This window comes from Streptomyces sp. NPDC111520, assembly GCF_055635295.1.
In genome coordinates this window covers 57,672-115,342 of record NZ_JBVKBW010000020.1, presented here as the reverse complement: position 1 = coordinate 115,342, position 57,671 = coordinate 57,672, and the positions used below count along the sequence as shown (strand labels likewise).

General features: G+C 68.9%; 42 protein-coding genes and 4 pseudogenes (2 of these 46 cut by a window edge). 26 read left to right on the top strand and 20 right to left on the bottom strand.

The annotated features are described in order from the left end of the window. Both ACZ7MY_RS35085 and ACZ7MY_RS35080 read left to right on the top strand, forming a co-directional pair. A pseudogene (locus ACZ7MY_RS35085) lies at positions 1-118 on the top strand (hypothetical protein); its annotated part reaches 59 nt to the left of the window's first position; the annotation flags it as partial. Positions 119-194: 76 nt separating this feature from the next. Next, positions 195-458, top strand: coding sequence for a SpoIIE family protein phosphatase (locus ACZ7MY_RS35080; RefSeq protein WP_499608210.1), 264 nt, complete (start codon positions 195-197; stop codon positions 456-458). Between the two features lie 32 nt (positions 459-490). Here ACZ7MY_RS35080 and ACZ7MY_RS35075 read toward each other — a convergent pair whose 3' ends face one another. Continuing rightward, entirely contained in the window at positions 491-1,705 is a 1,215-nt protein-coding gene (locus tag ACZ7MY_RS35075; protein ID WP_499608207.1) for an RNA-guided endonuclease InsQ/TnpB family protein, read from the bottom strand. A 48-nt stretch (positions 1,706-1,753) separates the two neighbouring features. Between ACZ7MY_RS35075 and tnpA the strand changes: the two genes are divergently transcribed. From tnpA to ACZ7MY_RS35060, 3 genes are all read left to right on the top strand, one after another. Next, positions 1,754-2,182, top strand: coding sequence for an IS200/IS605 family transposase (tnpA, locus tag ACZ7MY_RS35070; protein ID WP_499608204.1), 429 nt, complete (start codon positions 1,754-1,756; stop codon positions 2,180-2,182). 113 nt (positions 2,183-2,295) lie between these two features. After that, on the top strand, positions 2,296-3,159 hold the full coding sequence (locus ACZ7MY_RS35065) for a SpoIIE family protein phosphatase (protein ID WP_499608201.1): 864 nt from the start codon (positions 2,296-2,298) through the stop codon (positions 3,157-3,159). Between the two features lie 453 nt (positions 3,160-3,612). After that, entirely contained in the window at positions 3,613-4,644 is a 1,032-nt protein-coding gene (locus ACZ7MY_RS35060) for a magnesium and cobalt transport protein CorA (RefSeq protein ID WP_499608198.1), read from the top strand. A gap of 26 nt (positions 4,645-4,670) precedes the next feature. On the opposite strand, the pseudogene ACZ7MY_RS35055 reads toward ACZ7MY_RS35060, so the two are convergent. Next, a pseudogene (locus tag ACZ7MY_RS35055) lies at positions 4,671-5,109 on the bottom strand (thioredoxin domain-containing protein). Positions 5,110-6,003: 894 nt separating this feature from the next. Then, positions 6,004-6,435: an STAS domain-containing protein gene (locus ACZ7MY_RS35050; RefSeq protein ID WP_499608195.1), complete on the bottom strand. Its 432-nt coding sequence runs from the start codon at positions 6,433-6,435 to the stop codon at positions 6,004-6,006. Positions 6,436-6,549: 114 nt separating this feature from the next. Between ACZ7MY_RS35050 and ACZ7MY_RS35045 the strand changes: the two genes are divergently transcribed. Together ACZ7MY_RS35045 and ACZ7MY_RS35040 are read left to right on the top strand one after the other, a co-directional pair. After that, positions 6,550-6,861, top strand: coding sequence for a helix-turn-helix transcriptional regulator (locus tag ACZ7MY_RS35045; RefSeq protein ID WP_499608193.1), 312 nt, complete (start codon positions 6,550-6,552; stop codon positions 6,859-6,861). A 341-nt stretch (positions 6,862-7,202) separates the two neighbouring features. Next, on the top strand, positions 7,203-8,045 hold the full coding sequence (locus ACZ7MY_RS35040) for an alpha/beta fold hydrolase (protein WP_499608190.1): 843 nt from the start codon (positions 7,203-7,205) through the stop codon (positions 8,043-8,045). Between the two features lie 236 nt (positions 8,046-8,281). Here ACZ7MY_RS35040 and ACZ7MY_RS35035 read toward each other — a convergent pair whose 3' ends face one another. Continuing rightward, positions 8,282-8,653 carry a toxin Doc gene (locus ACZ7MY_RS35035; protein ID WP_089227234.1) on the bottom strand — a complete coding sequence of 124 codons (372 nt, stop codon included), beginning with the start codon at positions 8,651-8,653 and terminating at the stop codon, positions 8,282-8,284. A 1-nt stretch (position 8,654) separates the two neighbouring features. Beyond that, positions 8,655-8,888 (bottom strand): type II toxin-antitoxin system HicB family antitoxin, encoded by a 234-nt coding sequence (locus ACZ7MY_RS35030; protein WP_499608187.1) that lies wholly within the window; start codon positions 8,886-8,888, stop codon positions 8,655-8,657. A gap of 1,222 nt (positions 8,889-10,110) precedes the next feature. On the opposite strand from ACZ7MY_RS35030, the gene uppS reads away from it, so the two are divergent. The 4 genes from uppS to ACZ7MY_RS35010 all read left to right on the top strand — a co-directional run bounded on the left by uppS (position 10,111) and on the right by ACZ7MY_RS35010 (position 17,869). Then, positions 10,111-10,830, top strand: coding sequence for a polyprenyl diphosphate synthase (gene uppS / locus ACZ7MY_RS35025; protein ID WP_499608268.1), 720 nt, complete (start codon positions 10,111-10,113; stop codon positions 10,828-10,830). Continuing rightward, positions 10,827-12,290: an oxygenase MpaB family protein gene (locus tag ACZ7MY_RS35020; protein ID WP_499608186.1), complete on the top strand. Its 1,464-nt coding sequence runs from the start codon at positions 10,827-10,829 to the stop codon at positions 12,288-12,290. Before uppS ends, ACZ7MY_RS35020 begins: the two co-directional genes overlap by 4 nt. Further along, the gene (locus ACZ7MY_RS35015; RefSeq protein WP_499608183.1) at positions 12,265-12,516 is read left to right on the top strand and encodes a hypothetical protein; all 252 of its coding nucleotides are present in this window, start codon (positions 12,265-12,267) and stop codon (positions 12,514-12,516) included. Before ACZ7MY_RS35020 ends, ACZ7MY_RS35015 begins: the two co-directional genes overlap by 26 nt. 727 nt (positions 12,517-13,243) lie before the next feature. Then, complete coding sequence (locus ACZ7MY_RS35010) at positions 13,244-17,869, top strand: NPP1 family protein (RefSeq protein WP_499608180.1); 4,626 nt, start codon at positions 13,244-13,246, stop codon at positions 17,867-17,869. Positions 17,870-18,373: 504 nt separating this feature from the next. Here the strand turns inward: ACZ7MY_RS35010 and ACZ7MY_RS35005 are convergent. Then, positions 18,374-19,291: a helix-turn-helix transcriptional regulator gene (locus tag ACZ7MY_RS35005; protein ID WP_499608178.1), complete on the bottom strand. Its 918-nt coding sequence runs from the start codon at positions 19,289-19,291 to the stop codon at positions 18,374-18,376. A gap of 206 nt (positions 19,292-19,497) precedes the next feature. Between ACZ7MY_RS35005 and ACZ7MY_RS35000 the strand changes: the two genes are divergently transcribed. From ACZ7MY_RS35000 to ACZ7MY_RS34985, 4 genes are all read left to right on the top strand, one after another. Continuing rightward, complete coding sequence (locus ACZ7MY_RS35000; RefSeq protein WP_499608176.1) at positions 19,498-20,475, top strand: aldo/keto reductase; 978 nt, start codon at positions 19,498-19,500, stop codon at positions 20,473-20,475. Between the two features lie 82 nt (positions 20,476-20,557). Next, positions 20,558-21,592: a zinc-binding dehydrogenase gene (locus ACZ7MY_RS34995; protein ID WP_499608174.1), complete on the top strand. Its 1,035-nt coding sequence runs from the start codon at positions 20,558-20,560 to the stop codon at positions 21,590-21,592. A 49-nt stretch (positions 21,593-21,641) separates the two neighbouring features. Then, complete coding sequence (locus tag ACZ7MY_RS34990; RefSeq protein ID WP_499608171.1) at positions 21,642-22,493, top strand: aldo/keto reductase; 852 nt, start codon at positions 21,642-21,644, stop codon at positions 22,491-22,493. 282 nt (positions 22,494-22,775) lie between these two features. Next, positions 22,776-23,318, top strand: a complete 543-nt coding sequence (locus ACZ7MY_RS34985; RefSeq protein WP_499608168.1) for a flavodoxin — start codon at positions 22,776-22,778, stop codon at positions 23,316-23,318. A gap of 94 nt (positions 23,319-23,412) precedes the next feature. On the opposite strand, the gene ACZ7MY_RS34980 is transcribed toward ACZ7MY_RS34985, so the two are convergent. The 8 genes from ACZ7MY_RS34980 to ACZ7MY_RS34945 form a co-directional block, all read right to left on the bottom strand. Then, positions 23,413-24,414 carry a LacI family DNA-binding transcriptional regulator gene (locus ACZ7MY_RS34980; RefSeq protein ID WP_499608165.1) on the bottom strand — a complete coding sequence of 334 codons (1,002 nt, stop codon included), beginning with the start codon at positions 24,412-24,414 and terminating at the stop codon, positions 23,413-23,415. Positions 24,415-24,628: 214 nt separating this feature from the next. Then, the gene (locus tag ACZ7MY_RS34975) at positions 24,629-27,835 is read right to left on the bottom strand and encodes a family 78 glycoside hydrolase catalytic domain (protein ID WP_499608162.1); all 3,207 of its coding nucleotides are present in this window, start codon (positions 27,833-27,835) and stop codon (positions 24,629-24,631) included. A 282-nt stretch (positions 27,836-28,117) separates the two neighbouring features. Next, a complete protein-coding gene (locus ACZ7MY_RS34970; protein ID WP_499608159.1) occupies positions 28,118-30,307 on the bottom strand; it encodes an alpha-L-rhamnosidase-related protein in 2,190 nt (729 codons plus the stop codon). Positions 30,308-30,536: 229 nt separating this feature from the next. Beyond that, positions 30,537-32,816 carry an alpha-L-rhamnosidase C-terminal domain-containing protein gene (locus tag ACZ7MY_RS34965; RefSeq protein WP_499608156.1) on the bottom strand — a complete coding sequence of 760 codons (2,280 nt, stop codon included), beginning with the start codon at positions 32,814-32,816 and terminating at the stop codon, positions 30,537-30,539. An 88-nt stretch (positions 32,817-32,904) separates the two neighbouring features. Next, positions 32,905-34,167 (bottom strand): ABC transporter substrate-binding protein, encoded by a 1,263-nt coding sequence (locus ACZ7MY_RS34960; RefSeq protein WP_499608154.1) that lies wholly within the window; start codon positions 34,165-34,167, stop codon positions 32,905-32,907. Between the two features lie 28 nt (positions 34,168-34,195). Further along, positions 34,196-36,934, bottom strand: coding sequence for an alpha-L-rhamnosidase (locus ACZ7MY_RS34955; protein WP_499608151.1), 2,739 nt, complete (start codon positions 36,932-36,934; stop codon positions 34,196-34,198). Then, positions 36,931-37,752: a carbohydrate ABC transporter permease gene (locus ACZ7MY_RS34950; RefSeq protein ID WP_499608149.1), complete on the bottom strand. Its 822-nt coding sequence runs from the start codon at positions 37,750-37,752 to the stop codon at positions 36,931-36,933. The genes ACZ7MY_RS34955 and ACZ7MY_RS34950 overlap by 4 nt, the downstream gene beginning before the upstream one ends. Continuing rightward, entirely contained in the window at positions 37,749-38,696 is a 948-nt protein-coding gene (locus tag ACZ7MY_RS34945) for a carbohydrate ABC transporter permease (protein ID WP_499608146.1), read from the bottom strand. The genes ACZ7MY_RS34950 and ACZ7MY_RS34945 overlap by 4 nt, the downstream gene beginning before the upstream one ends. Before the next feature lie 261 nt (positions 38,697-38,957). On the opposite strand from ACZ7MY_RS34945, the gene ACZ7MY_RS34940 reads away from it, so the two are divergent. Continuing rightward, positions 38,958-39,995, top strand: coding sequence for a LacI family DNA-binding transcriptional regulator (locus tag ACZ7MY_RS34940; RefSeq protein WP_499608143.1), 1,038 nt, complete (start codon positions 38,958-38,960; stop codon positions 39,993-39,995). Between the two features lie 389 nt (positions 39,996-40,384). Continuing rightward, complete coding sequence (locus ACZ7MY_RS34935; protein ID WP_499608140.1) at positions 40,385-41,215, top strand: SCO4651 family lipoprotein; 831 nt, start codon at positions 40,385-40,387, stop codon at positions 41,213-41,215. A gap of 414 nt (positions 41,216-41,629) precedes the next feature. Here the strand turns inward: ACZ7MY_RS34935 and ACZ7MY_RS34930 are convergent. Further along, positions 41,630-41,809 (bottom strand): annotated as a pseudogene (locus tag ACZ7MY_RS34930) (winged helix-turn-helix transcriptional regulator); the annotation flags it as partial. 550 nt (positions 41,810-42,359) lie between these two features. On the opposite strand from ACZ7MY_RS34930, the gene ACZ7MY_RS34925 reads away from it, so the two are divergent. Further along, positions 42,360-43,109 carry an SDR family oxidoreductase gene (locus ACZ7MY_RS34925; protein ID WP_499608138.1) on the top strand — a complete coding sequence of 250 codons (750 nt, stop codon included), beginning with the start codon at positions 42,360-42,362 and terminating at the stop codon, positions 43,107-43,109. A 41-nt stretch (positions 43,110-43,150) separates the two neighbouring features. Then, positions 43,151-43,279, top strand: a pseudogene (locus ACZ7MY_RS34920) (IS5/IS1182 family transposase); the annotation flags it as partial. Positions 43,280-43,975: 696 nt separating this feature from the next. Here the strand turns inward: ACZ7MY_RS34920 and ACZ7MY_RS34915 are convergent. Next, a complete protein-coding gene (locus ACZ7MY_RS34915; protein WP_499608135.1) occupies positions 43,976-44,572 on the bottom strand; it encodes a TetR/AcrR family transcriptional regulator in 597 nt (198 codons plus the stop codon). A gap of 89 nt (positions 44,573-44,661) precedes the next feature. Here ACZ7MY_RS34915 and ACZ7MY_RS34910 point away from each other — a divergent pair, with 89 nt between their 5' ends. Both ACZ7MY_RS34910 and ACZ7MY_RS34905 read left to right on the top strand, forming a co-directional pair. Then, positions 44,662-45,414, top strand: coding sequence for an SDR family oxidoreductase (locus tag ACZ7MY_RS34910; protein WP_499608132.1), 753 nt, complete (start codon positions 44,662-44,664; stop codon positions 45,412-45,414). Between the two features lie 297 nt (positions 45,415-45,711). Next, positions 45,712-46,935: an MFS transporter gene (locus tag ACZ7MY_RS34905; protein ID WP_499608129.1), complete on the top strand. Its 1,224-nt coding sequence runs from the start codon at positions 45,712-45,714 to the stop codon at positions 46,933-46,935. Positions 46,936-47,058: 123 nt separating this feature from the next. On the opposite strand, the gene ACZ7MY_RS34900 is transcribed toward ACZ7MY_RS34905, so the two are convergent. Together ACZ7MY_RS34900 and ACZ7MY_RS34895 are read right to left on the bottom strand one after the other, a co-directional pair. After that, positions 47,059-48,510 carry an FAD-dependent monooxygenase gene (locus ACZ7MY_RS34900; protein WP_499608127.1) on the bottom strand — a complete coding sequence of 484 codons (1,452 nt, stop codon included), beginning with the start codon at positions 48,508-48,510 and terminating at the stop codon, positions 47,059-47,061. A 294-nt stretch (positions 48,511-48,804) separates the two neighbouring features. After that, positions 48,805-49,557 (bottom strand): ZIP family metal transporter, encoded by a 753-nt coding sequence (locus ACZ7MY_RS34895; protein WP_499608125.1) that lies wholly within the window; start codon positions 49,555-49,557, stop codon positions 48,805-48,807. Positions 49,558-49,914: 357 nt separating this feature from the next. Here ACZ7MY_RS34895 and ACZ7MY_RS34890 point away from each other — a divergent pair, with 357 nt between their 5' ends. The 5 genes from ACZ7MY_RS34890 (at position 49,915) to ACZ7MY_RS34870 (ending at position 54,708) form a co-directional block, all read left to right on the top strand. Continuing rightward, complete coding sequence (locus ACZ7MY_RS34890; protein ID WP_499608122.1) at positions 49,915-50,238, top strand: type II toxin -antitoxin system TacA 1-like antitoxin; 324 nt, start codon at positions 49,915-49,917, stop codon at positions 50,236-50,238. Then, positions 50,235-50,606: a fic family toxin-antitoxin system, toxin component gene (locus tag ACZ7MY_RS34885; RefSeq protein WP_499608120.1), complete on the top strand. Its 372-nt coding sequence runs from the start codon at positions 50,235-50,237 to the stop codon at positions 50,604-50,606. The genes ACZ7MY_RS34890 and ACZ7MY_RS34885 overlap by 4 nt, the downstream gene beginning before the upstream one ends. 598 nt (positions 50,607-51,204) lie before the next feature. Further along, positions 51,205-52,068 carry a hypothetical protein gene (locus tag ACZ7MY_RS34880; protein WP_499608118.1) on the top strand — a complete coding sequence of 288 codons (864 nt, stop codon included), beginning with the start codon at positions 51,205-51,207 and terminating at the stop codon, positions 52,066-52,068. A gap of 86 nt (positions 52,069-52,154) precedes the next feature. After that, positions 52,155-52,691, top strand: a complete 537-nt coding sequence (locus ACZ7MY_RS34875; protein WP_499608116.1) for a DUF3761 domain-containing protein — start codon at positions 52,155-52,157, stop codon at positions 52,689-52,691. A 445-nt stretch (positions 52,692-53,136) separates the two neighbouring features. Beyond that, positions 53,137-54,708, top strand: coding sequence for a TerD family protein (locus ACZ7MY_RS34870; protein WP_499608114.1), 1,572 nt, complete (start codon positions 53,137-53,139; stop codon positions 54,706-54,708). Between the two features lie 152 nt (positions 54,709-54,860). Here ACZ7MY_RS34870 and ACZ7MY_RS34865 read toward each other — a convergent pair whose 3' ends face one another. Next, on the bottom strand, positions 54,861-57,230 hold the full coding sequence (locus tag ACZ7MY_RS34865; protein ID WP_499608111.1) for a discoidin domain-containing protein: 2,370 nt from the start codon (positions 57,228-57,230) through the stop codon (positions 54,861-54,863). Next, positions 57,227-57,671, bottom strand: the 3' portion of a protein-coding gene (locus ACZ7MY_RS34860; RefSeq protein ID WP_499608108.1) for a peptidyl-prolyl cis-trans isomerase. 716 nt of this gene lie beyond the right edge of the window; the window shows 445 of its 1,161 coding nt (coding positions 717-1,161); its start codon lies off the right edge, out of view — the gene reads right to left on this strand; the stop codon is at positions 57,227-57,229. The genes ACZ7MY_RS34865 and ACZ7MY_RS34860 overlap by 4 nt, the downstream gene beginning before the upstream one ends.

Sequence of the window (57,671 nt, the reverse complement as noted above, 5' to 3'; positions counted from 1 at the left end):
GGCTCGGGCGCAGAAGGTCCATGAGAACGGCATGCACTCGCTGCTGGTCGTTCCCATCCGGGCACGACACGTCCTGATGGGCTTGGCGCTGTTCGTCCGCACGAAGAACCCGGTGCCGTTCCAGGAGAGCGATCTGCTCCTGGCCGAAGAACTCATCAGCCGTGCCGCACTGTCGCTGGACAACGCGCGCCAGTATGCCCGCCGGCACACCGCGGCCCTCGCACTGCAGCGCGATCTGCTCCCCCGGGGTTCGCGGGACAGCGCGGCGGTCGAGACCGCCTCACGCTACCTGCCCGCCGACTTGGAGCACGGAGTCGGGGGCGACTGGTTTCGATGTCATTCCGCTGTCCGGTGCCCGCGTCGCCCTCGTCGTCGGCGATGTGGTCGGACATGGCATCAACGCCGCGGCGGGTATGGGCCGGCTGCGCACCGCCGTGTACGCACTCTCGCGGATGTGACTCCTCCACCCCGTAAACGGGGTGGCTTCTCGCTATGCCGGTTGGGCTTCGCGACGGACCAGCCCGGCCCGTAGTACGTTGAGGGCGCCCACCGTGTCAGCGTGCGCGGTGTGGCCGCACGAGACGCAGTGGAACTTCTCCTGTATGGGCCGGTTCTCCGCACTGGTGTGGCCGCATTGCGGGCAGGTGCGGGAGGTGTTGCGGGGGTCCACGGCGATCACTTCCCGTCCGGCGCTTTCAGCCTTGGCGTGCAGAATCGTCAGGAACACCCCCCAGCCGGCATCCGAGATCGAGCGGTTGAGTGCGGTCTTCGCCGCCGCGCCGCCTGGCAGGAACGCGCCCGGCTTGTCTGGGTCGGGCTTGGGCCTGGCGGTGCGGACCATGTTGCGGATCTTGAGATCTTCGTGCGCGATGACGTCGTGCTCACGCACCAGCGTGAGGGCGGTCTTGTGTGCGTGGTCCAGCCGCTGGCGGCGCACCCTGCCATGCAGCTTGGCGACCTTCTCCACCGCGCGGCGGTGATTGGCCGTGCGCTTGTCCCGGCGTACCCGCGGGAACTTCGACAGGGCCTGCTGCGCGGCTTCGAGCTTCGCCGCGTTGGTGCGGCCGTGGCGCGGGTTGGGCACGAATCCGCCGGCGGAGTCGGCGAGGAAGTTGGCTATGCCCAGGTCGATGCCGACCACACGGCCCGTCGCGGGCAGCGGCTCGGGCTGGTCCTGCTCGGCGGTCAGCACGACGAACCACTGACGGCCCTCGCGTTTGACGCTGACCGTCTTGACCTTGCCGACCACCGGCCGGTGCTGATGCACCTTGACGTGCCCGACACCTTGGAAGCGGACGCGGGTGACCGGGTCGTGCGGCGTACTGTCCCAGCGGCAGCCGTCCCCGTCCTTGGGGAAGTCGACCGTATCGAACCAGTTCACCCCTCGAAAGCGGGGGTATCCGGGGGCCTGACCAGCCTTGATGCGGCGGAAGAACGCGGCGAACGCTTTGTCCAGCCGGCGCAGGGTGGCCTGCTGCGAGGAGAACGACCAGCGGCCCTGACATTCCGAGTCGAACGCCCGGATGTCCTTGAGCTGCGCGGACTGCATTCCGTAGGTGACGCTCGTCTTCGACACATGCCGGTAGGCGTCACGGCGCTCCTGTAACGCGCCGTTGTAGAGCGAGCAGTGATCCCGCAACATCTCGGACAGGACCTGGTCCTGACCGGCGGTGGGCCGCATGAGGAACTTGTACGCACGGATCATCAGCCCACCCCCTTCGGTGCGAGTCGATCTCGACTCTAACATTGGTTCATGTCACCACGCTGGAATCCAAACCCTGATGTCCGAAGGGGTCGTCACGTCGTCCATCACCTGCATGCACACTTGGTGTTTGTCACCAGATACCGGCGGACCGTCTTCAACGACGCCATGCTGACGCGCTGCGAAGACATCATGCGGAAGGTGTGCGAGGACTTCGAGGCCGACCTGATCGAGTTCAACGGCGAAGAGGATCACGTACACCTGTTGGTGCACTACCCGCCGAAGGTCGCACTTTCCCACCTGGTCAACTCCCTCAAAGGCGTCTCCTCGCGCCGCCTACGGCAGGAATACACCGGCCAGCTCAACCAGGCGATCATGCATGGCCGCTTCTGGTCCGGCTCCTACTTCGCCGGCTCATGCGGTGGAGCGCCCCTCCAGGTGGTCAAGGACTACATCGAGAACCAGAAGCGGCCCGACTGAGCGCGGGCCACTGGCCGAGCGTTCCGAAGCGATGCTGCGGCGCTCCGCGCCGCAGGGCTCAGGATCGGATTCCCTACCCGCCTGAAGGCGGGGATTCCCTCCGAAGAAGAGGGTTGGAACTGCCCCCCGACGAATTGCTGACCCGCCTCGACGACACGGTCCAGCGACTGGCCGCAGAGGATTGCGAAGCGGACCAGGCACCGGTGATCGGGGGCGCCACCTGCCTGTACGCCGTCTACGACCCCGTCACCCGCCGGTGCACCATGGCACGTGCCGGGCATCCCCCACCTGCCATCGTCGACCCGCGGGGCCATGTCACCTTCCCCGAACTGCCCTCCGGAGCCCCGCTGGGCGTCGGGCTGGGAGACCCCTTCGAGTCCATCGAGATGGAACTGCCCGAGGGAAGCCTCCTCGCCCTGTACACCGACGGTCTGATCGAGACCCGAGAGCACGACATCGAAGAGGGCATGCGCCGCCTGGGCACCGCCCTGACACAACCGGGAAACTCCCTGGAAGACCTCTGCCACCTGGCGACCGACTCCTGTCCGGAACAGGTACCGAACGACGACGTCACACTGCTCCTCGTCCGCACCCGTTCTCTCGAGCCCGCCCGGGTCGCCACCTGGACGCTCCCCGCCGATCCCACCGCCGCCCGCAGTGCCCGGAACCTGGCGACCCGCCGGCTGACCGAATGGGGACTGGAAGGTCTTCAGGGGGACACGGAACTGATCGTCAGCGAATTGGTCTCCAACGCCGTCCGCCACAGCACCGGTCCCATCGAGGTGCGCCTGATCCACCACCAATCGCTGACCTGCGAAGTGTCCGACAATGACGCCTTCCCCCCGCGGCTGCGCCGCGCACGCACCGCCGAAGAGAACGGCCGCGGCCTCTTCCTGGTCTCTCAACTGTCCAGCCGATGGGGGTACCGCTTGACACCGGAGGGAAAAACCGTCTGGGCCGAGCAGAAGCTGCCCTGAGGACCTTCACACGCCTTCGACGGATCGGCTGTGGCCTGGACGGCTCACGGTCCGTGTCACAGAACGACGCGCTACCTGGTCTCCATGTGTGCAGGCCGGCCCGGGGGCAGTAAGTCCGTGGGGCCTTCAGGCCGGCCTGCACCTGGCGTCCACGTGTGCCCGCTCGATGCGCTTCATCAGGTCTGGCCGTGCCGCGGCGCCTGGGCGGGTCCCCTTCCCGAAATAGCCGTCCACGAACTGGCCGGCCCATCGGACGAACCGCGCGACGGCCGCGCCGGCCCCGCCGCCCCCCGGTGCCGATGGTGCCGAGCGCGACGAGAACACCACCACCTCACACGAGGGCTGGTCCTGCCGGCGAGGGGTGGCATCACGGCCCGGCCGGCTGCGGTGGGCGCGGATCACTGCCGCGGAAACGCCGCGTCAGAACGTCGGACAAGGAGTCGGGGACAGCAGATGGCGCAACAGAACAGGGACGTAACCCGGCTGCCGTCCGCGGTCGAGTACTGCGCCCTGTACGAGGACGGCCGTCGAATGCCCGGCCGGTTGGATCTGGACGCGCTTGGGGAGCGACGGGACGGACAAGCCGGGCGGTTCGCATGGATCGGTCTGTACGAGCCGACCGCCGACCAGATCCAGCAGGTCGCCGACGTCTTCGACCTGCACCCCCTGGCCGTGGAGGATGCCGTCCACGCCCACCAGCGGCCCAAGCTGGAACGCTACGGCGACACACTGTTCCTGGTCTTGAAGACCATCGTCTACGTCGACCACGACAAGGTCACCGCGACCAGCAAGATCGTCGACATCGGCGAGATCATGGTCTTCGTCGGCCCCGGTTTCGCCATCACCGTCCGCCACGGCAGCGCCCCGCCCCTCGACCACGTACGCCGCCAACTCCAGGCCGACCCGCAGCAGCTCGGCTACGGACCGGCTGCCGTCATGCACGCGGTCGCCGACCTGGTCGTCGACCGCTATCTGGAGGTCGCCGACGCCTTCGACGGCGACATCGACACCCTGGAGAGCGAGGTCTTCTCCCCCGGCCGCCCCGTCGACCCCGCACGCATCTACCAGCTCAACCGGGAACTTCTGGCGTTCAGGCGCGCCGTGACGCCGCTTGCCCCTGCCCTGCACCACCTCAGCGAGCAATCGATCCCGCACCTACCGGGCCAGGTGCCCGCCTACTTCCGTGACGTTGCCGACCACCACCAACGGGTCGCCGAGCAAATCATCACCTTCGAGGAACTCGTCAGCGGCCTAATCGGCGCCAGCATCGCCCAGATCAACGTCCAGCAGAACGCCGACATGCGCCGCATCAGCGCCTGGGCGGCCCTCGTCGCCTTCCCCACCTTGATCGTCGGCATCTACGGCATGAACTTCGACCACATGCCCGAGCTGAGAGCCACCTACGGCTATCCGGCAGTTCTTGCTGTCATCGCCCTCATCTGCACCGTCATCTACCGCGCCCTGCGCCGCAACAGATGGCTCTGACCACGCCGCGCAGCCGTCGCTACTGATCAGGTCCCCGGGCAGAGCTGTTCGCGCACCCGATCCGGGTCAGGGTTGGTATGCGGCCGGCCGGCCACGACGACGGTCGAGACGGTCTCGTTGCCGTCGTTGGCCGCCCTGACCGCCGCGGCACCGGCCGGGTCACGCCAGATGTCGACCCAGTGCAACTGGTGGGCTCTCCGCCCCAGGCGGACGCGCAGGCGCAGGCAGTACTTGCACCCGGGCCGCCAGAAGACGACCGGGCGGCCGTCGGCCGCACTCCGGCGTTGCGCCTCCGACGCACTGATCCCCTTGGGGAAGATCAGCGGCGAGTTCACGCCCGCGAACAGCGCGAACCCCGCGAAGAATGCTCCGGCCTCACCGGGGCTCCCCCCCGAGAAGCAGCCCAGTCGCGACAACTGAGCCGCAGACCAGGAGCAGCGAGGGCAAGATCCACGCACGCGTCATGTTGACGGAGCCTATCCGTGAACCGAAGGCCCGCTGGACGGGGCCGCCGCGTTTGGGGCTGTCCTTCCCGCGCGAGCGGGGGTGGTGCGCCGCCTCTAAGGCCGCGGCCGGACGGGGCGGTGTCCTTCCTGGCCATCAACGAGAGCGACGCCGACCACGACGTCGTGCACTGGATGACCCCGGTCACCGCTCAGGAATACGCCGCCGCGCCCACCACCGACTGACGCGCCGGTCCTGAACCGACCTCCGCATTCGCGGTCGGGACGGGACGTCACCTCCTGCATGGTCGGCCTTTGACCATCCGCCAGGGCGAATCCCCCGCACGGGCGGGAGCCTCCTCTCCGTCACCGCGGCATGCCCCGCCGACTCCGGTCATCGGCCGGTCAGCGCCGTCGCTGCCTGGCCTTGCTGGTGGCAGGCATCCCAACGGCGCCTGAAGTCCCGTGCCAAGCGTCGGCCGGATCCCTGTCGGCCCGATGGCTGCAGCTACGCCGAGCCCTCCCTTCGGCTCGCCCGCCTCATGAGTAGATCCGCAGCGAACGAGACCGTCAGCAAGACAGCCGCTGCGTATCCGTACCCTGCCGAGGCGTAGCCCCGGTTACCGTCAGCGATGCACGCGAAGCCGAATGCGGCGAAGGCGTCGCGAGCCGAAGGGGTCCAACAGCGGTGGCGGGAGTGACGAACGGCGGAGGCCAGGGCGCCGACAGTAAGGAGGGCGAAGAGGACCGAACCAGTCCAGTGACCAGGCACCGGCGAATGACCGCAGATCCTGTCGGCCGTGGGCGACGGCGGATGCCGCGCCAGCCAGCAACGCGGTAGCGGGAGTTGGCAGCGATGTTCCCAGGCGCCCGCTCGCCGCACACCGGAGGTCGTTGCCGCGCCCCTCTGCCGGTGTCAGCAGCCGCGGGTGAGCAGTGCCCGCGTCTCGGTCAGGTCAAGGACGCGAGCGACGCGCGGGCTCATGACCTTGATCGTCAGGTTGCCACCGCGGCTCTGGAAGGTCCTGGCCTCCAGCAGCGCGTTGAGACCCGCGCAGTCGAAGAAGGTGACCCCGGACAGGTCCAGCTCGAGGCCCTCAGGATGGGCCCGCATGGCCGCGATGAGGCAGCGTTCCAAGTCCGCGGCACAGCCGACGTCCACTTCTCCGGTGATCACCGCCACCGCTCCGTCCGTTCCGCGCGCGGCGAGACTCATCGCGGCTCGATCGGAGAAACTCCGCGTGCCTCCGGGCGGCAGGTAGGAGGGCAGCGCCCAGAGGTCCGGGGCGGTGCCGTCGTCTTCGTGGATGTGGTCCGGCCGCGACATCGTGGGCTCCCGCTGCTCCATCAGGGGATTGCTGCCAACTGTGATGATGCTCAGACCGGCGACATACGTCAAATGAATCACGAAATATTTTTCGTGGGTTGATAATCCGGAAACAAGGAGCGCATGATGGGGTACATGGACGGAGGCACGCAGGACCAGGACCAGCCGAAATGGACTTTCCTCACCAGTCACGCGCGAGTCCTGATCATGATCGCCCGCGACCCCGGCATCAGGGTCCGTGACGTGGCCTCCGCCTGCGGCCTCACGGAGCGCACGGTCCAGGGGATCGTCTCCGACCTCGAGGAGGGCGGATACCTGGTCCGGTCCCGCGAGGGCCGGCGCAACCGGTACGAGATCGTCCCGGGCGCCATGTTCCGTCATCCGGCCGAGTCCGATCACGAGATCGCCGGTCTCCTGGCTCTGATCACCGAGCCGCCGACGCCGTGACGGCCGGCCGTACTGTGGGCCGGGGGCGGCACCGTCGTACAGACCGGCATCGCCGGCTGCGAAACAACAGGTCAGCCCGGCCGGGGCCGACGAAGACCGTCCAAGCCGTCCTTCATCCGACAACGCCGACACTCCCGCGGCTGCGATTGGTAGCAGCGGTAGCGAGACCCCAAGGTCGTAGCGGCAGCATCGCGGTGGCGCACTTTCGAACTCCGCCGGTCCCAGGCTGGCATCCCGGCCGCTGCGGCAGTAGCCGATCGCCCCCTCTGCCGGGAACACCATCATTTGGCACAAGGTTATGAAAGTCAGAACAAGGGGCCCCATCTGCTGAGGCGATGCTCATGCCGGCGGAAAACCACCTTCTGACATCGAACGCGGACATCGCATTCTGGGACGAGGGGGACGGCGAAGCCGTGCTGCTGGTCCACGCCTCCTTCGGCGCCGACTGGTTCGCTCCGCTCGCCGGGCTCCTGCCCGGCTTCCGGGTCGTCCGCATACACCGGGCCGGCTACGGCCGCAGCCGGGACCTCAGCGGTCGGCTGAGCGTCGCCGATCACGCACTGCATCTCGCGGAAGTGCTCCAGGCCCAGGGAATCGAACAGGCCCACGTCGTCGGTCACTCCAGCGGTGCGGTCCTCGCCCTGCAGCTGGCCGCCACCCGTCCCCGGCTCGTACGGTCGATGGTGCTGCTGGAATCCGCGAGGCCGTACGCTCCCGGCGAGCCGAAGAGCGACGCCGAGCGCCAGGCGGTGGCCGCCGCAGAGGCCGGAGACCTTGAACAGGCTTTCGACTTCTTCCTGGGGAGTGTCTGCGCACCGGGCTACCAGGACGCCATGACCCGCGCTCTCGGCACGGAAAGCTTCAAAGCGTCGGTGCTCAGCGGCCGGTCCTTCTTCGAGTACGAGAGAGCCGCGTTCGCCGCATGGGACGCCGACGCCGCCGGGCTCGAGGCGCTGCGACAGCCGACGCTGCTGGTGGCGGGCGCCGAAGGGAGGCGCCTCAACAACCCCTTCCCGGCGCGGAACCGCGCACTGGCCGGACGGCTCGCCCGCGCCGAGCGCGTGACTGTGCCGGGTGTCAGCCACGCGATGCCGCTGGAGAACCCCGCACTCGTCGCCCGGACCGTCCTCGAGTTCGTCCGACGCCATCCCATCGACTCCGCGCACGCGTGTGACGCGACGTGACCACCGATTCCGCGACGGCAGAGCTGCGGGGCATCAGCCGCGGCAGCCCCCGCGACCGGGCTGCCGCGGCTGACGCCTCGCAAGAACGGATGCCGTCGCCCCTCCGGCCGAAGGCGGCAACGACACCGGAGTCACAGCGGCAGAAGGCACACGGCCCGGCGCCGGGGAAGCGGACCGCGGGAGTGGTCAGCACCCCGTCCTCGCTCCCGCGCGTTCCGCGTACCGCCGCCGGCGGTTCACAGCCGCCAGCGGCGGATCTGGTCCGCACACGCGTAGACGTCCGCGTGCCCGGTACGGACCTGTTGCGCAAGGTCGCTGAGGGCCCCGTAGGGAGCATCGACGGCTTCGCCGGACGCCGCCATGTAAGCCACCGCGATCAGCGCCCCGTACATCGCGTTGCGAGCCGGCAGCGGACGCACCGAGACGATCTCGTGGAAGAGTGCTGCCGCACGCCAGGCTGCGTCCACGGTGTAGTCCAGTCTCGGAGCGTTGACCCGGTGCCGGGCGACCGCCGCTACCAGGCCGGAGAAGTCATGGACCGACGGCTCCTTCGGCAGGACCTCGGCCTGGCGTTCCAGCAGCCAGCGGATGTCGACCTGCAACTCCACCTCAGGCGGCCCGTCCGTTGGCGCTGTCCGGTTCCTCTTCCGGGAACGCCTCGGCGAACTCCGCGGCGTGCTTGACCAGGAACGCAGCGGCCGTGGCGGCCCCGTCGTCGAGGCGGGGGTCGCGCTCGGCGGCCTGTGTGATCAAAGCCGTCACCGTCGTGCCCTCGGCCTCGGCGCGCGCGACCAGACGGGCATGAACGGCGTCGTCGAGCCGGATATTGATCTGCTTCGTCATACCCTCATTGTATAGCACGCCGCTATACAAGGGTAGGGTGATCGCGGCAGAAAGGCGGCCACAAGCCCTTCCGGGGCCACCTGCTCTCACACCCAGTCCGCCGGGCAAGCCCCACGCTCCGGCGCACGCCGCGCTGAAGTGTTCCTCGCGCCGGCACCCTGATGCACCCCCGCTGATCAGATGGTGTCCATTCCGTGCAGCCTCCGAAGGGCTGCACTCGCCCTTCCGCGCACATCCGCGTCCGGGTCCTCACCGAGCCGCTCGAGGACCGTCCCCGTCCCGCCATCGGGACCCGCCTCCGTCCGCAGGAGGCGGGTCGAAGCGAGGGAACCCAGGCTCGCGCATCCGCGCCTCACCGACGTCGACGGCAGCACGGATCGCCGGCCGGGTCCGCGGACCCAGCCGAGGCTGTCCAGCACGCAGACGGCCGGCACCCCCGAGCGGGTCGGTCGGTGAGTGACCGCTGAGCGTGCCCGCGGCCGCGGCGCGGGCCTTCCCGTCCGCATCCGTCGCGGCGCGGGCCAGCCGCGACGTCAGCGAGGTCGGGGCCGAGCAGCCAGACGGCCGTGCGGCGGGGCCCGACTCCCGGTCGCCGGTCCACGGCAGCAGCAACGCGCCTGGCCGGGTGGGCCCCTCCCGTACGAAGAACGGTCAGGTCCATGGCGGACAAGTCCTGGTCGTCACCACATCGCGGGCGTAGGCGCGTACCAGCGCCGGCAGGGCAAGTGCGGCCCACCGTGTGCACCAGGAGCCGGCAAGCACGACGCCTGCGTACCAGTTCCCCGCATCCCCCGCCGAGACCGGATGCGCCTGCAACGCAGCAACAGCGGCCAAGTCACGGCAGCCGGAGCGCGGGTTCGGCTCATGTTCAGTCCCTGAGGCGAGGGGCGGTGCATGCGGATGAGGGTGTCGATCGTGGTCACCGGAGAAAACCACCAATGCCGAAAGAAATCGTGCATTTGAGCCAAGGGTGACGGCCGCCCGTTTGGCTGATCGGGACCCTTCCGTGCCGTCAGACTTCTGGGGAGGGACGCTCCGGTGGGGCGTACGTCTGAGCGATACGGGGTGGCTGCGACCGAGCACGGTCGGGCCGGCCGTGCCGCTCCGGGCGAAATGGGGGCTGAGTGTGACGGATCACGGGCTCGAAGGCGCATGCGCAGCGACGGGGAACCCACTGGGTCGGCGACAGTACATCGACGACCAGCAACGGGACAACGGGCCGGTGCGTACGGTGCCGCGGCACGTAGCCTGCGTGATGGACGGCAACGGACGCTGGGCGCAGCGGCGTGCGCTTCCCCGAACCGCCGGCCATCAGGCTGCGGAGACCACCGTCATCGACATCATCGAGGCGGCCCGGGCAGCCGGCGTCGAGTGGCTGAGTCTGTACGCCTTCTCCACCGAGAATTGGGACCGCCCAGGCACCGAGGTAACCTACTTGATGCGCCTGGTCCGCCGGGTTGTGCGCAAACATGCGCCGTTGCTGCTCGCCCGCGGCATCCGCTGCCGCATCCTCGGGGCTGCGGACCCGCGCATCCCGCGTGAATTGGCCCAGGACTTCGACGATCTGTCGACGCTGACCGCCGACAACCGGGGGATGACGCTGACCATCGCCTTCGACCACGGCGGGCGCCGGGACATCGTCGAGGCCGCAAGGTCGCTGATCCGCAGCGGAACGCTCGCCGACGAGGTGACCGAGCGGCGCTTCGCTGACCACCTGCCGTTCCCCGACACCCCCGACGTGGACCTGGTCATCCGCACCTCGGGCGAGCAGCGCATCTCCAACTTCATGCTCTGGCAGGTCGCCTATGCCGAGTGGGTCTTCCCCGAGGTGCTCTGGCCGGACTTCCGGGCCCCCGACTTCCTCACCTGTCTCCACGCCTACCGCCGCCGGGACCGCCGCTACGGCGGCGTGCCGCCCCAGACGAACGGAGATACGTCATGACGATGGGAGCCACGAGAAGGGCCGACGAGACACCCCCGTTCGGCCCGGAATCGCAGTTCCGCGCCTTCTTCGACGACCCGCGCTGGGCGCTGGCCATGATCCGCGCCACCGTGCTGGAGGCCGCCCACCCGCAGATCGGCGCCGCCCTCGCCGACAACTCCACCTTCGTCGCCCACCCCTGGCGCCGGCTGCGCAACACCTTCCTCAGCATGCGCCGCATGTTCGACTCCGACCCGGCGGTGCGCGAACGGGAAGCCGCCCGGCTCAACAGGCTGCACGCCCGCATGAGCGGCTCCGACCCCCGCGGCCGCGCCTATGACGCCATGGACCGCGCGACCCGCGCCTGGGTGGTCGCCAGCCTTTTCGAGAGCGCCGTCACCATGTGCCGACTGAGCGGTCAGCCGCTCAACCAGGACGCCATGGAGAGCATGTACGCCGAGTACCGCGCGTTCCTCGCCGCGCTCGACGGCGACGCCGGGGAACTCCCGATGGACCTCAACGACTTCTGGCGGTACTTCGACGGGGTCGTCGAAACCGAGCTGGAGAACACCGAGGCAGCCCGGATCGTCCTCTACCGGCTCTTCGACCACCTGCCCGCCCCGGCGCTGCTCGACGGCGCGCCAACACTGTGGGCTGCCGGCCGGGCCGTCGTCGGTCCGCTCCTCGGCGCGATCACCGTCGCCTCGCTCCCCGAGCCCTACCGGCGCAAGGCCGGGCTGCCCGAGATGCCCGGCGCCCCGACCCTCATGCAGGGTGCCTACCTCACCGCCGGGCTCGCCCGTTTCCTGCCCGATGGCTGGGTCAATGCGGAAAGCATCATCGAGGCTCTCTCCCTCTCGCCCGACAGCAAGGACCCCCGCGCCCGTACCGTGACCGCGCTGCGCGCCCGCCTGAAGCGAGCATCGGCCATGCTCCGCCTGCTCACACCACTGAGCGGGGGCACCGGCCCCGACCCCGTCCCCCCGGCCGCCTCGGGAAACGACCGGCGCTCCGCGGAAGAGTTCTTCCGACAAGTGCTTGACCAGACGGGCGACGGACACCTCGACTGGCCTGACCTCGCCGCCATGGCGCGTGAACTGGCCACCCGCCTTGACCTGGACGAACCCGAGGAGACCCGCCTCTACGACGCCTTCGCTGCCTGGTGGCGCGAACTCCAAGCCAGCCTCGACACGGACGGTGACGGCCGTGTCAGCGCCGACGAGTACGCCGTCGCCGTACCCTCTCTCGCCAGTCCCGCGCTCATCCGAGTGGCCGAGGTACTCTTCCACGTCACGGACAAGGACGGCAGCGGGACCATCGACGGGGATGAGCACCAATCGCTCTTCCGCACCGCCTTCCACCGGGACCTCACCACCATCGAGTGCACCTACAGCCGCAGCGCCTTCGTGGGCGACTTCCTTTCGTTCATGGCAGGCCGCCGCACGAATACCCCGTATGACCCCGTCATCGCCGACGCCTGAGGAACTCGTAAGCCGCCAGACCCTCATCCACGCCGAGGCCCTGCAGTCACTCACTGCTGACTCCTACGCCGACTTCCTCCGCCGCTCCCAGGAGGAGCAGCGCATGGCCGGCGCCTTCTACCGGGCCGTACGGGAGGCGGCACTGCACAAGGTGCCGCTGCCGGCTGCAGGACACACCACGACCATGCAGGCTACGAAGTCCTCCGCGGACCGCCTGACCGCCTGACCGCCGAGCACCAGATGGCCCACGTGGTCTACGCAACGGCGCCCGCTACCCGGTGCAGGCGCGGGCGGAGGCGGCGACGCCCGCCAAGAGCGCCGTGGCCTACAACGCGGGAACCCTGAACCGGACGCGGGAGGCCGGCGTGCGGTGGATGCAAGTCTTCGACGGCGCTGGTTGCGGCTGGGCCAGACACCACGACCCCGACACGGCCACTGGCACTCTCCGCACGATCGAGGACGCTGCAGCGTCACCCATTTCCCACCCGCGATACGCCAGGACGTTCGGGCCGCGGATCCACATCACCGTTGAGGCGTGAGCGTTGGACCTGCGGTCGCCAGGGACGACTCCTCGCCGGCGGTGACGGTAGTGCAGCCGTGCAGAACCCAGTTCTCCAGCCGCTTCTCAGAGCCCGCGATCGAAGGCTCTGGCGACGCGACGTGAATGCGGTTGAGGGTGCCGCTGGAGGAGAACTGCCGCGGGAGCGGGCCCACTTGGCAGCTCTGTGATCGACGATACACCCGATGTTTACTTGCACGGACAAGCACATGAGTACGATTCCGACTGTCTTACATGATCCACCCTCAGACACCTCTGCTGACCGGGGCGCTGCCGATGATTGGCGGCGCCCACCTGTATTGCAGGTCAAACAGCAGAGGCCTGGGTGCACGTAAAGAACCGTGCCCTACTCCGCACGCTCCGAGCTGCTCGGAGCCATCGTCAAGGAAGACAGTTGCGACAAGAGTTCCTCCGAAGAGGCTGGCACACAGCCGGTGCCGCGCTCGTCGCCGGCACAGTGGGCCTGGTCTCGGCGCTGGTCGCCGTGCAGATCGCCCTGCGCGTCGTGATCGCCCACAGCAGTGCATATTTTGACGTTCTCGTAGCGAAGCACCTCGCCCCGGACCTCTCGGGCACCGTGGCCGGCCTCGTCGCCGGCTCCGGGGTTCCCGTTGACTGGCACCTGGCGCTGTTCTCCGGCCACATCTCAGCCCCCTGGGTATGGGAGCACCGCTCCGAGTTGCTCCTCATAGGACTCGGCCCGGTGCTTGGTACCGCCGTGCTCGGGTGGTTCGTCGCCGTCACGGCGCGCGTTCTTGCGCTCCCGAAGTGGCCGTTGCTGGCCGCTTCGGCGGGTTCCTACGCCGCCCTCGTGGGTGTGGCCCAGGTGGTGACCCGTGACCCTGGCGCGACCTCGGTGATGGAGCTGTCGATGTCGACCGTCTGGGCGGTCGTCGCGGCGGCCGGCTGGGCCCTGGCCGTCGGTGGCGCTGTCGTGCGCCTCTACCCCGCGGCGAGGCGGCGTCCGGCTCGGGACGTGCAGGTCGCGCGACAGCGGGCCGTGCGGGGGGCGGCGGTCGCGGCCGCGGTGGCGGTGGTCGCCTCGGTGCTCTCCGCGAGTACCGCCGCGGCGGCGCCCGCACAGACGCAACCGCTGCCGAAATGGCGGGCTTCAGGCGTCAGTGACGCCCTGAAGAAGCTGCAGCGCGAGACCGGCCACAAGCTTGACGTGGCCAACAACCCCCAGACGGGTACTCCATCGACGCTGGGTGGACTGCGCAGCCGCGTGGCCGGCCATGACGTTCCGGCGTGGCTCCACACACATGCGAACCTGTTCGGTGTCGCGGACACCGACGGCATGCTGTCGAAGGTCACCGGCCGCGTCCAACTCGCTGACCCGACCGGCGGGCACCACGTCTGGTACGACCAGTCAATCCACGGCGTGCCCGTGTACAACGCCCGGCTGGGAGTGCACCTGGACCGCGGCAACTCGATGGTGACCGCCGTCACCAACGGGCTGCGCCCTGACTTGATCCCCCCGGCCTCGACGGTTCCGACGGTGCGTCAGAAGGACGCTGTCGCCGTCGCCGGCAAGACGATGCGGCATGCCAAGACAACTGCGTCTCCCTCGCTGGTGGTCTACCCGGGCTCTCCGAAGCAGGGATTCAAGAGTCCCTCGGCTCTGGCCTGGCAGATCGATGTGATGGACAAGGGCGGGTTCAGCGAGCGGATCTTCGTCGACGCCCTGCACAAGGGAGTCATCGTCGGTGTCCAGCCCCTCACCGAGACGGCCGCGGCCGCGGTTCCCGACCCGCCGAGGGCGCTGCCGCAGAACGCCACCGACAATGACCTCAAGTGGGCGCCGGGCGTCGACTACGACACCAACAGCTGCTACAACGTTCCGGCGATCGGTCCGGACGGCACCATTTCCCAGGGTCTCGACCACCACAACACGACTTCCTCGGCCGACTGCCGGGACCAGTCCGACCTGGACAACACCAACGCGTACTCCCGGCAACGGTGCAACCTCGGATGGTGTGTCTACCTCTACGACTACTACTTCGAGAAGGACGTCGCGGTCGAGAACGTCGCCGACGCCGGCGGGCACGTTCACGACTGGGAGCACATCGCGGTCTGGGTGAAGGACGACAAGGCCGAGTACGTGGCCACATCCGCGCACGGCGGGTACCACGTCCACCCGGCCAGTGAGGTCCGTTGGGACGGCACCCACCCCAAGGTCGTCTATCACAAGGACGGCGGCTCGACCCACGCGTTCCGCCTCGCAACCGCGGGCGACGAGCCGCCGGAGAACCACTATCACAACTGGCGGCGTCCGGCGCTCGTCTCCTACAACGGCTTCCCCAATGGATTGCGGGACAAGCTCTTCGCCAATGACTTCGGCGACGCGACGATGGGCATCAAGGACTCGAAGTTTCCGGGCAACATCGACGGAGCCATTCCCACACACCAGGAATGCACAGATCTGCCCCATGACGGAGGCCAGCTCTGTAAGGATGTCCCGGATTTCCCGTTCCTCTCCATAGCCGACCAAGGCTCCCCGGGCACCCCGTCGGGCCCTGGCTCCACGCCCAAGGTCCTCTACCGAGCGATCTATGACATGAAGCACCAGACGAACTCCTCCACAGCCGTACCGGTGAGACAGGAGGGTGGCCCGGCCACCAACGACGCCGACGCGAACGACGCATACGACCAGAGCGGCGTGGTCTACAACTTCTACAAGGACAAGTTCGGGCGCAACAGCATAGATGGCGACGGCATGTCGCTGAAGTCGTACGTGCACTACGACTCAAACTACAAAAACGCGTACTGGAACGGGTCGTACATGACGTACGGCGACGGCATGCTGTCGCAGGACGTCTCCGGCCACGAGATGACGCACGGCGTCACCCAGTACACCGCAGGCCTCCAGTACGCATTCCAGTCCGGGGCGCTGAACGAGAGCATCTCCGACTTCTTCGGTGAAATGACCGAGCGGGCGGCGAAGGGAAAGAACGACTGGCTGGTAGGTTCCGACATGGCCGCCATGGAGCCCATCCGGTCCATGGCAGACCCCACCGTCCACAATCAACCGCGCCACATGAGCGCGTACTCCGAGACCTGTTTCGACAATGGCGGTGTCCACACCAACAGCGGAATTCCGAACTACGCGTTCTACCGCATGTCCGTTCTCATGGACCCCGATACCACCACGAACATCCTGTGGCGGGCGATGACGCAGTACCTCTCCCCGACGTCGACGTTCGCCGACGCGGAGACGGCCATGGTGACCGCTGCCTCCGACCTCTACGGCCCGACGTCCCGTCAGGCTTCCGTGACCAACACGGTCTGGGAGAACGAAGCCGGTATCACGCCGACCACCCCGGACCCGAGGCCTGCAGGCTGCAGCACTGGCGGTGGCATCGTCGTCCACTGCTCGACCATGGAGCAGCTCTACGACAACTCCGGGGCGCTGACGGCCGACGGTGCCTCGCTCGAAGACGTGGCCGGCTCGCTGGTTCACATGTATGAGCTCGGCACAGTCTCCGGGTCCCCTGCCATCACGTACTACGAGAAGGTCTTCCTCGAGAACCGGGACGATTTCAACAACACGGTGGAGCTCAAGGGCCCGCTCCTGGATCAGATGGTGAAGATGGTCCAGGCGTTGTCGCCCGTGTTCCAGGCGGTAGGCACGGACGAGGCGGACGCGGTCATCATGACCCAGGAGCAGATCGACGCGGCCACCGCTTTCAAGGACGCGCTGGTCACCGCCGCCAATGAGCAAGGCAAGACGCATCTGGCCCAGGTGATCCCCCAGGAGTGGGGCAGATTCGACGCCCAGCACCTGGTGGGCCTCAGCGTCAACGGAGGCCTTCACTACCTCGACTCCATCGCCGAGCAGCTGCCCACTCCCACCCCGGGACAGGCTGCACCGTCGCTGGCCTCCACCTTCGACAACGTGTCGGTCACGCAGGACACCGCTACGAACGCCGGTGACTTCGACGGTGGCGGGGCCAGCTTCTCCGCTCAGGCACTCGCCAAAGCGGGTGTCACTCCGGGGTCGACTGTGTCTCATGGCGGTGTGGCCCTGAGCTGGCCCTCCACCGCCGGCAGCGGCAAGGTTGACAACGCCGTCGCCAACGGTCAGACCATCGCGCTCAGTGGCACCGGCAACAGCCTCGGGTTCCTGGTCTCGGCGAGCTACGGACCCGCGGGCGGAAACGGAACCGTCTTCTACTCCGACGGAACCAGCCAGCAGTTCGGCCTGAACAGCCCCGACTGGTTCGGCGGCGACGGTGACGTGGCCATCAGCACCGCCTACCAGAACCGCCAGGGCAACCAGACGTACCAGGGACCCGCGTACGTCCACTACGTCGGAGTGCCGCTGCAGTCCGGCAAGACACCGGTCAGCGTCCAGCTGCCCAAGGTCAGCACCGCAGCCGGGGAGAACACACCCGCGCTGCACGTGTACGCCATGGGCCTCGGCAAGGCCGCAGTCGGCCTGGCGTCGGCATTCAACAACATCGCTGTCACCCAGGACACCGCCACGGATCTGGGCGACCTCGACGGCGGTGGGGCCAGCTTCTCCGCTCAGGCACTCGCCGCGGCGGGCGCAACACCGGGTTCCACCGTCACCCACGCGGGTCTGGGCTTCACCTGGCCCTCCACCGCCGGTGCGCTAGCGACAAGCGGAACCGGTACCTTCGGTGTGCCCGACAATGCCGTCGCCTCTGGTCAGACCATCGCCGTCAATGGCACTCGAGGCAACACCCTCGGGTTCCTGGTCTCGGCGAGCTACGGTCCCACGGGCGGAAACGGAACCGTCTTCTACTCCGACGGAACCAGCCAGCAGTTCAGCCTGAACAGCCCCGACTGGTTCGGCGGCGACGGGGAAGCGGCCATCAGCACCGCCTACCAGAACCGCCAGGGCAACCAGACGTACCAGGGACCCGCGTACGTCCACTACGTCGGAGTGCCGCTGCAGTCCGGCAAGACACCGGTCAGCGTCCAGCTGCCCAACGTCAGCACCGCAGCCGCTCCCCACACGCCCACGCTCCACGTCTTCGCGATGACGCGCGGCTGACGACAAGCCAGGGAGGCAGTTCCCCGCGTCGGGCCGGCCGAGGTGTGACCTTCGGCCGGCCCGACACCTTCGGGTGCCGACAATCACTCGTACACCCCTCGTCGTCGGCTGCCGCGAGACGCTAAGGGCCGAAAAGAGCTGGCCCACCGCGCGCGAAGCCCGCCTTGATGCGTTCCGCCGGCTTCACCGCTACAACACCCGACGCCGTCATTCCCGGCCTCGGACACCGCAGCCCGATCGCCCACGAGGCAGCGTCCCGAACTACGTCAACTACGCTCACACCAGCTGCATAGCCCGTGTCCAGGATTCGGGGTCAAGGCCCACGTTCCGACACCCCGTCCACGCGGCGAACCCTCGACGGCCCCGATCATCCGCGGCAAAGCAGTTCAGCCGGGCCCCTGTCAGGAATCACCGCTTGGCACGTGGGCGCCCTGGACGCGACGCGGGAACGGCGGTCCTCGCGGCTGAGGGCACAGGGACGGAGGGATGGAAGCGTCCGCCCGTTCAGGGCTGCTGACGGTGCCGTTCCGCGTCCGTCTTCGCGGGACGTCGCGCCGACCGGGGTGCGGTCATGTCGAGCAGGAGCAGGGCGTCATGGTCGGGGGTGCCGGGTTCGGCGGTGTAGACGCCGATGCGCTGGCCGGGGGTGCCCTCCAGTTGCATGGACTGGGAGGTGAGGGTGACGGTGCCGACGCTGGGGTGGTGGAAGGTCTTCTGTGCGGGCTTGCGGCCGGTGACCTCGTAGCGTTCCCAGAGCCGGGCGAAGTCGGGGCTTTTGAGGAGGAGCTCGCCGACCAGGTTGGTCAGGTCGGGGGCGTCGGGGGCAGTGCCCGCGACGGCGCGCAGCCGGGCGACGCAGGCGGTGATCTGGCGGTCCCAGTCGGGGAACAGGTCGCGGGCGACCGGATGGAGGAAAAGGTAGCGGGCAAGGTTGCGGTGCTTGGCCGGCCAGTCCTCCAAGCCTGCGTACAGTGCGAGTCCGCCGGGGTTCCACGCCAGCAGGTCCATGCTGCGGCTGATGACGTAGGCGGGGTTCGGCCGTAGCGATTCCAGCAGGAGCTTCAGGTGGGGGCGCACCGTGCGGCTCGGTGCGGGCGGCGTCTCAGGCGCGTAGCGAGCGGCCCGCGCGGCCAGATCCCGCAGGTGCTGGTGCTCCTGGTCGTCCAGGCGCAGGGCGCGGGCGAGCGCGTCGAGCACGGAAGGGCTGGGGCGGGTCTCCTTGCCGCGCTCCAGGCGCACGTAGTAGTCGATGCTGATCCCGGCGAGGGTGGCCAGCTCTTCGCGGCGCAGCCCCGGTGTGCGGCGCAGCCCCGGGCCGACGGTGAGACCGGCGTGCTGCGGGCTGGTCTGGGTGCGGCGGGCGCGCAGGAAGCGCCCCAGCTCCGCGCCTTCGCTACTGCCAGTGGGGTGCTCGGATGCCATGAGACCAGTGTCACCCCTGGTGACGGCGGAGTGAGGGGCCCTGTCATTACCCCCGAACGGCTCGGCCTGCCTGCGGGCGCGGAGAAGCACGAGGGTGAAAACACGACGAGCTGCGGCCACGACCCTCACGACGGTGGGTTGAGCGATCACGGGATGGTCGCCATGCGAGAGGGACACAGCGCGTAAGACGACGGAGCGGAGAGCGGATGCGGTACATCAACCTGCGTGACCTGGAGGTTTCCCGGATCGGACTGGGTGCGATGGGCATGTCGCACGGCTACACCGGTTCCGGTACCGATGAGGCGGAGTCCGTGCGGACCCTGCACCGGGCGCTGGAGCTGGGCGTGACACTGATCGACACCGCAGAGATCTACGGCCCCTACAGCAACGAGGATCTCCTCGGGCGGGCGCTGAAGGGGCGCCGTGAGCAGGTGGTACTGGCGACCAAGTTCGGCCTCGTGTCGCACGCGGGCGAGGGGGCGTGGAATCCGGACAGCAGCCCGGCCAACGTCCGCGCCGCCGTCGAAGGCTCACTGAAGCGGCTGGGCACCGACCACATCGACCTGTGCTACCAGCACCGGGTCGACCCGAACGTCCCGATCGAGGAGACGGCCGGCGCGGTCGGCGAGCTGGTCGCGGAGGGCAAGGTCCGCTTCTTCGGTCTGTCCGAGGCCGGCCCGGACACCATCCGCCGTGCCCATGGCGTCCATCCCGTCACCGCGGTGCAGTCGGAATACTCGCTGTGGACGCGGGGCGTGGAGGAGCGGGTGCTGCCGGTGCTGCGCGAGCTGAACATCGGCCTGGTGCCGTTCTCACCGCTCGGGCGCGGCTTCCTCACCGGCACGATCCGCTCCACCCACCAGTTCGACCAAGACGACTTCCGGCGCGGCAACCCGCGCTTCACCGGCGAGAACTTCCAGCGCAATCTGGCGATCGCCGACGAGGTCCAAGCCGTCGCCGCCGAGGTCGGCGCCACACCTGCCCAGGTCGCGCTGGCCTGGTTGCTCGCGCAGGGCGACGACATCGCGCCCATCCCCGGCACCAAGCGCGTGGCCCGTGTCGAGGAGAACACCGCGGCCGACGGCGTCACCCTCACCGCCGGGCAGATCGACAAGCTCGGCAGTCTGCCGGTCGCCGCCGGCGAGACCCACACCGAGGCCCAGGCGCAGTTGCTCGAACGCTGAGGCGGCGAGCACCGCCCCCGGCCGGGAGCGCCCGGCAGGGATCTCCCACAGCAGGACACATTTCCAGGCAGGAGCAGTTTTCATGCGTGCAGCAGTGATGTACGGAGCCGGCGACGTCCGGATCGAGGACCGTCCCGACCCGAAGGTCCAGCAGCCCACCGACGCCGTCGTCCGCGTCGTGTTGTCCTGCGTGTGCGGCAGCGACCTGTGGCCCTACGCGTCGATGCCTGCCGCCGGGACCGGCCGGCCGATGGGGCACGAGTTCCTCGGCGTCGTCGAGGAGACCGGGGCCGACGTGTCGGGGCTCGGGGCGGGCGACCTGGTCGTGGCACCGTTCACGTACTGCGACAACAGTTGTGACTACTGCGCCAGGGGCCTGCACATGTCGTGCCGCAACGGCGGCCGGTACGGCTTCGACGGCGTGGACGGTGGCCAGGGCGAGGCGGTGCGCGTCCCGCAGGCCGCCGGAACCCTGGTCAAACTGCCCGTCGGCGCCGACTCCGCTCTGCTGCCCTCGCTGCTGACGCTTTCCGACGTGATGGGCACCGGTCACCACGGCGCCGTCACCGCCGGTGTGCGCCACGGCGACTCGGTGCTGGTCATCGGCGACGGCGCGGTCGGGCTCTGCGCGGTCATCGCCGCCAAGCGCCTCGGGGCCGAGCAGATCATCCTCATGGGCCGGCACACCGCCCGCACCGACCTCGGGCGGGAGTTCGGGGCCACCGACGTCATCGCCGAACGCGGCGAGGAAGGCGCCTCCCGGGTCCGGGAGCTGACCGGCGGCGACGGAGTCCGCAAGGTCATCGAAGCGGTCGGCACCCGCCAGACCCTGGAGACCGCTTTGGCTGTGGTCGACGACGGCGGCACCATCAGCCGCCTGGGCGTCCCGCAGTACGAGGACGGCCCGGTCGGCCCGTCGATGATCATGCGGAACATCACCCTCACCGGCGGCGCCAGCCATGCCCGCGCCTACATCGAGCAGCTCCTGCCCGACGTCCTGGACGGCACCATCACCCCCGGCCGCCTCTTCGACCAGGGCTTCTCCCTGGACCAGGTCCCGCAGGCCTACCAGGCGATGGCCGACCGCCGCGTCCTGAAGGCCCTCATCACCCTCTGACCGGCCATCCGTCCGCCCACTGTGGCATCCGAGCGACAAGGAAGATCCCGTGCAGTCCGTCACCCTCAACAACGGCGTACAGATGCCGATCCTCGGCTTCGGCGTCTACCAGATCCCGCCGGAGCAGACCGAGCAGGCCGTCTCCGACGCCCTCGCCGCGGGCTACCGGCTGCTCGACACAGCGGCGGCCTACGGCAACGAGGAGGCCGTCGGCCGCGCCATCAAGGCCAGCGGCATCCCACGCGAGGAGCTGTTCGTCACCACCAAGCTGTGGGTGCAGGACGCCCCCGCCCACGACAACACCCGGCGCGCCATCGAAACCTCCCTGCAGAAGCTGGGCCTGGACCACCTCGACCTGTACCTGATGCACCAGCCCTACGGCGACGTCTACGGCCAGTGGCGTGCGATGGAGGCCGCCAACCGGGAAGGCCTGGCCAGGGCGATCGGCGTGGCCAACTTCCATCCCGACCGGCTCCTGGACCTCATCTTCAACAACGAGATTCCTCCCGCGGTCAACCAGATCGAGACGCACCCGTTCTTCCAGCGCACCACCGACCACGACCTCATGCGCGAGCACCGCGTCCAGCACCAGTCCTGGGGCGGATTCGCCGAGGGCAGGAACAACCTGTTCACCCACCGGCTCCTCAGCGAGATCGGCACGGCGCACGGCAGATCCGTCGCGCAGGTCGTACTGCGCTGGCTGATCCAGCGCGGCATCGTCACCATCCCGAAGTCGGTGAACCCCGACCGGATGGCACAGAACATCGATGTCTTCGGCTTCGGGCTCACCGACGACCAGATGGCCGCCATCGCCGCGCTCGACACCGGCACGACGCTGTTCTTCGACCATCACGACCCCGAGATGGTCGCCTGGCTCAGCAAGCGCCGCTTGGACAGCTGACCCGCAGGGCTCGCCGCAGCGGCCCCATGCCGAACCTCAGCTGCTGCCAGTCGCCGGCCCGGGGCGTGCTCGGGGCGTTCCCGGGCACCGCCCTGCCCATCAGTTCACTCGGAGGCGTATTTCGTGATCACGCGACAGCACAGCACCGTACTGCCCAGTCGGCGCACCATCTTGCGCCGGGCAATGCTGACAGGAGCCGCCGCTCTGGCAGGAAGCCATCTGACGGGGTGCTCGCCGTCCTCGCCCCCACCGGAAACCAGCACGCCCTCCCAGTCGGCTCCTGTGACCGCAAACAGCGGAAGGCGAGTCCTGCTGGCCTATTTCTCCCGGCCGGGCGAGAACTACCATTACGGCCGCCGCATTGACCTGAAGGTGGGCAACACCGAGGTCCTGGCGCGGAAGATCAGCAGCCGCATCACCTGCGACACCTACCGCATCCAGGCCGCCGATCCCTACCCGCACGACTACGACGCGACCGTCCGGCGCAACGTCCACGAGCAGGACACCGACGCCCGGCCGGGCATCACCGGCCGCCTGCCTGCTCTCGACGACTACGCCACGATCCTGCTGGGCAGTCCCATCTGGAACGTCAGGGCGCCAATGATCATGGCGACGTTCACCGAAGCCCTCGATTTCCGCGGCAAGACCGTCCACCCGGTCACCACCTACGCCGTGAGCGGCCTGGGAACGATTGAACGCGACTACGCCGCCGCCTGCCCCGGTGCCACCATTGCAGAAGGTCTCGCCGTCCGCGGCGAACACGTCGAACGCGCCGATTCCGACATCGAAGCATGGTTGCAACGCGTCGGGATCCCCCGCGTATGACCGCGCCCTCGCAGCGCGAGGGCTGCGCCGGGTCTCCTTGGACGCCATCCTCAGAGGTACGGTGACGCCGGCAAGCCCCGCGGGCGCGGTAGGGCTACGCAGTGGATGCCAGCGACACGATCTCCGGGTTGAGTTGTATGTGAGGGTGGGTAAGAGCGCCTGACGCGCTTGCCTCCTGGTGGGTCTGCGAGATCTGGTCGAAGAGCAGGTCCACTGCCGCTGCGCCCATCTCCCGGTGAGGAACCCGGACGGCCGTGACAGGTGTCGCAGCCAGGGGCGCCAATGCGGTCGCGTCGTAGCCGACGATGGCCACATCCATGGGCTCTCGCCTGCTGTACCCGGCAGCAAAGGCCTGGCTCGCGCCGATCGCCAGGATGCCGTTGGTGCAGAAGAGGGCATCCGGCCGTTCCTCCTGTGCCCGTTGTGCAATGGTCTCGGCGCAGGCGGCTCCCGCGTTCAGGGATCCGTTGGCTGTGCGAAAGACCTCCAGGGCGACGCCGGGTGCGGAGCTGAGAGCCGCTACGGCACCACGGAGTTGGTCTCGAACCTGCCAGTCGTCGAGATCATCCGAGAGGAAGCCAAGTCGTCTTCGGCCCTGGCCGATGAGGTGCTGGACACCAATGCGGCCTCCAAGGGCATGATCCGTCGAGACGGACGCCTGGGAGGTCGATGTCGAGTGTCGTGTGATGACCACACTGGGAATGCCGTGGCTGCGGATCCTGGCGAGTTCGGATTCGACGTCTCCGATGGGCGCAATGATGATGCCGGCCACTCGTTGCTGTTCGAACAGACGGAGATAGGACCGTTCGCGCTCCTCGGAGCTCACGTTGGCCATGAGGACGTGCATGTTCTCATTCGCGATCCGCTGCTCAATGGCGTGGGCAGCCTCGGATGCCGCCGCGCTGACGGGTACGGCCGCGATGTATCCGATCACGGGGTTCGTGCCCGTGCGAAGCTTGCGGGCTGCGTCGTTGGGGACAAAGCCGAGGGCTTCCACCGCCTGCCGAACGCGCTCTTGGGTGGCGCCGGTGAGCTTGTGGGGGTAGTGGAAGTAGTTCGAGACCGTGGAGGCGGACACGCCGGCTGCAGCGGCCACATCACGGATGGTCGTCTGGTTCAGCCGATTCTCCTGGGACTCGAGGCGGCGCCCTGCCGCGTGGGGTGTGAGGCGCACGGGTCCGTGGCGACCGGGCGGGTGCGCATCCGTTCTTGTGCAAGCGTGCGTGGGATTGCGTGAGGCTCGCCGCCCGGTGACGGGCGGCGAGCCTTGTGCGATTGCGTTGGCCGGGCTTCGTCGGGGTGCTGGGGAGCTACTGTCCTGCGTGTACGTCCCGTGTGACGAAGACGTACGTTCCCGAGGGCACGTGGTAGATCGCCCGGTCGCCCTCGATGCGCCGGAAGGTCGCCCCCTTCGGGATGTCGTGCGGGGTGCGGCCGCCCTTGGGGACCCGGACTTCGGCGGTGGTGTTAGGGGGCACGTCGACCTTCAGCCGGAACGTTCCCTTCTTCAGGGTCCATTCGGAGGCGACCTGGCCTTGGGGGGTTTGGTAGCTGCCTGAGACGTGGGTGAGGTCTCCGACGATGCGCGGGTCGATCACCAGGTAGCGGTAGCCGGCGGTGCCGCGGGCCTGGCGGATGCCGGCCAGGCCGCTGTGGAACCACTCCTCGATCTGCAGGAGGATCATGTGGTTCTTGGAGTTGCCCATGTCCCACTGCTCGGGGTGGGTGGTGAGCCCCTGCGGGTTCGCGGTGGTCGGTGCCATGAAGTACCCGTAGCTCGGTCGGGTGTCTTCCTGCAGCGCGTCCCACAGGACGTCGTCCCGGCCCCCGTCCGTCAGGGCCCGGACGATCGGGGCGAGGCCGATGGTGCCGCCGCTGAAGTGCGGGCCGCCGCCGAACGGCTGGAAGGCGTGGACGAGTTCGACCAGCGCGTCCAGCACCCTCTGGCGTTCGCCCTCGGGAACCAGGCCTTCGTCGAGGGCGAGGGCCTGCGCGGCCTGGGTGGCACCGGTGGTGCCCGCGTTGCCCTGGGCGGTGTAGCGGCCGAGGGCCGTGTTGTAGAAGGCGTCGTTGAACGCGGTCTTGATGTTGGCGGCGAGGCTCCGGTACTCGGCGGCGTCGGCGTGGCGGCCGAGGAGGTCGGCCATCTTGGCCATGCGGTCGGCGATCTGGTGGTAGCCCCACGTTCCGGTGATGCGGCCAGAGGTGTTCTCGGCGGCGATCCAGTCGGCAAGGGCGGCGTCGACGATGTAAGCGTCGGCGCCCGTGCCCGCCTTCTGCGTCCTGATGTAGGTCATGAACGCCTGCATCTGCGGGTAGTACCGCGCCATGGTCTGGGTGTCGCCGTAGACCTCGTGGAGGAACCACGGCACGAGGATGATCCCGTTGCCCCAGTTGATCTCGTCGCCGAACCGGCCGGTGTAGCCCCAGTCGTACACGGGTGCCTTGAGGGCGACGTTGCCGATGTTGTCGCCTGCCTTGGACTGGCCCTCGGCCAGGTGGCGCTCCATGGTGCGCAGGTACGCGTTGTAGCCGAAGTTGCGGTGCAGGGACCCGAAGGGCTGGAGGTAGTCCGCGGGGTAGGCCAGCTTCTCCCGTCCGGGGCAGTCGGTGAAGGTGGACATCATGTTGCTCATGATCGAGTACCGCGACATGCGGTGGATCCGGTTGATGCGGTCGTTGGAGGTCGTGACGGTGCCGGCGGTGGGGGTGGCCGCGTGGAGCTGCAGGCCGGTGATCGTCTCGGCGGTCGGGGTGTAACCCTCGGGCAGGCCGGTGACCTGGATCCACTGCATGCCGAAGTAGTTGAAGCGGGGGTGCCACGCCTCGCCCTGGCGGCTGCCGCGGGTGGTGTAGGTGGCGAACACGTTGGTGCCGCGGCTGCTTCCGCCGCCCATGATGGAGGCCTGGTTGACGGTGCCGTCCGCGGCCAGTGATTCGGCCGGCTTCATGGTGATGATGGTGCCGGCCGGGACTGTCCCGTCCACGGTGAGCTCCGGCCAGCCGGCGATGTTCTGCCCGAGGTCGAACACCCACACGCCGGGGGCCGGCTGGGTGATGCTGACGGGGTGGATCCGATCGGTGACCTTCACCGGCTCGCCGACGCGCCACACGAGTTCGGTGGTCAGGTTCGGGGGCGGTGCGATGCCGGCGCGTGCCCATCCGGCTGCGCTGCCGTCGCGGCGCGTGGCCGTGGGAGACAGGTCGGCGCCGGGGGCGTTCCATCCGGGCTGTTCGCGGCGGGCGTCGTAGTCGGACCCGGAGTACCAGTTGTCGGTGGTCGTCGGGCCGAGTGAGGTCATCCAGGAGTGGTCGGTGACGATCGTCCGGACCGAGCCGTTGGCAGTGGTCAGCTCCAGACGGGCGATCAGCCGGGGGGAGACGGCGGCCCCGGCGCTGGGGTCGGTGCCGGCCAGGGAGTTCCCCGAACCGGTGACGGTTGCGGCGGCCGGGTGCTGCTGGGTCAGCGCCGGGGTGAAGGTGATGCCGGTCCCGTCCGCGCCGGCCGTGCCGATGGCGGTGATCGTGCGCGGCTCCAGGCGCTCGCCGCCGTCGCCGGTGTCGATGTTGATCGTGCCGCCCACGTGGTAGCCGCTCACGCTGCTGAGCTTGACCGCGGTGTCCCCGGGTGCGACCGGGGCGGCCAGGGTGCCGTTGCCCTTGAACTGGCTCTGCCACCAGCCGTAGGGAGCGGTGCGGCCGGTGGCCGGGCTGGTGACGGAGCGGGTGACCAGGGCCTGGCCGTGGCCCACTTCGACGCCGAGGGTGTTGGCTCCGGAGCGGATGAGGCGGGTGACGTCGTACGCGCGGTATTCGACGGACAGCTGGTAGTTGGAGCTTCCCGGTGCGAGGACCTCGTCGGTGACGGCCTGTCCGTTGAGGCTGGCCTCGTGGAGACCGACGCCGGCGATGTACAGCCGTGCCTGGACGACCTTGCCGCCGTGCCGGTTGTCCACGTCGAAGGCGCGGGCGAAGATCGGCAGCGGGTCGCCGACCTGCCGGCCGGAGTGCTCGATCCACTGGGCCGGGTCCCAGTCGGTGCGCTTGAGCAGCCCCATCTCCCAGGTTGCGGGGCTGCTCCACGGTGTCACGTCGCCTCGGGAGTCCCACAGGCGCACCTGCCAGACGATGCTCTGGCGGGACGTGAGGGCCTTTCCGCGCCAGGGAATGTCAGTCTGGGCATCGGAGTGGACCTTGCCGGAGTCCCACAGGTAGCGCCCGCGGGCCAGGTCCGTGGAGGTGGCTGCCGCGCGTACCTGGTAGGCCTTCTGGATCCAGTTGGCCGGGGCGCTGGTGACCTGCCAGCCCAGACGGGGAGAGGGATCGTCGACACCCAGGGGCTCGTCGGTGCGGCCGTCGATGCTGAGGTGTCCGACGGTCACCTTGCCACCGTATGTGTGGGAGGTGGTGGCGGCCGCGGGGCTGGTGACCCCGATCGGGAGGGCCAGTCCTCCCGCTCCGGCCACCATGATCCCTACGACGTGTCGGCGGCTCAGACCACGTGGTGCTTCGGACATCAACAAACTCCTGTCTATCAGGGCATGTCACAGGTGGTGCGGCGACTGGGGCTGCTCGGTGAGCGAGCCGCCTGAGGCCACCGCGTCGTGCGGAGTAGGAGGGCGATAGGGGTGGTGCTCCCCCGCAGTACCGGGCCCTCATCACGACGGGCCGGCGAGCCGTGCGGCCGCTGGCTGTCGTGATGAGGCGGGCTGGGTCGTCGCCGGCTTGGCTTGACGCAAAACACGGCGGGGGCCTGGTCCCCGCCCGCGGGGAGGCGCGGAGACCAGGCCGATCACGGGTCAGCTGCGGCTGACGGTGATGTCGTACGTGCCGCCGGGAACGGTGAGCTGGGCGTAGCCGTCGGCGATGGTTCCCTGGTAGTCGTTGCAGCTTCCGGCCGTGCACACGGTGCGGCCGTTGACGGTGACGGTGGCCTGGGCGGTGACCGGCACAGCGATCGTGCCGCTGGTGCCGGCCGGGGTCTGGGCGTGCAGGCTGAACGCCGTAGAGTCGGACTGCCACTGCACGCCGATGTTGCCGAAGCTGGTCGGGACGGAGCCCTGGGCCCACTCGAGGTTGCCGGTGTGGGGCTTGATGCTCCAGGTGGCGTAGCCGGGGTTCACGGGGGTCACGCCGAGGACCTGCTCGGTGAGCTGGACGGTCGGGGAGGCGGCCCAGCCGTGGGCGAGGCTGGCGGTTGCGCGGTTGACGCCGCCGTTGCTGTTCTTGAACTCCCAGAACGCGCCCGTGTAGAGCGGGTCGTTCTTGTCGACCATCGGTCCCCAGGTGCGGCGCATCAGGTCGAAGGCGCCGGTGGCGTCACCCACAGCGAACCGGCCGGCGGTCTCCATGCCGTTGCCGAACGGCTCGATGGTGTGACCGGTCGGGTCGACCAGGCCCGGGCCCATGATCGCGCCGTACGGAGTCCACAGCGTCTTCAGCGCGTTCAGCACGCTGGTGCGCCGTTCGGCCGGGACGATCCCGTACTGCAGGGCGAGGGCGTTGGCGTCCTCGACCAGCACATTGGGCTTGGCGCTGCTCTGGCCGTAGGCGCCCAGCTGCGTACTCCAGAGGCGGGTGTTGACGGCCTGCTTGATCGACTCCGCCTTGGTGTCGTTCGCGGTGGCGTTGCTCGCGGAGCCGACCTGCCGCTCCAGCCAGGCCATCTCCTTGAGCAGGATGTAGTAGTCGATGCTGTACTTGGTGACCTCGCCGCTCTGACTGGCCTGCCAGTAGTCACGGTCGTTCGACGCGACCAGACGGTTGACGGTCAGGAACCGGTCGTTGTAGGCGAGTTCCGCGCGCAGGTCGGGCAGGACGCTCGTGATGTAGTTCCGGTCCCCGGTGTACCGGTAGTAGTCGATGGCGGCGCGTGCGCCGTAGCCGGAGTAGTTGTTGGAGTAGAACAGCGGCGAGCCCGCCGGGTTGCTGCCCTTGCTGAAGTCCGGCGAGCCGGGGACGGCCCCGTCGGAGCGCTGCGCGGCCAGCAACACGTTCAGGGACGACTTCACGTAGCCGGCGCCCTCGTCACCGAGGGTGGATATCGCGGTCGGGCCCTGGACGAGCAGGTCGCCGGTCCAGATGCTGCGGTCGCGCTTGGCGCCGTCGTAGATCCGCTTGTCCGCCAGACCGTTCAGCCCGGCCGGCTTCAGGTTCAGCTGCAGCGTGTAGGCACCCGAGTACCACATCTTGTTGAGCTGGTCGTCGCTGGACAGGAACCAGCCCTTGTAGTCCGCGGCGGTGGCCCGGACGCCCTGGAAGGTGACCCCGGCCGCGGACAGTGAGACGCTGCCCGGCGAGGTCAGGGTGAGCAGGACGAAACGGAAGCCGCCGTGGTAGCTGCCGGAGATCCGGCCCGTGGCGGTGGGCCGCAGGGTGTCGATGCCGCCGACACCGGCCAGGCCGCGGGACTCGTCCGAGCTCGGCGCCCCCGGGGCGCTGACCGCCCTGGTCTGCGTTGTCAGGCTTCGGGTCAGGGCGGGCGTGATCGTGGCCCGCCTGGTGGAGGTGTCGAACGCGGTGATCGTGCGGGTCTGCGCGGTCGTGCCGGTGCCGAAGGTGATCGTGTTGCCGACTTCGAGGTTCGACGTCGACGCGAGGGTGACCTGCGTGGCGCCCGACGCCGCGGCGGCCGAGACGGTGGTCGACGCAGGTGTGCGGATGTACTGGCGGGCCTCTGCGGTGGCCAGTGACAGGGTGGGGCTGCCGGTGCGGGCGGTGACGTCGATGGAGGGAGTGCCGGCGACGTTCTTACCGAAGTCCAGGAGGACCGATGCCGGGGCGCCGCCGGCGACCGTCGTCAGGGTCGTCGCGGACCCTTGACCCGTCACCAGGGTGTTCGGGTTGGTCACGCTGCCCCGGCTTTCCACAGTGGCCGGGGGGACCTGCGCGGTGGCCGGGCCCAGGACGTAGGACTGCCAGTTCGGGTTCTGCGGGGGCGCGGCCTCGGCCTGTACGAGGGCGGAGGCTGTCGTGACGAGGAGCGTCAAGGCGACGATGACGCGAGAGCGCCTGCGGCTGCGGGAGGAGTTCCCGCGTCTGGGGTGGAAGCGGTTCAGCACGTGTGATCTCCCTCGAGAGGCGTTCGGGGAACGCGGGGGCTGAGCGGCCGGGGCGGTCGGCCCCGGCCGCGGGGACTGTCAGCGCAGATCCAGTGGTGCCGGCGGAGCCTGGTCTCCGCGCACGGGGCAGGACACGCGGGGACCAGGCGGTGGGGTGTCAGCCGCGGCTGACGGTGATGTCGTACGAACCGCCGGGAACGGTGAACCGGGCGTAGCCGTCGGTGACGGTGCCCTTGTAGGCGGTGCAGCCGCCGCGGGTGTACACGGTGCGGCCGTTGATCTTGACGGTGGACTTGCCGGTGACCGGGACGGCGATCGTGCCGGTGGTGTCGCGCGGCGTGCTGGCGTGGAGGGTGAACTTCGAGGCGTTGGCCTTCGACTGCCAGTTCACCGCGATGTCGCCGTACTTGGTCGGGACGGAGCCCTGGGCCCACTTGAGGTCGCCGGTGTGGGGCTTGATGCTCCACGTGGCGTAGCCGGCGTTGACCGGGGTGACGCCGAGGACCTGCTCGGTGAGCTGCACGGTCGGTGAAGCTGCCCAGCCGTGGGCGAGGCTGGCGGTGGCGCGGTTGACGCCGCCGTCGCTGTTCTTGAACTCCCAGAACGCGCCCGTGTAGAGGGGGTTGCTCTTGTCGACCATGGGTCCCCAGGTACGGCGCATCAGGTCGAAGGCGCCGCCCGCGTCACCGACGGTGAAGCGTCCGGCGGTCTCCATGCCGTTCCCGAAGGGTTCGATGGTGTGGCCGGTCGGGTCGACCAGACCCGGTCCCATGATCGCGCCGTACGGGGTCCACAGCGTCTTGAGGGCCTTCAGGACGCTGTCGCGCCGGTCGGCGGGGACGAAGCCGTACTGCAGGGCGAGGGCGTTGGCGTCCTCGACCAGCACGTCGGGGTGGTCGGTGCTCTGGCCGTAGGCGCCCAGCTGCGGGTTCCACAGCGTGGCGTTGACGGCTTCCTTGATCTGGCCGGCCTTGGTGTCGTGCTCGTCGGCGATGGTGGCTGAGCCGACCTGCCGCTCGAGCCAGGCCATCTCCTTGAGGAGGATGTAGTAGTCGATGCTGTACTTGGTGACCTCGCCGCTCTGGCCGGCCTGCCAGTAGTCGCGGTCGTTGGACGCGACGAGGTGGTTGGCGGTCAGGGACTTGTCGTTGTAGGCGAGTTCCGCGCGCAGGGCGGGCAGGATCTTGGTGATGTAGTCCTTGTCGCCGGTGTACCGGTAGTAGTCGATGGCGGCGCGTGCGCCGTAGCCGGAGTAGTTGTTGGAGTAGAACAGCGGGGAGCCGGCCGGATTGCTGCCCTTGCGGAAGTCGGGTGAGCCGGGGATGGCTCCGTCGGCGCGCTGGGTGGCGAGCAGCACGTCGATCGAGGACTTGACGTAGTCGGCGCCTTCGTCGCCGAGGGTGCTGATGGCGGTGGGCCCCTGGACGAGCAGGTCACCGGTCCAGATGCTGCGGTCGCGCTTGGCGCCGTCGTAGATCCGCTTGTCCGCCAGACCGTTGAGCCCGGCGGGCTTCAGGTTCAGCTGCAGCGTGTACGCGCCGGAGTACCACATCTTGTTGAGCTGGTCGTCGTCCGAGAGGAACCAGCCCTTGTAGTCGGCCGGGGTGGCCCGGACGCCCTGGAAGTCCACGCCGGCGGCGGAGATGGAGATGCTGCCGGGCGTGGTCAGGGTGAGCAGGGCGAAGCGGAAGCCGGGGTGGTAGCCGGCGGAGATCCGGCCTGTGGCGGTGGGCTGCAGGGCGTCGATGCCGCCGACGCCTGCCAGGCCGCGGGACTCGTCGGAGGTGGGGGCGCCCGGGGCGCTGACGGCCGCGGTCTGGGCGGCAACGTCGCCGGTCAGGGCGGGCTTGAAGGAGATGGTCTTGGCAGCGGTGTCGAAGGAGGTGATCGTGCGGGTCTGGGCGGTCGTGCCGGTGCCGAAGGTGATCGTGTTGCCGGCCTCGAGGTTCGCCGTCGACGCGACGGTGACCTGCGTCGCCCCGGAGGAAGCCGCGGCGGACACGGTGGTCGACGCGGGCGTGCGGATGTAGCGGCGCGCCTCGGAGGTGGCCAGCGACAGCGTCGGATTGCCTTCGAGGGCGCTGACGTCGAAGTAGGGGGTTCCTGCGATGTCCTTGCCGAAGTCCAGGAGGACCGACGCGGGTGCACCCCCGGCGACCGTGGTCAGGGTCGTTGCCTTCGGCTTGCCCTTGTCCGTGCCGTTCACCAGGGTCTTGGCGTGGGTGACGTCACCGCGGGTTTCCACGTCGACCGGCTTCACCTGGGGGCTGGACGGGGCCAGGACGTAGGAGTGCCAGTCGGGGTGCTTCGGCGTCGACGCCTCGGCCTGCACTGCGACTGAGCCCACGGTCGCGAGTACGGCCACGGCCACGACGAGGCGAGAAGGCCTCAGGCCGCGGGAGGTGCCGCCGAACTCCGGACTGAATCGTTTCAACATGAGGATGTGATCTCCCTTGGAAGAGGTGTTCAGAAAAGGTGCGCCCGAGCGGCCGGGGCGGAGCCGTCGCCCCGGCCGGGGGTCTGTGTCAGGAGCCGGACGTGTAGTCGGCGTCCATGGCCTGGAGAACCCTGTCCGGTGTGGATTGGGCGCTGAAGATCTCCTGCAGGCCGCTGAGCATGGTCTGCTGCACCTTGGGGTTGGGCCAGAGCTGGTCCATGAAGGGCACGGTGCGGTCGTCGTTGACGAACGTGGACAGCTCGGCCAGCGACGGGTCGGGGGTGAAGCCGGTGTCCGGCCGGGTCGGAAGGCTGCCTTGCGTCTTGACGAAGAGGTTCATGCCCTCGGGCGACATGACGAAGTCCACGAACTTCAGAGCGAGGTCCTTGTTCTTGGCCTTGGCGTTGACTCCGTAGCCGGTGCCCCCTGCGACGGGCATGAAGGACTCCGAGGGGGTGTCAGTGGCCGGCAAAGCCTTGAGGGTGAACTTTCCACTGGGGTTCTTGCCCTTGAGCAGGGCGATGACCCAGTTGCCCTGCACGATGCCGAGGGTCTTGCCGGTGGCGGCGAGTTCCTGGCTGGCCTCGTAGCTGGTGCCCAGCGGGTCCTTCTGGAAGCAGCCGGCCTTGTCCATCTGCTGGTACTTGGCCATAGCGGTGGTCCACGGCGAGTCCGCGAAGGTGGCCTGGCCCGCCTGCATCTTCGTGTCGAAGTCGGGGTCGGGGCCGTAGACGGTGGTGGCGGCCAGAGCGTAGAGAACAATCTGGGTGACCCAGTTGTCCTGGATGCCCAGGGCGAAGGCGGGGGTGCCCTTGGCGCCGGCGTCCTTGCAGAAGTCCAGGAGCTCGGTCCAGGTGCCGGGCGGGGTGAGGCCTGCCTTGTCCAGGGCGTCCTGGTTGTAGACGGCGCCGATGCCGTTGAGCCCGAAGACCCCGTTGTAGGTCTTCCCCTCGTACTGGGAGACGGTCTTGACCGCGTCGGGCAGCTTGGAGGCCCACGGCCGGTCCGACAGATCGAGAAGGTATCCGGGCTTGGCCAGCACGTAGGTGGCCGCGGGATTGCCGTTGCCCGGCCAGACCGACATCACGTCCGGACCGGTGCCGGAGGCGAGCTTGGTGCGGATCTGCTGCTGGTACTGGTCGGCGCTGCTGACGGTGAGGCGCACGTCGATGCCGGGGTTGGCCTTCTCGAAGGCCTTCACGACGGGCTCGATCGATCCCTGGTCCTGCGAGGCGATGGTCAAGGTGGTGGAGGAGCTCCCGCCCGCGGCGTTGGTGCCGCCGCTGCAGGCTGCCAGCAGACCGGCAGCCGTCACTGCCGCGATCGCGGCGGACAGTCTGGTTCTGATCATGGTGTCTCCCACGGGAAAGGGGCGGCGGTCACGAAGGGACCGGCGAAGTCAGCTCCGGGGCAACGGCCCTGATGACGTAGTGGCCGGATGCCAGCCGCACAGCGACTCCGGCGGGATGCGGTTCGACGGCGAGTACGCCGGGCCTACCGGTCACGGGCGCTCCGCCTTCCCGGACGCTGCCGGGGTCGGGCGTGGGCATGTGCAGCATGGCGGTGGCGCCGGGCGGAACGGTGCACGTCACCGTGAGCAGACCGTCGGCCACATTCCATCCGCAGCTGACGTGTCCGCGTGCGGTGTCCTGTTCGGCGCGGGCCCAGGTGAGCCGGCCTCCGGGCTGAGGGCGCAGGAGCAGTTCGCTGAAGGCGACCGAGGAGGGTGTCTGGTCGATGCCGGCGACGTGGCCGAAGAGCCAGTCGCCGATGCTGCCCAGACTGTAGTGGTTGAAGGAGTTCATGGCGGCGGACTGGAAGCCGCCGTGGTCGGTCCATCCGTCCCAGCGTTCCCAGATGGTGGTGGCGCCGTGGCGGATCGAGTGTCCCCAGGACGGGTATTCGTCCTGGTGGAGCAGGGCGTAGGCGAGGTCGGCCCGCCCGTGGTCGGTCAGGACCGGGCAGAGCAGGGCGGTGCCGACGAAGCCGGTGGTCAAAGTGGTGTTCCGCTTGTCGATATCGGCTGCCAGGTGGCCGACAGCGGCTTCGACGAGGGGTTCTGGCAGGAGGGCGAAGGCCAGGGCGAGCAGGTATCCGGTCTGGGTGCCTCCTTCGATGCTGCCGTCGGCGTGGACGTAGGAGTCGATGAAGGCCGTGCGGATGTCGGCGTGGAGCTTGCGGTAGCGCGCGGCTTCCGGTGCGCGGCCGAGAACTTCGGCGGCGTCGGCGACGATCCGGGTGCTGTGCGCGAAGTACGCGGTCGACAGCACGTCCCGGGGGGTGGTGACGCCGACCTGCAGCCAGTCGCCGTAGGAGTTCCCGGTCCGGTGCCGCCACCTGAGGTCGGGGTTGTGGCGGCGGATGTGTTCCACCCATGCGGCCATCGCGTCGAAGGAGTCCTCCAGCGCGCGCAGGTCGCCGTAGGTGCGCCACAGGTGCCAGGGGACGATCACTCCGGCGTCGCCCCAGGCCGGTGCCGCCTCGCGGTCGAGCGTCATGACGGGCGCGACGTCCCGGAAAGCGCCGTCGTCGTCCTGTCCGTCGAGCACGTCGTGCATCCAGCGGGCGAAGAAGGCAGAGACGTCGGCGTTGCGGCTCGCGGTCGGGGCGAAGATCTGGGCGTCGGCGAGCCAGCCGAGGCGTTCGTCGCGTTGCGGGCAGTCGGTGGGGACGGCGAGGAAGTTGCCCCGCTGTCCCCAGGCGATGTTGGACTGCAACTGGTTGACCGTGGGGTCGGAGCACTCGAAGGTGCCGGTCCAGGGTGTGTCGTTGTGCAGGACGCGAGCGCTCACGTCGGCGGCGGCAAGGTCGCCGGGGTAGTGGTCGATCTCGGCGTACCGGAAGCCGTGGACGGTGAACCGCGGCTCGAAGATCTCGGTGCCAGTGCCGCCGGTGATGTAGACGTCGGTGGCCTGGGCGCGGCGGAGGTTGTCCAGGTACAGCTCGCCGTCGTCGAGGACTTCGGCGTGGCGCAGGACGATCCGCTGCCCCCGCTGGGCGTCGCGGAGGGTCAGCTGGACGCGGCCGACGAGGTTCTGCCCGAAGTCCACGATGTACCGGCCGTAGCCGCGGTGGTGGACGGCGGCTGCCGGCAGATGGCGCGTGACGCGGATGGGGTGGTCGGGCTCGGCGACCAGCGGTCCGGGCTCCGAGTCGAGGACGGCGGCCGGGCGGAAGCTCGCGGGTTGGGGGCCGGGTGCGTCCCAGCCGGGTGTGTGGCGGCGGGCGTCGACAGTCTGGCCCATGAGCAGGTCGGCGGAGCGGATCGCGCCGGGCGCTTCGGTCCATTCGGGTCCGGTGGCGACCACCTGGCGGGAGCCGTCGGCGTACTCCAGGACCAGCTGGGCGAGGAAGGTGGGGCGGTCGCCGTAGTGCTGTGCGGCGCGGCGCGGGTCGAATCCGACGTACCCGCTCCACCAGCCGTCGGCGACGACGGCGGCCAGGACGTTGGCGCCCTCGGTGACCAGGTCGGTGACGTCGTAGGTCTGGTACTGCAGCCTGCGGCGGTACTCGGTCCAGCCCGGCGACAGTTCGGTGTCGCCGACGCGGGAGCCGTTCAGGCGCGGCTCGTACACGCCGCGGGCGGTGGCGTACAGGCGGGCCCGCACGGGCCGGCTGGGTGCCTGGAAGGCGCGGCGCAGTTGCAGGGGTGGTGACTGCAGTGCCGAGGCTTCGGGATCGTCGTCCTCGGGCGGATCGTAGTGGGGAAGGCTGACCAGGTCCCGGCCCACCCATTGGGCAGTCCAGTCGTCCCGGTGCAGCAGTCCGGTCTCGAACCAGGACTGCGCGCTCCCCCCGCGGGCGCCGGTCTCGTCCCAGACCTCGACGCGCCAGTGGTAGCGCGTGGCGGAGGTCAGGGCGGGCCCGTCCCAGCCGATCAGCAGCGTGTCGGACGAGGCACGCCGGCCGCTGTCCCACAGCAGACGGCTCGGGGTGTTCAGATCCGGGCGGCGCGTCACGACGGTGATGCGGTAGGCGCTCTGGGCGGCCGCGCGGCGGCGGCAGTGCAGTTTCCAGGACAGCCTCGGGTGCCGCTCCCCCATCCCGAGGGGTTCGGTGCGCTGCTCTGTCCGCAGCGCGTAGGGGGTCAGGAGCGGCGGGTTCACTGCGTCGTTCATCCCTTCAGCCCTCCGGCGAAGCCGCTGATGATGCTGCGTTGCAGCGCGAAGTAGACGGCCAGGACGGGCACGATGCTGATCGCCAGGGCGGCGAAGACGAGGTTCCAGTCGGTGACGTACTGGCCGAAGAACCCGGCGATCGCCACGGGCATGGTCTGCTGGGCGCTGCCGCTGAGATACAGCAGCGGGGTGAAGAAGTCGTTCCACACCGCGACGACGTTGAGGACGAGCGCCGTCACGGTGATCGGCTTGAGCATGGGCAGCACCACGTGGCGGAAGCTCCGTGCCGGTGTGCAGCCGTCGATGAGCGCGGCGTCCTCGAAGTCACGGGGCAAAGCACGCAGGAATCCGGTGTAGAGGAAGGTGGTGAAGGGGACCTGCAGGCCGGAGTAGAACAGGATCAGTGCCCAGGGGGTGCCCAGCAGGTGCAGGTCCCGCATCGTCTGATAGAGCGGCAGCGCGGCGAGCTGGAAGGGCAGGATCAGTCCCAGCATCACCAGCAGGAACAGTCCGCGGGACCAGCGTGCGGTCGACCGGGCCAGCGGATATGCGGCGAACGAGGACACGGTCAGGACGATGACCACGCTGCCGGCGGTGACCAGCACACTGTTCAGCAGCGCGCCGCCCAGTCCGCCCTGCTGCCAAGCCTGGCTGAAGTTGTCGAAGGTGGGCGAGGTCGTCGGACGGATCGGCGAGGACGTATCCGAGACCGGCCGCACCGCCAGGTTGACCAGGACGTAGACCGGGAACGCGACCACCAGGGCGACGGCGATCATGGCCAGCTCGAGGACGAAGGTGCGCTTGCGGTAGCGGTTCACGAGGCGGCCCTCTCTCCGCGGGCCAGCACCAGGTACTGCCCGGTGGACGCCACGGCCACGATGATCGTGAGAACGACCGCAAGAGCGACGCTGTACCCGAACTCGCCCAGGGTGAAGGCGTCTTTGTAGATCAGGGTGGACAGCGTGTCGGTCGCGTGGCCCGGGCCTCCACCGGTCAGGGCATAGACCTGGTCGAAGAGCTTGATCCCGCCGATGATCGACAGCATCAGATTGATGGTGGACGCCGGAGCCAGCAGCGGGCGGGTGATCGACCAGAACCGGCGGACCGGTCCGGCGCCGTCGATGTCGGCGGCCTCGTGAATCTCCTTCGGGACCGACTGCAGCCCGGCCAGGAAGATGACCATGGAGTAGCCAGCGAACTGCCACACGATGACCCCCACGACCGACCACAGGGCCAGTTGCGGGTCACCGAGCCAGTCCTGTCTCAGCGAGCCCAGGCCGACCGCGCCGAGAAGGCTGTTGACGGCGCCGCTGGGGCCGAGCAGGTTGCGCCACAGGTAGGCGGTCACGATCGGCGTGATCACGGCGGGCGCGAAGAGCAGGACCCGGAGCACGTTGCGGGTCTTGATGAAGCTGTTGACCCCGAGTGCCAGCAAAAGCCCGAACGCGTTCTGGATGACGGTGACCGATACCGCGATCAGCAGGGTGTGCCAGATCGCCTGCAGCGCGTCCGGGTCGTCCAGCAGCCCGGTGAAGTTGTCGAAGCCGACGAAGGAGAAGTTCGGGTCCAACCCGTCCCAGTCGGTGAAGGCGTAGTACACCCCCCGGGCGCTGGGCACCAGGACGACGAACGCGAACAGCAGCATCGCCGGGGCGGCGAACCACCACGGGGAGGTGGCACGGCGCCGGGCGGGCAGGCGGCCGGGGCGTCTGGGGACGACAGCGGCCGGTGGCGACAGCGGATCGTGCGAGGTTGCAGGCACTGACGACGCCCCCTTCCTTAAACGTTTCAATCCGATGGGTAACGTTTCCCAAAACGTGCGACAGACCCTAGGGAGGGGGGCGACGTAACGTCAAGATGTCGGACGCGATGCACCGCAGTTACCGGAGCCCATGCGAGGTCTCTTCCACTATGAGCTGCGGGAAAGTGCTGCCGAGCGATACGGTTCGGCGACGGGAACCGCCCGCGTGCAGGATCAAATGCACTGGGCAACGTTTCCCACATGTGTCCCGGAGGGAGCCAGATGGAACCGCCCGCGCAGCCCAAGCGCGTCACGATCGTCGACGTCGCGCGGCATGCCCAGGTGTCCACGACCGCGGTGTCCAAGGTGCTGCGCAACGCCTACGGGACCAGTCCCCAGATGCGTGCAAGGGTCCGCCAGGCGATCGACGACCTCGGATACCGCCCCTACGCCGCGGCCCGGGGCATGCGCGGCCAGACGTACACGGTCGGAGTGATGCTGCCCGACATCCGCAACCCGTTCTTCCCCGAGATCCTCGACGGGATCACCGACGCCATGTGGGACACCGACTACCAGGTCCTCATGGCCCCGGGACGCAACGGCGAGGAGGCGGAAGCAAAGGTCACCGAGGCCATGATCGACCGCGGCATGGACGGCATGATCCTCGTCGCACCCGTCTCGTCGCGTCCTCACCTCGAGCGCGTCGCCGGCATGGTCCCGACCGTGGTCGTCGGCCGGCACGGCCAGTCCGCCGCCTACGACACCGTCTCCGACGACGACCTGGCCGGCGCCGCCCTCATCGTCGACCACCTCGCCGACCTCGGACACCGCCGCATCGCGCACATCGAGCACGACGAGACCGACCCCCGCCGCATCGCCGAGATGCCCAACGCCATCCGCGCCGACGGCTACCGGCGCGCGATGCGGGCCCGCGGCCTCGAGAACGAGATCGACATCGTCTCCACCACCTACACCCAGCAAGGCGGCTACCTCGGCGCCCGGCAACTGCTCGCCCGCACCCCACGGCCCACCGCCATCTTCGCCGGCGCGGACATCGTTGCCATGGGCGTCCTCCAAGCCGTCTCCGAAGCCGGCCTCAAAGTCCCCGACGACATCTCCATCGCCGGCTACGACAACACCACCTTCGCCGCCCTCGGCCCCATCTCACTGACCAGCGTCGACCAAGCCGGACGCCACATCGGCACCAACGCCGCCCAACTCCTCATCGACCGCATCACCGACCGCACACGCCCCACCGCCCAGATCAAGTTCTCCCCCACCCTCGTCCCCCGCCACACCACAGCACCCCCACCCAACTGACCCGCCCTCCGCGAGCGGTGCGGTGACCCAGCCCGATGGAGGCCCCATTGCTCCTGGAAGTCCAGGAAGCAGTCCTCGGCGGCTCTCGCGGTCGGCGCGGTGTCGATCGCTTGAGCGCACGGGCGGCCTTGTCCCAGCCCTGCCGGCCCGCGTAGCGGAACGACGCCCGGATCACATGCACGACACGCCCGTGCATCCTTGGTGCGCCTTGCGGTCGACGGACATGCAGCTGATATGCCAGTCATTCCTACGCTGTCGACACCCCCTCCCCCGGCGGGTCACCCGGGGGCCGTGGTGCGGGCGGGAAACGGTCACGAGCTTGTCAGTCGTGCGCAGTACAGTCCGCACAGCAAACGCACAACATCAACAGGCAACAGGGGTGGGACCGGATGAGCACGTCGAGGCGTACGCGCCTTGCCGCCGCGGTGGGGGTTGCGGCCTTCGCATTGACCGCGACGGCCGGCTGTGGGGCGGCGCACGACACGGCGAAGGCCGTGGGCAAGGCGGACACGATCGCGGAGATCCTCGCACGGGTCACCGACCGCACGGAGAAGATCGGGGCGGCGCAGGTAACGTTCGTCACCGACCCGGGGCAGGGCAGCCCGATCACGATGACGGGCACCTACTCGTGGGGCAAGGGACTCGCCTACGACGTCATGATGGACACCAAGGCCGCCCAGATGCAGGCTCTTCAGGACGCCCCGAAGCTCCGGGCCCTGCTGGTGGACGGTGCCTACTACTACAACGTGGACCCGCAGCCGGCTGGCCCGCTCAAGGGCAAGCACTGGATGCGCATCGACGTGTCGGCGCTGCTGGGTGAGAAGGGCGCTGCGGCGGTCGAGAAGAACGGTGACCCGACGGCTGGGCTGCGTTACATCGGCATGTCCAAGAACGCCAAGGACTTGGGCGAGGAGCCGGTGCGCGGCATCAAGGCGCATCATTACCGCGTCACACTCGACAAGGACGACCTGGGCGCCGGGATGTCCGCGGAGGACAAGAAGAACCTCCTCAGCTCCATGGTCGGTTCCGGCAGCGGCATCGACATGGACGTCTGGGTCGACGGCAAGGACCTGCCGGTCCGGTTCGTCCAGGTGATGGGAAAGGTCAAGGTGACCGCGGACTTCCTGAAGTTCGGTCACGCCAAGACCGTGACGGCGCCGCCAGCATCGGACACCGCCGACCTCAGCGAGCAGATGAAGGCCGCCCAGCCGAGCTCCTGACCACCCGCCGGCCCTTCCCCGACGCCCCCGTCCGCATAGCTCGGACGGGGGCGTTCGCGCGTCCTGACCTGGACTCGGCCGCGGTCCAACGACCCCGTTGCAGGCACGCCGACATCACAGAGTCCCGGGGGCCCTTCGGGAATCGTGCTGCCCGCGGCCTCGCCGGCTGCACCCTCGAGCAGGCGTTCTCCAGGCTCTCGCATGTGGCTGCTCCAGTGGGACAGGAGACCATGCTCGTTCACGACGTGAGCATCGAGCTGCCGGCGGAGTTCGCCTCTCACGGCGGCCTTGCGCCGATGCAGCAGCGGCGGCAGCGCACAGAGCGCTCGGGCACGGGCGCTGCGCGAGCAGGTACCCCACTTCATCGTCGGCCGGCTCGGTACCGACGACGGCATACGGCGATGGCTACCCGTGTCAGCGGATGTCGTGGCCGGGGCGGGCCTGGTCGTAGACGTGCCGCGCTTCGGCGATGACGGCACGATGTGCGAGGGACCAGTCGGCAAGTGCCTTGACGAGGTGGGTCAGGCCGGCCCCGGTCTCGGTCAGGCGGTAGTCGACCTGGGCCGGGACGGTTGGGTACACAGTGCGGTGCACTCGGTGTCGCTCATCGCCCCATCAGCCTGGGAGAGTACCGGCGCAGGCTCCTTGAAGAGACGCCGGGCCTGCTGCCGTTCCCACCGCCGATGCCCACCTCGATCGCCACGGGCATCCGCCACGGCTTCCCGCACGCCAGTGGCCCTGACCTCACCGGCCTCACAGTCCTACGCGCATTGGATCACCGTGGGGTAGTGGTCGTGCGTGGTTCGCTCCTCAGGCTGGCTGCAGACCGCTGATCACGCTGTTTGTAGATCTCTCGGTCGAGGCCGGTGGCCTGCCGTCCCGGCTCCCGCGATGCAGCCGGTGACCTAAGCCTGCCGTAGGCGAACTTGCGGGCCCGGGTGCCTTCCGGCTGGAGGACGTCGACGGCGAATCCGCGATCACGACGTCGGTGAGGCCGAGCGAGCTGGGTCACAGTTTTGGACCGATCCGTCCAGCATCAGGTTTTTTACCGTACGGTCCATAACGGGCCCATCGCGCTGAACGCGGGCCTGACGCGTAGCAACAGCCGCGGAGGGAAGACCTCCGCCGAACAGGAGCCTTGATCATGGGACAGCTCGACGGTAAGACAGCCATCGTCACTGGGGGTAACAGCGGAATCGGGCTGGCCACCGCCAAGCGATTCGCGGCCGAGGGCGCATATGTGTTCATCACCGGCCGGCGTCAGGAGGCGCTCGACGCCGCGCTGGCCGAGGTCGGTCCGAACGCCACCGCCGTCAGGGGCGACGTCTCCGATCTTGACGACATCGACCGCCTCTATGCCGCCGTTTCCGGGCAGGGCCGCCGCGTCGACGTGTTGTTCGCCAACGCCGGCGGCGGCGAGTTCTCGGCCTTGGAAGACGTCACCGAGAAGCACTTCGACTCGACTTTCGGTATCAACGTGAGGGGTACGCTCTTCACGGTCCAAAAGGCGCTTCCTCTGCTGAACGAGGGGGCTTCGGTCATCCTCACCGGATCCACTTCTGCAACCTCGGGCGGCGAGGCCTTCGGCGTCTACGCCGCTTCCAAGGCCGCCATCCGGTCCTTCTCCCGCACGTGGGCCAACGAGCTCAGGAACCGGAAAATCCGAGTGAACACCCTCGTCCCGGGCCCGATCCAGACACCCGGCAACTCCGGGCTCGCGCCCAATGCCGCAGAGGCCGCCAAGCTCTGGGACTTCTTCGCCAGCCAGGTGCCTCTGGGGCGGATGGGTCGCCCTGAGGAGGCCGCCGCGGCGGCACTCTTCCTCGCCGGCGACCAGAGCAGCTTCATCACCGGAACCGAGCTCTTCGTCGACGGCGGCCTCAACCAGGTCTGACCGCCGCTTCGACTTCCGATGCATCCTCTCCCCCACGGACGACCGCCCATCGCCGGTTCACGGAGTGGACCAAGGCCCGGGTACGCGCGAAGCTGCACCGCCTGGTGCTCGACAAGCTCGGCTCGCCCGGTGAGCTGGACTCGAGCCGGTGCGCGCTCGATCCGGTGAACGGGATTCCGCATCCAGAGTGACGCCGCGCCCCCGCTGTCACCCGGGCTCGACGGACTCGTAACCGGTCCCTATCGCGCATTGGGCGGCGTTCGGCCCTGGGCAGCCGACGTGGTGGTTCGGCGGTGACAGCGGCGGGGACGCGGAACACGCACACTGGTCGGACCGTCCCCCCTACGGGGGAGTTCAGAGCGTGGCGTCCATCGGCCTGTCCATCGCCGCTTGGGCCACCAGTCTCTCCGCGGAACCCGGCGTAGGCCTGGCTCGCGCCGACCGCTGAGGGATCCACGTCGGCGGGTGGGCACCGACCTTCTTCGGCTTGGTTCTGGCCCTCAGCCAGTACGAGCAGGCGGACGGCACCCTCCAGGAAAGCGACATCCATCACCTCGAGGAGAAGGCGCAGGAGGGGGTGGCCGCCGCCTGAACGTCCAGCTCACCAGAGGATCAAGCCGACGAGAGGGCCTTGGCACGGATCGCCGTCCCACCACGGTGATCGCTTGCGCTACGCGGCTTGTGAACAGTCGTCAACTGTGACCACAGGTCGTCTCTCGCGTCGGACTTCCGTTCGGAGCCGCCGCTTGTGGGCCCGGCCGGCGGCTTGGAGCCAGGAGGTGGCGGTGACAGCTTCACCGTCTGCTCGAACCGCGAGCCCCTCTCGCACTCCCCGTGATCCCTGACGACATGGTCCGGTGGGGCTGTCAGTTCGCGGGGCGTGGCAGCACAGCGAGGGCGGTGCGAGCGATGTCTGTCAGCATCTCCTCGTTGGCTCCGGCCTTGCCCAGTGCTTCGATGCCGCGCAGTACGGCGAGCACCAGTGCGGCCAGCCGTGCGGGGTCCGCGCTCGCGTCGAGGTCGCCGCTGCGCTGGCAGGCGGCGATGTCGTCCTCCAGCAGTGCGTGCAGCGCTTCGATGGCTGCATGTGCACGCTTCGCCACGGTCTCGTCGTGTTCGGCCAGCTCGGCGGTGCCCTTGGCCAGCAGACATCCGCGATGGACGGTGTCCGCGGCCGTGGCTGCGGCCACCGCGTGTATGTGGGCGGACAGTCGCGTGTACGCGTCCTCGTCTTCGCCGCGCAGCTGCTGGGCGGTGGCGTCGACGACTGAGTTGCAGTAGTCGTCGAACACGCGGTGGAAGAGGTCCTCCTTGCCGCCGAACGCGCCGTACAGGCTGCCTTTGCCGAGGCCTGTCGCCGCGGCGATGTCGTCCATGCGCGTACCGGCGTACCCAGTCGCCCAGAACTGCTCCCGTGCGGACGCCAGCACCTGCTGCTCGTCGAATTTCCGAGGTCGTGCCATGAGGCAAGCATACGCTTTCTTGACTGCCTCGTCCATAACGGTTACCGTTGTGGACGATGCAGTCAAAAACTATCGAGGAGTGGCGCGTCATGAAGGAAGCACTCGCGGGCAAGACAGCCGTGGTCACCGGGGCGAACAGCGGCATCGGACTGGCCACGGCGCGGCGATTCGCAGCTGAGGGCGCGCACGTGATCATCACCGGCCGACGCCAGGATGCGCTGGACGCGGCCGCTGCCGAGATCGGTCACAACGTCACTGCCGTCCGCGGAGACGTAGCCAGCCCGGCCGACCTCGACCGGCTCTTCTCGGTCATCGCCGAGCAGGGCCGCCGCATCGACGTGCTCTTCGCGAACGCGGGCGGCGGGGAATTCGCAACCCTGGAGGAGACGACGGAGCAGCACTTCGACGACACGTTCAACATCAACGTCCGCGGGACGCTCTTCACCGTGCAGAAGGCACTGCCGCTCCTCAATGACGGCGCCTCGGTGATCCTGACCGGTTCCACCGCTGCCACAACCGGCGGAGAGGCGTTCGGCGTCTACGCCGCGTCGAAGGCAGCGGTCCGGTCCTTCTCGCGCACCTGGGCCAACGAACTGCGCGGCCGTGGCATCCGTGTCAACACCCTGGTGCCCGGACCGATCAAGACCCCGGGAATCAACGGCCTCGCACCCGACGAGGAAGGGGCCAAGTCGCTCCGCGCCTCCTTCGCGCAGCACATTCCCCTCGGCCGCATGGGCGAGCCCGCCGAAGCGGCCGCGGCCGCCCTCTTCCTCGCATCCGACCAGAGCAGCTTCGTCACCGGCGCCGAACTCTACGTCGACGGTGGCCTCAACCAGATCTGAGTAGTCCTCCGTTCCGCATCGGGGGCCGAGAGATCTCCCGCCTGCAGGGGGCCGGGATTCGCCTGCCGCGGGACCTGCCGCACTGGGCGGACACCGCCCGAACGACGCAGCGGGCACCGGCGCGACTGTGGTCCGCGCCGCCTGCCCGGCGATCCGCCGGACCGCACGCACGCCTCGTTCTCATGGTCACGCCGCCGTGACCCCTGCCGCTCACGTCCCACGCATGCAGCACAGCCGCCGCGCAACAAAGCGGCACGCGCCACCCAGGGCCCCCGATCCTTCCAGGGAAGAAGAAGCATGAGTGATCACTCCAGCACGGCCTCGGTCGTCGGCCGACCGGAACCGAAACGAGCGGCAGGACACGCCACACCCTCACCGCAGAGCAACTGGCCGGCCGTCGCCTCGGTCGCCTTGATGTCCTTCGTGCTGGTGCTCTCGGAGTTCCTGCCGATCGGGCTCCTCCCCGTCATCGGATCCAGCCTCCATGTTTCCGTCGGCACCGCGGGCCTGGTCGTCGTCGTACCCGGTCTGACGGCGGCCGTCACAGCGCCTCTGCTCACCATCGCCTCCGGAAAGCTCGACCGGCGCAAGGTGCTGATCGCACTCGCGGTGTCCTTCACGGCCTCCAACATCGTGGCAGCACTGGCCCCCGACATGCCGGTGATGGCGGTGGCGAGGATCCTGCTCGGCATCGCCGTCGGCGGATTCTGGGCGATGGGTGCCGGCGTCGCGGCCCGGCTGGTGCCCGCCGAGGCGGTCAACCGCGCCAGTTCGCTGATCACCGCCGGCATCTCCGCCGGCACCGTGGTCAGCCTGCCGCTCGGAGCACTCGTAGGACACCTCGCCGGATGGCGAACCGCGTTCTTGATCGCCGCAGGCGCCGCCCTCCTCGCCCTTGCGGCTCTGGCGCTGCGACTCCCCTCGCTGCCGCCCACCGGAGCCATACGCATGGCCACGCTCACGTCGTCCCTGCGCAATCGCGCGGCCCGCATCGCCCTGCTGGCCACCGCCCTGATCTTCCTCGGGCACTTCGCCGCCTACACCTACATCACGCCCTACCTGGAAGACCGGGCACGTTTCGGCTCATCCGCGGTGACGCTGGTTCTCCTCGGGTACGGCGTGGCAGGACTGGTCGGCAACTTCGCCGCCGGCGCGATCATCGGCCGCAGCCTGCGCGCGGTCTACACCACCGCAGCCATCCTGGTCGCCGCCAGCGTCATCCTGCTCAACACCCTGACAGGCGCCGCACCCGCAGTCGTCGTACTCGTCCTGCTCTGGGGTGCGGCCTTCGGCGCGGTGCCCCTGGCACTGCAGACGTGGATCCTGCACGCGACCCCCGACGCTCCCGAGAGCGGCCTGGCTCTCCTGGTCAGTGTGTTGCAGATCGCACTCGCCACGGGATCACTCATCGGCGGCATGGTCGTCGACGGCTACGGCGCTCCGGCAGCCTTCGCCCTCGGCGGCACGCTCGCCCTGCTCAGCGCGGCCACGCGGATCTTCCCGCGCCTGTCCCGCTGCTGATCGCGATCCTCACGTTCGAGGACGGTTACGAGGAGTGCGAGGACGGTGACATGCCCGTAAGCGCTCCGCGCGCCCGGGCCGGCAGCGCTGGAAGATCGAACGGAGCCGCAGGCTCACCGACCTCTAGGACGGGCCTGCGCCCTCACCGCAGTGGCCGGCCAGTGTCTGCCTGATCTCGTCGGCTCGGTGGCGTGGAGACTGCTCGGAGGAGGCCCACGCGATGTAGGCGTCCGGTCTGACCAGTACGGACTTGCTGGTCAGACCGGACGGGGTGGTGACGCACTCCACCGCGCCGTTCCAGGCTTCGGTCACCGAGGCAGAAAGTGGCGCGTCTGCCGGTGTGACCAGTACAAACCGCCGGCCGCGCAGCACCTCGTACAGACGTCGGCCATCGGCAAGGAGGACATCCGGTGCCCGCTTGCCCGTGAGCGGGTGAGCGCCGGCCGGGGCGCCGTAGGCGATGTCGATTCCGGACATCGCCCGCCCCAGTCGCAAGGCGACCGGTGGGAGACGCAGGACGGTCCGGGCGGCGAGGTCTCGGACGCCGCGAAACGCCCGCGGGGTGGTGAGGACACCACGCAGCAGTGCGCCACTCATGCGCAGCACTCTGCGCCCCACCGGGTGCCTCTCGGCCTCGTAGGTATCGAGCAGGGCTTCGGGGGCACGGTCGCGAAGGACGGCAGCAAGTTTCCAGCCCAAGTTGGCGGAATCTTGGATGCTGGTGTTCATGCCCATGCCGCCGGCTGGGGAATGCACGTGCGCCGCGTCACCGACGAGGAAGACCCTGCCTACGCGGTAGCGCGGCGACTGTCGCTCATCGCTGTGGAACCGTGAGATCCAGCGCGGGTCGTGCATGCCGAAGTCGTGGCCGAGCGCTCGGTGGGCGATGGCCCGGATCTCCTCCAGATCGACCGGTGCGCTGTCCGGCATCTCATGGTGGCGATTCCACGCCATAATGCGGAACCATCCATCGCCGAACGGAACGAGGATGGCGAAGGCATCACCCACTGCCCCTACGGTAGGAGGCTTGCGCGGCGGGTCGGCCAACCGGACGTCGGCAAGCATCATCGACCGCACCGCGGAGCGGCCGGGGAAAGGCAGGCCGAGAGATCGGCGCACAACGCTTTTCCTCCCGTCCGCGCCCACGACGTAATCCGCGTGCAATGTCTGAGGGGAGCCATCCGCAGCCCGGACCTGAACGTCAACGCCGGTCGCATCCTGCGTGAGCCCGATGGCTTCCCAGCCTTCCCGTATATCAGCCCCATGGGAAAGGGCCCGTGCCCGGAGTACTCGCTCGGTGTGATACTGCGGCGTCACCAGCACGTGTGGGTAACGGGTCGGCAACCGCGACAGATCGATCCCCAAGAACTGCAGAACCGGGTTACGGACGCCGGTTGCAAGCAACGGGTCGGCCACGCCACGGGCGTCCAATTGTTCCATCGTCCGCGCGTGCACTGCGAACGCCCGAGTGAGCTGCGATTCCTGTACGCGACGTTCGACGACGGTACAGCCGACACCGGACTCCGCCAGATCGCCCGCCAGCAATAGCCCCGATGGGCCTGCTCCTACGATCAAGACCCGATTGTCGGAGCCCATATGACCCCCTACAAGATCGCCGGGACCGCCGTTTCGACTGGATTTGCCGCTGACCTGGGAAGTCATCGCCCGCGATACCCGAAAAGACCGAAGCGCAGGCCGGCGGTTAGCCCTGCGGTGGCTATGAACACCGTACCGTCCGCTTCAGGCCTACGCGCGGCGGCGTCATCGGGGGGCGGTCCAGGCGCTCCGACACGGTCTGACACGATCGGCGTCCCAACGACGCGGCCCACGGAGACCTTCCGCAGTTGTGACTTTCCACCAACGGCCCGCTCAGTCAGCAAGCCCGATCACCAACCACATCAGCAGTGCCCCCGTCACCGTGAACAATAGGGTGGCCTTGGAGGGGTGCGGACTGTGGGCTTCCGGCAATATGTCCGATGTCGCCAGATAAAGCAAGAAGCCGGCGAAGAATCCGAGATAAAGGCCCAGCAGCCCCGTCGGTATGGTGAACCCCAAAGTGATCGCCGCCCCGACCACCGGAGCCAGGGCGTCGGCCACTAGTAGTAGCTGCGCCCGACGCCGGGCATTGCCGTACAGCCTGGCAATCGTATAGGTGTTGAATCCGTCGGCGAAGTCGTGCGAGATGACAGCTATGGCAACGACGATACCCAGCGTATTGCCAGCCTGATACGCAGCGCCGATGGCGAACCCGTCGATCACGCTGTGTCCCACAAGTGCTGAGGCCGCGGTCAGACCGATTCCCTCCGCGGACTCCTGCGCATGTCCAAAAGCATGGCTGTGCGGTGCGTACTCGCTCTCGTGAGCGCGGTGAATGGCGACTCCTCGCTCTACCACGTGCAGAGCAAGGAATCCTGCGACGAACATCAGCAGCGCTGCGGGAACCCCGAAAATGCGCCGAGGCTGAGCAGCCAGCGCATCGGGAAGCAGATCGAAGCCGATAACACCCAGCATGAGACCGGCGGCGAGACCGAGAACCAGATGGCGGCGGTCACCGACCCGCTGTGCCACGACCCCGCCCACAAGAGTCATGACCATGGCGCACGCGGCTATCAGAACCGGCATGAAGCAATCTTGTGCGACGTCGTGAGGGGTCGCTACTCAGCCATTCGGGCCGTCACAGGGAGCCGGCGCGGCATCGAGGCCCTCGGTAAGGGCGGCAGCAGCCCCGAATCCCTTCATGCAATCGCCGACACCGCTCTGGCTCTGCTGCCCCGCTCGTGAGAGCCGGCATCGCAGCAGACGGACTGAGCTGCCGAGCTACTGATGCCTGTTGTCTGCCTCACGGGGACAGCCGGTACTGGCGTTCGCACCGGTAGAGCGGTCTGCCGGCGCGACCGGCCGGGCGCCGAAGGGGACGGGCAAGCCGGCCCGCCAATGTGCCTCTCCTCGACGGATGCCACCAGTGGTACCGTTGCCACCATGGGCGCATCTGAGAAGGCCGAGAAGAAGGCCATGAGCCTCCGGTTCCCGGACGCAGAGCAGTACGAGGCCATCGCCGGGGCCGCGAAGGCCGCCGGGGTGAGCATGCAGGAGTACGTGCTGTCGGCCGCCTACGAGCGCGCCACGGCCGTCGAGAAGATCTTCCTCGACGCCGCCCGGGAGGCCGCCGAATACACCCGCGAGGCCTTCGCCGAGCTCGGCGACAACATCCCCGACACCGAGCGGCACGCCGCGGCCCAGTCCGCACGCCGCCGCCTGGCCGAGATGGACGCCGCCGAGGCCGGGCGCGGGAACGCCGCGTGATCCACACCATCGACGTGCCGTTCCTGCTGCACGTCGCCGAGCGGATCGACGGTGACCCGCAGGTGCACGAACTGGGCGTGCTCTACGCCGCGGTGGCCCGCGTCCACTCCAGCGCCATGGACCGCGACTGCTACGGCTCGGACCACCTCAAGGCGGCCGCGCTCATGCACGAACTTGCCCGCATTCCCAGCCTGGAGCACTCGAACCTGCAGTTCTCATGGATGAGCACCTACGGGTTCCTGACCCTGCAGGGCCACCGCCTGAACTACCCGCCCAAGGACGCCGCCGCTCTCGTTCGCGACACAGAGGCCGGCCGGGTCACCGTGGAGGAGATCGCCGTGGCGCTGCGCGGCTGGACCGTCCGATGAGCCACCGTTCCGGCGAGTAGGTGCGCCGCCACTACGGCGTCCCAGCCCGCCGGGGCCTGGCGATCACCTACTGAACCAGCCCGGACGCGGCCGCTATCGCAGTCGGACACAACACCCTCTCAGCCGCCCACGTCGACACCGTGCCCCGCGCACACCGCACGGATCCGGGCCGCCTCCCGGTCGTGGGCGGACCGGTCACCGCGGGCGTCCGCTTCCGCAAGCGGCCGTCGATGTCCTCCGACCGGCCTGGGAGAACAGCCACGAACGGAACGGCACTGCGGGCCCCCGGCTGCGCGGGAGGATCGCCGCACAGGTCGCTTACGCCCTCACCATCGGGTCCCGGCACGGCGAGGCCGTCGAACGGGCCCGCCGTGCGAGCGAACTCCCGGCCGAGCCGCTTGAGTCGGGACTCACCACCTACGTCCTGGTCTCCGCACTGATGCTCGACGGCCGTCCCGCCGAAGCCACACGTGCAGCGGCCGACGCCGGGGAGGCACCCCAGGCGCACTGGTGGGCTCCACCATGCCCGCCGCGGCGGCAGGACCCCCCGACGAAGCCCAGCGGGACCTCAGCGAAGCACTCGACCGGCTCCGCATCCGTGCGCTGCTTCGCCGAAGTCCTGCTCGGACACGCCCTGACGGCACTCGGCGACTGGGCGACCGCCGACGAACACCTCGCCCTTGCCGCCTCGCTCGCCACCGACCACGGCCGGCGCCGGCTGGAGCCGCTGCCCCACGCCGAGGCCGCCCACATGGCCGCCTCCCTGGGCGACTACGCCCGGGCCGAGGAACACCTTGCCGTCGCGCGACGTAGCCCCGCCTACGGGGACGGAGGGAACGGCCGCCGCCACACCCTGCGGGCCGCCTCCTTCCTCGCCCTGGTCACCGGTGACCCCCGCGGCGCGCTCACCGCCCGGAACGAACTCCCGCCCTACGCACCCGGCGGCGCACCGGCCGACCTCCCGTGGCGGCTGCTGCTGGCCGAGGCCGAACTCGCCGACGGACACCCCGCACGGGCCGCAGGCCTTCTCGCACCACTGCTCGGCCCCGGCCCCGGCCCCGTCCCAGCCCCGATCCGGGCAGGCGCCCTGCGCGTCACCGCGGGCATCGCCGCCGCCGCAGGGGACCCCGACCGTGCGGAATCCGCCCTCGACGAGGCGTTGCTGACCGTGCACGGCACCCCCGACCCCCTGGAGAGGGCCCGCATCCACCTCGACCTCGGCTGCCTGCTCCGGCGCCGCGGCCTTCGCGGCCGTGCCGCCACCGAACTCCGCGCCGCCTCCGACCGCCTGGAGGCCCTCGGCGCAGTCCCCTACCTCCAGCGGGCAGCCCAGACACTTCCAAAACTCTTCGACACGACACCTGAACGGCAGCGTGTGCGGCGACCTCGCCCGGTGTGGGTGCCGCGCGTGCAGCACTCACCCATAGCCGCACCGCTCTGCCAGGTGGTTGCGATTACGTAACGTACTTGTGTGCTTTGCACGGAGAATTTGTAAAGTGCTCAACTGTCCGGACAAGGGGGTCCGGTGTTCGTCGTGGGGGTCGTCGCATGAGCCAGTACCAGCCAGGTCCGCAGTGGGCGGTCCGCCCGCCTGAGCCTGTCCGCATGCCTGATATTCGTCCGCTGTACAAGCGCAAGCGCGTGTGGGCGGGTGCCCTGGCGCTGCTTGTAGCGGGGGCAGCTGTCGGCAGTGGGGGCTCGAGCGCAGCCGGCTCGACGCCGCGTCCGGCCGTGACGGTCACGGCGACAGCGACAAAGACGCCTGCCCCGGCGCCCACCGTGACCGTGACCCAAACCGCCAGTCCGCAGCCCACGGTCACCGTGACCAAGACGGCCAAGCCCGCCTCGACGGCGACACGCAAGTCGAGCAGCGGCTCTTCAGGAGGCGGCGGCTCCTCGTCGGGCGGCTCGTCGAGCACGGATGGCGGTTCATCGAGTTCGGGTGGCGGTTCGTCGAGTTCGGGTGGCGGCACATCCCATCCTGCCGGGGCCACCGCCAGGTGCAACGACGGCACCTACAGCTACGCCGCCCACCACCAGGGTGCATGCTCCCACCACGGCGGAGTCGCCGTCTTCTACCGGTAGCCCGGCAGCAGACCAGTCATCGGGCTCCGATCGGTAGGCGGTCCGCAGTTCCGCGCAAGGCACAACCGGGGTGGCGGTCCGGACCGGGCATGACACCAGTGCCCCCCGCTGCCCCGATTCACAGCAAGGACGGAGTAAAACTGTGGCTTTCGGCTTTCGCGTAGGCGTGCCGGGGATGAGCGTGCGGGTCTCAACCCGGGGTGTGCGGACGTCCGTGGGGCCCCGGGCGGCGCGCATCAGCATGGGCAGCGGTGGTACGCGGGTCTCCTCCGGGGTCGGCCCGTTCTACGCCTCCAGTTCCGTAGGCGGGGGACGTCGGCGCACCAGCACGAGCCGCACCACGCGTACGCGGGCTGCGGCTCCCTCGGCCGCGCAGTTGGACCGTGCCCGCCGTCAGGTCGAGCGGGCTCAGCAGGAGGCACAACGTGATGCGGCTATCGCCCAGTTGCAGGAGCTGCGGCGGCAGACGACCAGTGTCCATCTGCAGTCCTTCGCTCCGGTGCACCCCCCGGTGGTGCCGGGGCCCCCGCAGCTGGGACTTGCATGGGCGCTGGCCGAGGCCCAGGCCCATCACCTGACCGGGTTGGGGGTCTTCGCCCGCGCCGAGCGGGCAGCCGCCAAGCGGAGGGCCGAGGAGGACGCCCCGGCCTACCTCGCCTTTGAAGAGGCCCGCCTGAACGGCGTTCACAGCCGGCTGACCACCGAGGCCGACCAATGGTGGCAGGCCTTGATCGGCAACGACGAGGAAACCGTGTGCGAGGTGGTCAACTACGCCTTCGCCGACAACCCCGCCGCGGGCTGCGCGGTCGGAGTGGACGGTTCCAGCCTGTCGGTCGTGATGCGGCAGCAGGACATCGACTCGCTGCCCGACCAGACGCCCGGCGTCACCTCCAGCGGCCGGCCCACTCTCAAGTCGCTCAGCAAGCGGGACCGCATGTTGTGGTGGCTCACCTCCATGGGATCCAACATCATCGCCACCCTCAAGGAAGCGTTCGCCACCGCACCCGGGATCACCGCCATCGACCTGGCCGTCCTCACACGCATGCCGGACACCCAGCGCCTCGGGTTCGTGGCCTACGGCCGCTGGACCCGCGAGGCCATCGAAGCCGGCCCCTGGCGGGAGCCGAACGACGCCCTGCGATTCCTCGACATCGGACAGGACGTCGGCTGCTCGGTCACCACCACCGCCTCCGGGAACCTGTCCGGCACCATCAAGCCCCTGGACACCAGCCGCCTGCCCGGCCTGCAAAGCCTTCTCGACCACGCCCAGGACGACGTCACCACCGGTGACGCGACCCTGGCCGGCCTGGACACCGACCTCCGCGCCAACGTGCCAGGCGCGCACACCGCTGCTCTGCCGGACCCGTACCGCATACGCCCCTTCGCCGAGTGGCAGACCCAGACCACCATGCCCGCAGGCATGCCGACCACTCCCCCGGCACCCGCCTGCGCTCCCGTCGCTCCCTCACACTCGCCGGCGACCGCACTCGCCCCGGGACAGAACGTGGTACTCCCGGAAGAGGCCTGGCAGGGGCTGCTCATCGCCTTCAGCTTCGCCGGCGCCGACGCCGACCTCACCCTCTTCCTCACCGACGCGGACGGCCAGGTCACCTGCGACGACGACTTCGTCTTCTACAACCAGCCGTCCACCGCCCAAGGCGCAGCCCGCCTGCTCGGCAAGCAGCCCGAAGGCCCCCACACCGTGGAGCGCGCCGCCTTGCACCCCACCGCCCTACCCCCGCACATCCAACGGGTCACCATCGCCATCAACATGGACGTAGACACCGGCCTCACCTGCGGCGCCCTCACCCACGCCACCCTGCACATCGACTGCGCGACCGGCACGGCCTGGACGTTCCAGCCCCCTGCCGACCCCGCCATCCGGGCCATGGCCATCGCCGAGATCTACCGGCACACCACAAACGGCCACCCCGTCTGGAAGCTGCGCGCCATCGGCCAAGGCTGGGCCGACGGCCTCGACGCACTCGCCCGCGACCACGGCGTCACCATCGCATAGCCGCCTCGAGACATACCCGCCGATGTGTTGTGGCGACCACGGCGGATCAATCAGCCGACCGAAACCAGCCCGACCCGCCATCAAGGCCCTGGATCACAGGTTCAGGCCCGCCCGTCCGGTCCCGCGGAGTGACCGCGGGACCGGACGGGGGGTCAGGACGCCGAGTTGTAGGCCGAGATCTCGGTCAGCGTCGGCGTGTACTGCTCCGTGGCGATCTGGCCGGTGAGTGCCACCCGCAGCTTGGAGGTGGTGACCGGGCCGAAGCCGGTGACGGTCAGGTCGTGACCGATGCCGGTGTCGCGGCTCGCGAAGGTGACCCAGGTGCCGGTGGTGTCGTCCCAGCGCTGCAGGTCGAAGGACTGGACACGGGGGTTGGTGCCCGAGTCGGTGTACTCGTCCAGGTAGACCTGGTCGAAGGTGGTCGCCGTGCCGAAGTCGACGTCGAGGGTGATCGGGTAGGCGGCGGCGTCAGCGGCGGCCCAGCGGGTGCTGAGGTTGCCGTCGGTCAGCTTCTCCGCGCCGAGGGTGCCGTTCGCCCCCGGGTGGGTGGAGCTGGCGGTGACCGTCTTGCCGAGGGCGAGGTCGACGCGGTGGTCGGCCTCCTCCTCGATCGGGTCGTCGTCGACGGGGTGGGCGACCCGCTTCCCCTTGCGGGACTCGGCGATACCGATGTCGGGCGCGTCACCGTAGTAGAGCTTGGTGCCGAGGAAGTCGGCGGCGCCCAGGTGGGCGTTGTAGCGGCCCGCGTCGATCAGGGGCGAGTTCTTCCTCAGCGAGAAATGCGCCGCCGCGGTACGGATCTTCGCGACTCCGGCACCGGTGACGTAGGTGTCCACGCTGCCCTTGAACTGCGGGTCCACGCGCAGGCCGTCGGGGTCGGACGGCTCCTGGGTGGAGTGCTTTCCGCCCGCCTCGTAGTAGTCGTTGTTCGAGAACACGGCCTGGCGCAGGGCGCCGGTGCGGCGGTACCAGGTCGTCTCGTCGGTCTTCGACGTGTTGTGGAAGATGTTGTTGAGGAAGTAGACGCGGCTCAGGAACGTCTCGTCGTGTACGTAGTCGAGCTTGGAACCGTCGTACACGAAGGTGTTGTTGACGAAGTACGAGGGCTCGTAGTTCGACGACAGCATGTTCTTCACCAGGACGCCGTTGTCGTTGACGCTCAGGTTGTAACGCGCCACCGAGTTCGAGCTGTTGCCCATGTAGGCCATCCAGCCCGCCGCGTTGTCGTGCGAGTAGTTGTACTGGTAGGTGACGTTGAAGTTGGTGTACTCCATGTCCCAGGGCGTGCCGTCGTACTCGTTGTCCGGGCCGCCGTACACCTCGTTGTACTGCATGGTCGAGTCGGCGCCCGCCCACAGGTACAGGCCGCAGGAGACCGCGTCGTAGCGCTCCAGGAAGCCGTTGACCTCGTTGTACTCGACCGTCATCCGCTCGGTGTCGGCGAGCTGGATGGCACCTTGGCCGATGCTCTCGGCGTAGTTGTGGCCGATGTAGACGTCACGGCTGTACAGGTCGCGGGTACGCACCCACAGCTGCTCCCAGCCCTCGTGGAACTTCCCGCTGTCGTCGTACTGGCCCGCGGCGGCGCCGTCCGCGTTGAACCAGTTGAAACCGAACTGCACCGCGTGCAGCTCCACGTTGACGAACGTGTTGTTCTCGATCCGGACGTCCTTGAAGTAGTGGCCGCCGGTCGCGTAGTCCTTGTAGCTCTTGTTGCCGAAGACCTGGAAGTCCACCGCACCGTAGTGGATCTTCTGCCATCGACTCGGGCCGTCGAGGTCGTGGACGGAGATGTCCGAGATCCGGAAGTGGTCCATGACGGTGTCCTCGCCGGCCTTCAGCAGGTCGGCGTTGATCGACACCATGATTCCGTCGCGGACGTACGTGCCCGTGGTGATGTTCGTCGAGAAGTCGTCGTCGTTGGACAGCTCGACGTTGTTGATGTCCCAGTACTGCTGGTTGCGCAGCACGATGGCACCGGTGAGACCCACGGTGTCGGGGTTCTTGGTGCCGTCCGCGTTGAACGGGCTGGGGACGTTGCCGTTGGTCGCGATGTACGGGCGGCCGTCGTTCTTGTCACCGTAGGCGGAGATGGTGATCGGCTTGCCCGCGCTGCCGGAGCCCTTCGGCCACAGCTGCTCGTCCTGCCACTGCTCGCCGGCTTTCAGCAGGATGCGGTCGCCCGGCGTGAAGGTGGTCGCGTTCGCCTTGGCCAGGGTCTTCCAGGCGTGCCGCGCCGAGGTGCCGGACGCGGTGTCGTGTCCGTGCGTTGCGTCGATGTAGTAGTCGGTGCCGCCCGTCCTGTTGGGCGTGTTGCCCGGCCAGGACTTCGCGGTGGCGGCGGCCTTCGTCGCGGACTTCGCCGTGGCGGCCGGTTCCGCGGCGGCGTACGCCGACGGCGCGAGCGAGCCCACGAGCAGCGCCGCGAGCAAGGAGGTGAGGCCCGTGCGGAGGGTCCGCCCGGTGATCCTGGGGCGCCGTACCTTCCTGTCCTCGGGTGGGCCGACGTCGGCAGGGCTCATGGGTGCACATCCTTCGCGTTGATGGCGGTCATCGCCGAGTGGTCGACGCGCAGCGAGGCGTCGTCGGCCCGGCGCTGGAGGTATCTGTCGTACTTCGTCTCGACCAGCGACTGGCGGATCCGCGACGCGTAGTCGCTGAACGCCTTGTCGTCGTCGGTCTTCTTGCTGTCGAGTTGGTAGTAGGTGATCTGTCCGCCGCCCTTGCCGGGCTCGGAGATCTCGCCCGGCTTCAGGTCGCCGAGCACGGACCTCAGGTCCTGGTCGTGGCTGTTCATGCTGGTGGGGCCGTCACCGCCGTACGTGCCGGTGGTGACCTGGGCGTCCGTCACCCCGCTCACGTCCGAGAGGTCGCCTGCGGCTTTCACCCGCCGCGCGAGCTTCGCGTCGAAGTCCGCGCCCGCCTTCCCCGGGACCTGCACCACGAGCTGCGTGTACGTGTAG

Excerpts from the sequence above, each read along its gene's own strand:
- ACZ7MY_RS35080 (WP_499608210.1), top strand. The coding sequence starts at position 195 with ATGCCCGCCGGCACACCGCGGCCCTCGCACTGCAGCGCGATCTGCTCC.
- ACZ7MY_RS35075 (WP_499608207.1), bottom strand. The coding sequence starts at position 1,705 with ATGATCCGTGCGTACAAGTTCCTCATGCGGCCCACCGCCGGTCAGGAC.
- tnpA (WP_499608204.1), top strand. The coding sequence starts at position 1,754 with ATGTCACCACGCTGGAATCCAAACCCTGATGTCCGAAGGGGTCGTCAC.
- ACZ7MY_RS35060 (WP_499608198.1), top strand. The coding sequence starts at position 3,613 with ATGGCGCAACAGAACAGGGACGTAACCCGGCTGCCGTCCGCGGTCGAG.
- ACZ7MY_RS35050 (WP_499608195.1), bottom strand. The coding sequence starts at position 6,435 with ATGGAGCAGCGGGAGCCCACGATGTCGCGGCCGGACCACATCCACGAA.
- ACZ7MY_RS35045 (WP_499608193.1), top strand. The coding sequence starts at position 6,550 with ATGGACGGAGGCACGCAGGACCAGGACCAGCCGAAATGGACTTTCCTC.
- ACZ7MY_RS35040 (WP_499608190.1), top strand. The coding sequence starts at position 7,203 with ATGCCGGCGGAAAACCACCTTCTGACATCGAACGCGGACATCGCATTC.
- ACZ7MY_RS35030 (WP_499608187.1), bottom strand. The coding sequence starts at position 8,888 with ATGACGAAGCAGATCAATATCCGGCTCGACGACGCCGTTCATGCCCGT.
- ACZ7MY_RS35020 (WP_499608186.1), top strand. The coding sequence starts at position 10,827 with ATGACGATGGGAGCCACGAGAAGGGCCGACGAGACACCCCCGTTCGGC.
- ACZ7MY_RS35015 (WP_499608183.1), top strand. The coding sequence starts at position 12,265 with ATGACCCCGTCATCGCCGACGCCTGAGGAACTCGTAAGCCGCCAGACC.
- ACZ7MY_RS35005 (WP_499608178.1), bottom strand. The coding sequence starts at position 19,291 with ATGGCATCCGAGCACCCCACTGGCAGTAGCGAAGGCGCGGAGCTGGGG.
- ACZ7MY_RS35000 (WP_499608176.1), top strand. The coding sequence starts at position 19,498 with ATGCGGTACATCAACCTGCGTGACCTGGAGGTTTCCCGGATCGGACTG.
- ACZ7MY_RS34995 (WP_499608174.1), top strand. The coding sequence starts at position 20,558 with ATGCGTGCAGCAGTGATGTACGGAGCCGGCGACGTCCGGATCGAGGAC.
- ACZ7MY_RS34975 (WP_499608162.1), bottom strand. The coding sequence starts at position 27,835 with ATGTCCGAAGCACCACGTGGTCTGAGCCGCCGACACGTCGTAGGGATC.
- ACZ7MY_RS34965 (WP_499608156.1), bottom strand. The coding sequence starts at position 32,816 with ATGTTGAAACGATTCAGTCCGGAGTTCGGCGGCACCTCCCGCGGCCTG.
- ACZ7MY_RS34960 (WP_499608154.1), bottom strand. The coding sequence starts at position 34,167 with ATGATCAGAACCAGACTGTCCGCCGCGATCGCGGCAGTGACGGCTGCC.
- ACZ7MY_RS34955 (WP_499608151.1), bottom strand. The coding sequence starts at position 36,934 with ATGAACGACGCAGTGAACCCGCCGCTCCTGACCCCCTACGCGCTGCGG.
- ACZ7MY_RS34940 (WP_499608143.1), top strand. The coding sequence starts at position 38,958 with ATGGAACCGCCCGCGCAGCCCAAGCGCGTCACGATCGTCGACGTCGCG.
- ACZ7MY_RS34935 (WP_499608140.1), top strand. The coding sequence starts at position 40,385 with ATGAGCACGTCGAGGCGTACGCGCCTTGCCGCCGCGGTGGGGGTTGCG.
- ACZ7MY_RS34925 (WP_499608138.1), top strand. The coding sequence starts at position 42,360 with ATGGGACAGCTCGACGGTAAGACAGCCATCGTCACTGGGGGTAACAGC.
- ACZ7MY_RS34915 (WP_499608135.1), bottom strand. The coding sequence starts at position 44,572 with ATGGCACGACCTCGGAAATTCGACGAGCAGCAGGTGCTGGCGTCCGCA.
- ACZ7MY_RS34910 (WP_499608132.1), top strand. The coding sequence starts at position 44,662 with ATGAAGGAAGCACTCGCGGGCAAGACAGCCGTGGTCACCGGGGCGAAC.
- ACZ7MY_RS34905 (WP_499608129.1), top strand. The coding sequence starts at position 45,712 with ATGAGTGATCACTCCAGCACGGCCTCGGTCGTCGGCCGACCGGAACCG.
- ACZ7MY_RS34895 (WP_499608125.1), bottom strand. The coding sequence starts at position 49,557 with ATGCCGGTTCTGATAGCCGCGTGCGCCATGGTCATGACTCTTGTGGGC.
- ACZ7MY_RS34890 (WP_499608122.1), top strand. The coding sequence starts at position 49,915 with ATGGGCGCATCTGAGAAGGCCGAGAAGAAGGCCATGAGCCTCCGGTTC.
- ACZ7MY_RS34875 (WP_499608116.1), top strand. The coding sequence starts at position 52,155 with ATGAGCCAGTACCAGCCAGGTCCGCAGTGGGCGGTCCGCCCGCCTGAG.
- ACZ7MY_RS34865 (WP_499608111.1), bottom strand. The coding sequence starts at position 57,230 with ATGAGCCCTGCCGACGTCGGCCCACCCGAGGACAGGAAGGTACGGCGC.